The 50,025-nt window shown below is 65.2% G+C and carries 13 protein-coding genes (1 of these 13 running past the window's edge); 5 read left to right on the forward strand and 8 right to left on the reverse strand.

Annotated elements, in window-relative coordinates; all coding sequences use genetic code 11:
• Window positions 1-1,833, forward strand: partial view of a TonB-dependent siderophore receptor gene (locus N7650_RS03410; RefSeq protein WP_009403121.1) — the 3' portion only. 405 nt of this gene lie to the left of the window's left edge; only the last 1,833 of its 2,238 coding nucleotides appear in the window; its start codon lies beyond the left edge, outside the window; its stop codon occupies window positions 1,831-1,833.
• Between the two features lie 169 nt (window positions 1,834-2,002).
• Here N7650_RS03410 and N7650_RS03415 read toward each other — a convergent pair whose 3' ends face one another.
• Genes N7650_RS03415 through N7650_RS03430 form a run of 4 tightly spaced genes read right to left on the reverse strand, consistent with a single transcriptional unit; the run spans window position 2,003 to window position 32,460 of the window.
• Window positions 2,003-6,100 (reverse strand): amino acid adenylation domain-containing protein, encoded by a 4,098-nt coding sequence (locus tag N7650_RS03415; protein WP_279897118.1) that lies wholly within the window; start codon window positions 6,098-6,100, stop codon window positions 2,003-2,005.
• A gap of 14 nt (window positions 6,101-6,114) precedes the next feature.
• Window positions 6,115-18,288, reverse strand: a complete 12,174-nt coding sequence (locus N7650_RS03420; RefSeq protein ID WP_279897119.1) for a non-ribosomal peptide synthetase — start codon at window positions 18,286-18,288, stop codon at window positions 6,115-6,117.
• A 1-nt stretch (window position 18,289) separates the two neighbouring features.
• A complete protein-coding gene (locus N7650_RS03425) occupies window positions 18,290-29,092 on the reverse strand; it encodes a non-ribosomal peptide synthetase (RefSeq protein WP_279897120.1) in 10,803 nt (3,600 codons plus the stop codon).
• Window positions 29,089-32,460, reverse strand: a complete 3,372-nt coding sequence (locus N7650_RS03430) for an amino acid adenylation domain-containing protein (protein WP_279897121.1) — start codon at window positions 32,458-32,460, stop codon at window positions 29,089-29,091. Before N7650_RS03430 ends, N7650_RS03425 begins: the two co-directional genes overlap by 4 nt.
• Window positions 32,461-32,836: 376 nt before the next feature.
• On the opposite strand from N7650_RS03430, the gene N7650_RS03435 reads away from it, so the two are divergent.
• Window positions 32,837-35,659, forward strand: a complete 2,823-nt coding sequence (locus N7650_RS03435) for a toxin VasX (RefSeq protein ID WP_279897122.1) — start codon at window positions 32,837-32,839, stop codon at window positions 35,657-35,659.
• Complete coding sequence (locus N7650_RS03440; protein WP_279897123.1) at window positions 35,656-36,594, forward strand: hypothetical protein; 939 nt, start codon at window positions 35,656-35,658, stop codon at window positions 36,592-36,594. Before N7650_RS03435 ends, N7650_RS03440 begins: the two co-directional genes overlap by 4 nt.
• A gap of 152 nt (window positions 36,595-36,746) precedes the next feature.
• Here N7650_RS03440 and N7650_RS03445 read toward each other — a convergent pair whose 3' ends face one another.
• The gene (locus tag N7650_RS03445) at window positions 36,747-37,724 is read right to left on the reverse strand and encodes a TauD/TfdA family dioxygenase (protein ID WP_009403112.1); all 978 of its coding nucleotides are present in this window, start codon (window positions 37,722-37,724) and stop codon (window positions 36,747-36,749) included.
• A 224-nt stretch (window positions 37,725-37,948) separates the two neighbouring features.
• On the opposite strand from N7650_RS03445, the gene N7650_RS03450 reads away from it, so the two are divergent.
• Together N7650_RS03450 and N7650_RS03455 are read left to right on the forward strand one after the other, a co-directional pair.
• The gene (locus tag N7650_RS03450; RefSeq protein ID WP_279897124.1) at window positions 37,949-39,139 is read left to right on the forward strand and encodes a PepSY domain-containing protein; all 1,191 of its coding nucleotides are present in this window, start codon (window positions 37,949-37,951) and stop codon (window positions 39,137-39,139) included.
• Window positions 39,136-39,675: a thiamine pyrophosphate-binding protein gene (locus N7650_RS03455; RefSeq protein ID WP_279897125.1), complete on the forward strand. Its 540-nt coding sequence runs from the start codon at window positions 39,136-39,138 to the stop codon at window positions 39,673-39,675. Before N7650_RS03450 ends, N7650_RS03455 begins: the two co-directional genes overlap by 4 nt.
• 127 nt (window positions 39,676-39,802) lie before the next feature.
• Here the strand turns inward: N7650_RS03455 and N7650_RS03460 are convergent, their stop codons facing one another.
• The 3 genes from N7650_RS03460 to N7650_RS03470 all read right to left on the reverse strand — a co-directional run.
• Window positions 39,803-40,024 (reverse strand): MbtH family protein, encoded by a 222-nt coding sequence (locus tag N7650_RS03460; RefSeq protein WP_009403109.1) that lies wholly within the window; start codon window positions 40,022-40,024, stop codon window positions 39,803-39,805.
• A 52-nt stretch (window positions 40,025-40,076) separates the two neighbouring features.
• Complete coding sequence (locus tag N7650_RS03465) at window positions 40,077-41,471, reverse strand: aspartate aminotransferase family protein (protein WP_279897126.1); 1,395 nt, start codon at window positions 41,469-41,471, stop codon at window positions 40,077-40,079.
• 220 nt (window positions 41,472-41,691) lie between these two features.
• The coding region (locus tag N7650_RS03470) for a non-ribosomal peptide synthetase (protein WP_279897127.1) at window positions 41,692-50,025 on the reverse strand (8,334 nt) is incomplete at its 5' end.

Here is a 50,025-nt window from a genome sequence, read left to right on the forward strand (position 1 = left end):
CAGTCGCGCGGCTTCGTGCTGAGCGAAGACAGCTACATGATCGACGGCATCCCCGGCCAGGCCTACAACATGAGCGGCTGGATGGCTCCGGACATGGCCATCTACGACCGCGTCGAAGTCCTGCGTGGCGCCTCCGGCCTGCTGGTCGGCGCCGGCAACCCGGGCGGAGCGGTGAACCTGGTACGCAAGCGCGCCACCTCGGAGCCGCAGTTCTCCATCACTACCCGCGCCGGCTCCTATGACAACTACCGCGTCGACCTGGATGGCAGCGGCCGCCTGAATGACCAAGGCACCCTGCGCGGGCGCTTCGTCACCGCCTATGAGGACAAGGGGTCCTGGCTGGACGAATACAGCGCCAAAACGCCGCTGCTGTACGGCGTCCTCGAAGCTGACCTGGCCGATGACACCACCCTGACCATGAGCCTGCGCCGCCAGGAAAAACGCATCGACGGCTATTCGATCTGGGCGCTGCCGCGCTACTCCAATGGCCAGTCCCTGGATATCTCCCGCTCCACCGCCCTGGTGCAGGACTGGAACCACCTGAACACCAACATGACCGAGGCGTTCCTGGAGCTGAACCACCGCTTCAACGACAACTGGAGCAACAAGACCTCGTTCACCTGGTCCAAGGCCGACCTGGACATGGTCGCCGCCTACGGTAACGGTGCGATCAACCCGGTCACCCAACGCGGTTCGGTGTTCCAGAACGTCGAGTTCCGCCATACCAACGTCGAAAGCGTGGGTATCGATAGCTTCATGGACGGTCATTTCGAGGCCTTCGGCCAGTCCCACCAGGTTACCCTAGGCGCGAACTGGTCGCGCCAGGACGTGACCGAGCGCCGCGCGCCCTATCGGCGTGCAACGCCGATCCCGATCAATATCTTCGACGTCGATCACCACGCCTTCGCCAAGCCGCAGCGTCCGGCCTGGTCGCTGGTATCCGAGTATGTCGACGAACGCTCCGGCATCTATGCCAACACCCGCCTGCACCTGACCGAGCCGCTGAGCCTGGTCCTGGGTACCCGGGTCAGTTGGTACAAGTACGACTACGACCAGAAACTCGGTGCCGGCAACGACTACCTGACCCAGCAGAACCGCGAGGTCACCCCATTCGCCGGGCTGATCTACGACTTCAGCGAACACTGGTCGTGGTACGCCAGCTACGCCGACATCTTCAAGCCGCAGAACGACCGGACCTGGGACGGCTCGCCGCTCGACCCGGCCATCGGCACCAACTATGAAACCGGGATCAAGGGCGAGTTGTTCGACAAGCGCCTGAACCTGTCGGCGGCGGTCTTCTACATCAAGCAGGAAGACCTCGCCATCAACGATCCTGACGAAACCCACCTGTGCCCGAGCAACCCGAGCATGACCTGCCAGATCAACGGCCTGGTCCAGCGCAGCAAGGGCATCGATCTGGAAGCCAGCGGCGAGGTGCTGCCGGGCCTGGAAGTCCTCGCCGGTTATACCTACAACCGCATCGTCAGCCCGCAAAGCAACGCGCTGACCACCGACACGCCGAAGCACCTGGCACGCATCAGCACCAGCTACACCCCGCAGGACGGCGAATGGAACCGCCTGACCGTGGGCGCCGGCGTCTCCGCGCAATCGCGCTACGAGAACAAGCTCGCCGGTGGCTATGACTACGGCTCCCCAGGCCGCGCCATCTGGGATGCCCGTATCGGCTGGAAGATCGACGAGCACTGGAAGGTCAACCTGACCGGGGAAAACCTCTTCGACCGCAAGTACTGGTCCACCGCCTCGGGCCTCAACCGCGGCAACGTCTGGGGTGACCCACGCACCTTCATGCTGAGCCTGCGCGGCGACTTCTGATCGTTCGACAGCGCTAAAACAAAAGGCCAGCTCGGTTAACTCGACTGGCCTTTTTCCTGGCATCTGCGCGGACCCTGTGGGAGCTGGCTTGCCAGCGATTGCTGCGGTGAATTCAACATTGCAATCGCTGGCAAGCCAGCTCCCACAGGGGCCGCGTCGTCCTTACGGCCTACTCCATGTCTTCCAGTTCGAGCTGGATGCTATTGAGCAACTCTGGCGCCAGCACCACATCATCATGCTTCACCCCCGCCAGTGTTTCCGACCACAGCTCCTCCAGCCCGCAACCCGCCTTCAACAGCGCTTCGGCAGCGGCGACCTGCTCATCGCTTCGGCTGCCACCCGCCCACCAGCAATGCGGCCTGACCTTCAGCGGCTTGAGCACGAACGCCTGCCCCAGCGCCATGTTCGCGCTGAGCAACTCGTACCCGCTGGCAATTTCCGCCTGTACGCCGATGTCGCGGTGAATCGCCCGCAGGGCCTCGATGTCCGTGCCGCTGATTGCAGCAACCTCGACCATTACCCAGTCCGCCGCCTGCTTCGGATCCTCGAACCGGGCAGTCCCTTCCTCGATCAGGTCCAGCACCACCGCCTCGCCGATCCCCGGCGCGAACGCCAGCAGGCTTTTCACCAGGCCGTCCCATGGCCCGGCCTCGGGTTCCTCGCCGTTATCATTGGCCAGGGCCTGCTCGCCCTGGGGCAGATGGGTATCCACCAGCCCGAGGAACGCCACGGTCTCGCCTGCCGATTCCAGCGCATGCGCCACCTCGATGGCCAGCGCCCCGCCCAGGGACCAGCCCAGCAGGTTGTAGGGCCCGTGCGGGCGCACTGTGCGGATCTGCTCGACGTAGTAGCCGACCATGGCGTCCCACGAGGTTTCCTTCCAGCCCGGCACCACATAGCTTTTGTTGACCACCCCGAGCACGCTGCGCTGCGGGCCCAGGTGCCCGGCCAATGGATAGTAGGCGTAGGTACCGCCGCCTCCGGGCGGCAGGCAGAACAGCGGGGCTTTGTCGCTGGCGCTGATGTTCATGCTGATCACCGGGTTGTTCACCCGGCGCTCGCCTGCGGCGATGAAGTCGGCCAGGTCCTCGAAGGTTTCCAGCAACAGGAAGTCATGCAGGCTGAGACTGGTGTCGAAGGCTTCACGCAAGCGGCTGACCAGGGTGATCACCAGCAACGAATGACCGCCGAGGGCAAAGAAGTTGTCCTTGAGCCCTACCCGCTCGACCTTGAGCACGTCCGTCCAGATCCGTGCCAGTTGCCGCTCGCGCTCGTTGCGCGGCGGCTGGTATTCGCCCAACGCCAGGCTGGCATCGGGCTTGGGCAGCGCCTTGCGGTCGAGCTTGCCGTTGGGGGTCTGGGGCATCCTGTCCAGCCAGGTGAAGTGGCTGGGCACCATGTAGTCCGGCAGGCCGGCTTTCAGGTGCGCCTTGAGGGCGCTGCGCAGTTCCGGGGTGTCCTGCTCCGCGACCAGGTACGCCGCCAGTTGGTTATCGATATCGATCACCACGGCTTCACGCACCGCCGGGTGTTCCAGCAGCCGGGCCTCGATCTCGCCCAGTTCGATGCGGAAACCACGGATCTTCACCTGATGATCCAGGCGCCCCACGTATTCGATCACCCCGTCGGCCCGGTAGCAGGCCACGTCGCCGGTGCGGTACAGGCGCCCGCCGGTGCTGGAGAACGGATCCGGCACGAAGCGCTCGGCGGTCAGTGCCGGACGCTGGTGGTAACCACGGGCCAGGCCGTCGCCACCGATCAGCAATTCACCGCGAGCGCCGACCGGCAGTACGTCGAGGTCGTCGCTGACGATATGCAGCGTAGTGTTCGCCAGCGGTTTGCCCAGCCAGATATCGTCGGCGCGGGTCAGGTAGTGACGAGCCGACCAGATGGTGGTTTCGGTCGGACCGTAGACGTTCCATACATGCCCGGCCTGGTCGATCAGGCGCTGGGCCAGCTCGGCGTTCAGGGCTTCGCCGCCACAGAGGATGGTCTTGCCACTCAAGGCACCGGCTGGCGCCGCATCGAGCATCATCCGCCAGCTCGACGGCGTGGCCTGGATCACGCTGGCTTGCTGCTCGGCGATCACCTGCAACAGGGCCTGTGGATCCTTGTTCTGGTGCGGCTTGAGCAAGACCACCGAGGCACCGCGGATCAGCGGCAGATAGAGCTCCAGGCCGGCGATATCGAAGGACAGCGAGGTCAGCGCCAGCACCCGGTCAGCCGCCGCCAGTCCCGGCTTGTCGGCCATGCTGAAGAGGAAGTTGACCAAGGCCTGGTGGTGGATGGTCACGCCCTTCGGCAGGCCGGTGGAGCCGGAGGTGTAGATCACGTAGGCGAGGTTTGCCGGGCCGGCAGTCGCGGGGAGGTCGTCACTGGCGTAGCCGTCCAGCCAGTTGCCGTGCTGGTCCACGCACAAGGTCTGCACGCCGGCCGGAATGCTCAGTTGCCCAACCAGCGAAGACTGGCTCAGCAGCAGGCGCAGGCCGCTGTCCTGCATCATGTAGCTCAGCCGGTCCGCCGGGAAATCCGGGTCCAGCGGCACATAGGCACCACCGGCCTTGAGGATCGCCAGCAGGCTGACGACCATCTCCGGACCGCGCTCCAGCGCCACGCCCACCAGCACATCCGGGCCAACGCCCAGCTCGCGCAGCTTGTGCGCCAGCTGGTTGGCATAGGCGTTCAGTTGCGCGTAGCTCAGCGAGGCATCGGCGCTGACCAGTGCGACCGCCTCCGGGGTAGCCAGTACCTGCGCTTCGATCAACGCCGGCAGGCATTGCCCGCGTGGGTAATCGAGCTGGCTCTGGTTCCAGCCCTCGAGAATCTGCTGGCGCTCCTGCGCATCCAGCAGCGGCAATTCGGCCACCCGCTGCCCGACATCCAGGCAGATACCTTCCAGCAGGTTGCGCCAATGCCGGGCAAAACGCTCGGCGCTCGCCGAATCGAACAACGCCGTGGCATAGGTCAGTGCCGCGCCCACGCCGCTGTCGCGCTCCAGGGTTTCCAGGGTCAGGTCGAACTGCGCGGTGTGCTGGCCCGATTGCAGCTTTTCCACGCTCAATCCAGGCAACTGCCGGGCCTGGGTCGCCGATTGGGTCTGGTGGTTGAACATCACCTGGAACAGCGGGCTGCGCCCCAGGTCGCGCTCCGGTTGCAGGGCCTGCACCAGTTGCTCGAACGGCAGGTCCTGATGGGCCTGGGCCTGCACGGCGGTGTGCTTGACCTGTTGCAGCAACTGCCCGAAGGTGGTGTCCGCCGCGAATTCGGCCTTGAGCACCTGGGTATTGACGAAGAAACCGATCAGCCCCTCGGTCTCGGCCCGATTGCGGTTGGCGGTGGGCACGCCGACGCGGATATCGGCTTGCCCCGAATAGCGGTGCAGCAAGGTCTGGAACGACGCCAGCAGGAGCATGAACAGGGTCACGCCCTGCTGCCGCGCCAGCGCCTTGAGCTTTTGCGCCAGTGCTGGCGGCAGGTCGATATCCAGGCGTGCGCCGGCATGGCTCTGCACCAAGGGCCGCGGACGGTCGGTGGGCAGTTCCAGCACCGGCTGCGCACCACCCAGTTGCGCAGTCCAGTAGGCCAGTTGGCGTTCCTGCTCGCCGGCCTCCATCCAGTTGCGCTGCCAGATGGCATAGTCGGCGTACTGGATCGGCAAGGCCGGCAGGTGCACCGCTTGTCCACGACGGTGGCCGTCGTAGAGGCGCACCAGCTCGTCGATCATGATCGGCATCGACCAGCCATCGGAAACGATATGGTGCTGGACCACGGTCAGCACATGCTCCTCGGCGCCCACCCGCAGCAGGCGGACGCGCAGCAGCGGCCCTGCCTGCAGGTCGAACGGCGCGCTCAGTTCCGCAGCTACCCGGGCGTGCAGATCCGCCGCGTCGACATCGTCCACCGGCAGATGGAACGGCACCGGCTCATGCACCACCTGCACCGCCTGCTCACCCTCCTGGCGGAAGGTGGTGCGCAGGGTTTCGTGGCGGGCGACCAGGCCCTCGAACGCGGCCTCCAGGGCAGCGACATCGAGCATCCCGGTCAGGCGCAGGGCCACCGGAATGTTGTAGGCACTGCTGCCAGGCTCCAGTTGCCAGAGGAACCACTGGCGCTGCTGGGCGTAGGACAGCAGCGCGCAGGCCTCGGGTTCGCGCCTGAAGATCGGCGTGACGCCGTACAGATTCACCCCCTGGCGCTTGAGCAAGGCGGCCAGCGCCTTGCGTTCACGGGCAGACAGGGATTTCACGGAGTCAAGCAGCTCTTGCACGTTGGGATCTCCAGTCAGGCGAGCAGGTTGTCGATTTCCTCTGCACTAAGACGTTTGAGGGCCTCCAGCGATTTAGTCAGTTCGTCCTGGGCATGATCGACCTGCCCCTGTTTCGCCGCGACCACGGCGCACAGGTCCTGCAGGGTGCTCTTCTCGAACAGCTCGCGCAGGGCGATATCGCAGCGCAACTGCTCGCGGATGCGCACCAGCATCTGCACCGCCAGCAACGAGTGCCCGCCCATCTCGAAGAAGTTGTCGGCCAGACCGACCCGCTCCACTTGCAGGACATCCGCCCAGATAGTTGCCAACTGCTGCTCCAGCTCGCTGACCGGGGCCACATACGCACCTTGCAGGTTGGCCGCATCCGGCTTGGGCAGGGCCTTGCGGTCCAGCTTGCCGTTGGCGGTCAGCGGGAAGCTCTCCAGCAGGACCAGATGGGTCGGGACCATGTAGTCCGGCAGGTTGGCTTTCAGGTGGGTTTTCAGGGTCTCGCGCAGCTCGGCCTGGTCCGGGTTGGCGGGGATCAGATAGGCCGCCAGTTGCTGGCCCGCCGGGCCATCCACCGCCAGCACCACCACCTCGCGCACGCCTTCATGCTCTTGCAGCCGCGCCTCGATCTCGCCCAGTTCGATACGGAAACCGCGGATCTTCACCTGATGGTCGATACGGCCGGCGTACTCGATCACGCCCTCCTCGCGGAAGCGGGCAAGGTCGCCGGTGCGGTACAGGCGGCTGCCGTCTTTCGCGAACGGATTGGGCACGAAGCGTTCGGCGGTCAGGGCGGCACGGTTGTGGTAGCCGCGAGCGAGGCCGGCATGGCCGACATGCAATTCGCCGCAGACGCCGGTTGCCACCGGGTTGAAGTCGGTGTCCAGCACGTACATCGACAGGTCCGGGATCGCTTCACCGATCGGACTGACTTCGGCCTGTACCAGGTCCGCCCTGGTGATTGGACGGTAGGTCACGTGCACCGTGGTTTCGGTGATGCCGTACATGTTGATCAGGCGTGGCTGCTGGTCACCGAAGCGGTCGAACCACGGTTGCAGGCTGGCCACGTCCAGTGCTTCGCCGCCGAATACCACATAGCGCAAGCTCAGCGGCTCGGTTGAAACGCGGACCAGTTGCTTGAACGCCGATGGAGTCTGGTTCAGCACCGTGACCTTTTCATCCACCAGCAGTTGGTTGAAGTCTTCCGGCGAACGGGTCACCTCACGCGGCACGACTACCAGACGCCCGCCATGCATCAGCGCACCGAAGATCTCCCACACGGAGAAGTCGAAGGCGTAGGAATGGAACAGGGTCCACACGTCTTTCTCGTCAAAGCCGAACCACTCATCCGTGGCCTCGAACAGGCGCAGGACATTCTGGTGCGGCAGCAACGCCCCCTTCGGCTTGCCGGTCGAACCGGAGGTGTAGATCACATAAGCCAGGTTGTCCGGCGAGGTCAGGTTGACCGGATTCTGGTCGCTGTAGCCCTCGAACGAACCCAGCAGATCCGCCTGGGTCAGCAGCAGCTTGATGCCACTGTCTGCCTTCATGTAGTCGAGACGGTCCCGTGGATAATCCGGGTCCAGCGGTACATAGGCGCCACCAGCCTTGAGAATGCCGAGGATACCGACCAGCATTTCCAGGCTGCGCTCGACTGAAAGACCGACCAGCACATCCGGCCCAACGCCCTGCTCGCGCAGCTTGTGCGCCAACTGGTTCGCCCGACCGTTCAGCTGTGCATAAGTCAGCGCTTGAGCACCAAAACTCACGGCCACCGCTTCCGGCACCCGCGCCGCCTGGGCCTCGATGCGCTGGTGAATGCACTGCTCGCTCGGGAAGATCGCCACTTCCTGGCCCACCACCGAAGGCAGAGCCAGTTCACCCAACGCCGCCTGCGAATCCACTACCAGCGCACGCAGCAGATGGTCGAAATGCTCCACCAGCCGCGCCATGACGTCATCACTGAAACGCTGGCGATCGAAGTTGAAGCGCACACCCAGCGCATCGCCGGCCGAGACGATCAGGGTCAGCGGATAGTGGGTCTGCTCCAGGTTGATCACGCTGCCGAACTTCAGGTCATCCGGCGCCGCCTGTTGCAGCGCCTCGGACACCGGATAGTTCTCGAACACGAGGATATTGTCGAACAGCGCCTCGCCGCCCTGCCCGGCCCAGCGCTGGATGTCATAGAGCGGCGTGTGCTCGTGCTCGCGCAAGGCCAGGTTGAGGGTCTGCACCTGCTGCACGAAGTCCCCCACGCGCTGCTCCGGGCGCGGGCTGCCGACCACCGGCAGGGTGTTGATGAACAGGCCGAGTTGTTCCTCGATCCCCGCCAGTTCCGCCGGACGCCCGGATACCGTGGCGCCGAAGGTCACGCTGGACTGCCCGGTATAGCGTTGCAGCAGCAACAGCCACGCCGCCTGGACCAGGGTGTTGAGGGTGACCCGCTGTTCGCGGGCGAACTCGTTGAGCTTGCGGGTTTCGGCCTGGTCCAGCGCGTAATGCCGGTCGGTATAACCCTGGGCCGTGGCGGTCGACCTGAGCACCTGGACCAACCGGGTCGGCTCGTCCAGCACCGCCAGTTGTCCGCTCCAGAAACGCTGGCTGAGCGCCGCATCCTGGCGTTGCAGCCACTCGATGTAGTCGCGATAGCGCGCGCCGCTCTGCGCCGGCACTTCACCGTGGTAACGCTGCAACACCTCGCCGAGCAGGCGCGAGTTGCTCCAGCCGTCCATCAGGATGTGGTGGCTGGTGTAGACCAGGTGATGGCTGTCTTCGCCGGTGCGCAGCAGGGTCAGGCGCAGCAGGGCTTCCTGCTCCAGGTCGAAGCCGCGCTGGCGGTCGCCATCGGCCCAGGCCTTGATCGCCGCCTCGGAATGGTCACGCCCGCGCCAGTCCTGTTCGGCAAAGGTCGCGACGACCTGGCGGCGGATCACTTGCAACGGCTGCTGCATATCGCTGATGAAGCTGGCGCGCAGCACTTCGTGCTGGTCGATCAGCGCCTGCCAGGCCGCCTTGAAGCGCGGCACATCGAGGCCACGGACATCGACGCGCAGCTGGTTGATGTAGTTGCCCGCCTCCTTTTCATAGAGGCTGTGGAACAGCATGCCCTGCTGCATCGGCGACAGCGGATAGACATCGGCGATCTCGGCGATGGCGATCGGCAGGCGGTCGATCTGCGCCTGCTCCAGCCGCGCCAGCGGGAAGTCCGACGGCGTGGCCCCGGCCACTCCGGCGCCCAGGCAATGGGCGGTCAGTTGGCGCAGTTCCTCGCCATAACGCTTGGCCAGGTCCTGCATCAGCGCCGGCTCGAAGGCTTCGGTGCTGAAACGCCAGTTCAGCTCCAGCTCGCCGCCATAGACCTGGCCGCTGATGCTGAGCAGGCTGTCCAGCGGCGCCTCGGCGCTGTGCATGTCGCCACGGCTTTCGCCGGCGGGGACGAACAGAGCGTCCTCGGCAGCAAAGCTGCCGTCGAACTGGCCCAGGTAGTTGAACACGATATTGCCCTTGGCCAGGGCCGCCAGGCTGCGGCGGGCCTCGTCGCTGCCGAGGTAGCGCAGCACGCCGTAGCCGATGCCCTTGTTGGGGATCGCGCGCAGTTGTTCCTTGATGGTCTTCAGCGAGCCGGCCAGATCCGCCTGGGGGCTGAGCTTCACCGGGTAGATGCTGGTGAACCAGCCGAGGGTCCGGGTGATGTCCAGTTCGTCGAACAGGTCCTCGCGGCCATGGCCCTCCAGCTTGATCAGCGCCGAGTCCTGCCCGGTCCACTGGCAGATGACCCGGGCCAGGGCGGTCAGCAGCAGGTCGTTGATCTGCGTGCGGTAGGCCGCCGGGGCGTCCTGCAGCAACTGGCGGGTGGTGTCGCGGTCGAGACGGGTGGACACGCTGGTGATCTGGCGGCTGGTCAGCGGGCCGCAGGCATGATGCGGCAGGGCATCGCTGACGCCCTCCAGTTGCGCCTGCCAGTAACCCAGCTCCTGCTCCAGTGCCGGACTGCGGGCGTAGTCGCGCAGGCGCTCGCCCCAGTGCTTGAAGGCACTGGTCTTGCGCGGCAGGGTCACGGGCTTGCCGTCCAGCAGCGCGCTATAGGCGTTTTGCAGGTCTTCCAGGAGGATGCGCCAGGACACGCCGTCCACCACCAGGTGGTGGATCACCAGCAGCAGGCGCTGCGAGCCGTCCGGCAGGTCGGCCAGCAAGGCGCGCAGCAGATGGCCCTGTTGCAGGTCGAGGCTGCGCTGGGCCTGTTGCACCAGCGGCTCCAGCTCATCGGCGCGGTTCAGCCGGCGCTGCCAGAGCAGCGCGGCATCGTGACGGGCACCGTGGCGGGCCTGCCAGACGCCGTTGTCTTCAACGAAAGCCAGGCGCAGCGCATCGTGCTGCACCAGCAGCGCACGCAGGGCGTGTTCCAGTGCGTTGGCATCAAGCGCGCGGGACGGCTGCAACAGCACCGCCTGATTGAAGTGATGGCGCTGCGGCATGTCGCCGTCGAAGAACCAGTGCTGCACCGGCGTCAGCGGGGCGATGCCCTCGACCGCGCCCTGCTCGATGCTGGTGGCTTCGGCCAGCCGCGCCACCGCCGCCAGGCTCTGCACGGTCTGGCGCTGGAACAGGTCCTTCGGAGTGAAGAAGATCCCGGCATGACGGGCGCGGCTGACCACCTGGATGGAGATGATCGAATCGCCGCCCAGCTCGAAGAAGTTGTCGCTCAGGCCGACCTTTTCCACCTTGAGCACATCGGCCCAGATCGCCGCCAGTTGCTGTTCCAGGGCACTCTGCGGCGCCACGTAGGCGGCTTGCAGGTTGGCCGCATCGGGTTTCGGCAGGGCCTTGCGGTCCAGCTTACCGTTGGCGGTCAGCGGGAAGGATTCCAGCTGGATCAGGTGGGTCGGAACCATGTAGTCCGGCAGGTTCGCCCGCAGATGAGATTTCAGGCTGTCACGCAGGTCGCCCTGATCCGGGTTGGCCGGAATCAGGTAGGCCGCCAGTTGCTGGCCCGCCGGGCCATCGACCGCCAGCACTACCACCTCGCGTACGCCTTCATGCTCTTGCAGCCGCGCTTCGATCTCACCCAGCTCGATACGGAAGCCGCGGATCTTCACCTGGTGGTCGATGCGGCCGGCGTACTCGATTACGCCTGCTTCGTGGAAGCGGGCAAGGTCACCGGTGCGGTACAGGCGGCTGCCGTCTTTCGCGAACGGGTTGGGTACGAAACGCTCGGCGGTCAGGGCGGCGCGATTGTGGTAGCCGCGAGCGAGGCCGGCGTGGCTGACATGCAGTTCGCCGCAGACACCGGTTGCCACTGGGTTGAAGTCGGTGTCCAGCACGTACATTGACAGGTCGGGGATGGCCTCACCGATCGGGCTGACTTCGGCCTGTACCAGGTCCGCCTTGGTAATTGGCCGGTAGGTGACGTGCACCGTGGTTTCGGTGATGCCGTACATGTTGATCAAACGCGGCTGCTGGTCACCAAAGCGGTCGAACCAAGGTTGCAGGCTACCCACGTCTAGCGCTTCGCCGCCGAACACCACGTAACGCAGGCTCAGCGGCTCGGTTGCAACGCGGACCAGTTGCTTGAAGGCCGAAGGCGTCTGGTTCAGTACCGTGACCTTTTCGTCCACCAGCAACCGGTTGAAGTCTTCCGGCGAACGGGTCACCTCACGCGGTACCACCACCAGACGGCCACCATGCATCAGCGCACCGAAGATCTCCCACACGGAGAAGTCGAAGGCGTACGAGTGGAACAGCGTCCACACGTCTTTCTCGTCGAAGCCGAACCAGCCCTCGGTCGCTTCGAACAAACGCAGGACGTTGTGATGCGGCAACAGCGCGCCCTTCGGCTTGCCGGTGGAACCGGAGGTGTAGATCACGTAGGCCAGGTTGTCCGGCGAGGTCAGGTTGACCGGGTTCTGCTCGCTGTAGCCCTCGAACGAACCCTGCAGATCCGCCTGGGTCAGCAACAGCTTGATACCGCTGTCTGCCTGCATGTAGTCGAGACGGTCCTGTGGATACTCAGGGTCCAGCGGCACATAGGCGCCACCAGCCTTGAGAATACCCAGTACGCCAACCAGCATTTCCAGGCTGCGTTCAACGGACAGGCCCACCAGCACATCCGGCCCCACGCCCTGCTCGCGCAGCTTGTGCGCCAGCTGGTTGGCCCGGCTGTTCAGTTGTGCATAAGTCAGCTGCTCACCGCCAAAAGTCACGGCCACCGCTTCCGGCACCCGCGCCGCCTGGGCCTCGATGCGCTGATGAATGCACTGCTCGTTCGGGAAGACCGCCACTTCCTGTCCCGCCACCGAAGGCAGAGCCAGTTCGCCCAGCGCCGCCTGCGGATTGGCCACCAGCGCGCGAAGCAGATGGTCCAGATGCGCGGCCAGTTGCACCACCGCCGTATCGGCGAAGAAACGCCGGTCATGGCTCAGGCGCATGGACAGCGTGGTGCCGGCGTTGATTACCAGGGTCAACGGATAGTGGGACTGCTCGCGGTTGACCAGCGCACCGAATTCCAGCCCTTGCGGCGCGGTCTGTTGCAGCGCCTCGGACACCGGGTAGTTCTCGAACACCAGGATAGTGTCGAACAGCGCTTCGCCGCCCTGCCCGGCCCAGCGCTGGATCTCGTTGAGCGGCGTGTGTTCGTGCTCGCGCAGGGCCAGGTTGAGGTTCTGCACCTGCTGCACGAAGTCCGCCACGCTCTGCTCCGGGCGCGGGCTGCCGACCACCGGCAGGGTGTTGATGAACAGGCCGAGCTGTTCCTCGATGCCCGGCAGGTCCGCCGGACGCCCGGCCACGGTGGCGCCGAAGGTGACGCTGGACTGCCCGGTATAGCGTTGCAGCAGCAACAGCCACGCGGCCTGGACCAGGGTGTTGAGGGTAACCCGCTGCTCGCGGGCGAACTCGCCGAGGCGCTGGGTCAGGGCCGCATCCAGCACCTGGGACTGCTCGCCGTAGCCCGTGCCGGCAACACCGGACCTGAACGCCTGGACCAGCCGGGTCGGTTCGTCCAGGTGTTGCAGGTGCTGCTTCCAGAACTGCTGGCTGGCGCTGCCGTCCTGGCGTTGCAGCCACTCGATATAGTCGCGATAGCGCCCGCCCTGGCCGGCAATGTCCTTGCCGCTGTAGCGCTGCAGCACCTCGCCGAGCATGCGCGAGCTGCTCCAGCCATCCATCAGGATGTGATGGCAGGTGTAGACCAGTTGATAACGCTGCTCACCGGTACGTGCCAGCGCCAGGCGCAGCAGCGGCCCGCGGCTCAGTTCGAAGCCAGCTTCGCGCTCGCCGGCCGCCCAGGCATCGAGCCAGGCTTGCTGGTCGGCCTGGCCACGGGCATCGACTTCGCTGAAGGGTACTTCGACCTGACGCAGCACCACCTGCAACGGCTGCTGCAGTTCGCTGACGAACACGCTGCGCAGCACATCGTGCTGGTCCACCACCGCCTGCCACGCCGCCCGGAAACGGGCGACATCGAGGCCATTGACCTCGACCCGCAGCTGGTTGATGTAGTTGCCGGCCTCCTGCTCGTAGAGGGTGTGGAACAGCATGCCCTGCTGCATCGGCGCCAGCGGGTAGATGTCCTGGATAGTGCCGGCGGGCACCGGCAGGCCATCCAGTTCGGCCTGGGCCAGGCTCACCAGCGGGAAGTCCGACGGCGTGATGCCGGCCACTGCCGGCGTGGTGCAGTGCTCCACCAGCAGGCGCAGTTCGGCCGCATAGTCATCCGCCAGGCGCTGCACGGTCTCGCGCTCGAACACCGCGCTACTGAAGCTCCAGCCCAGGTCCAGCTCGCCGCCGTAGACCTGGCCGTTGATGCTCAGCAGCGCCGCCAGTGGCGCGGCGAAGTCCTGGCCGTCGCCGGCGCTTTCGCCGGACGGCGCGAACAGCGCGTCCTCGGCGGTGAAGCTGCCGTCGAACTGGCCCAGGTAGTTGAAGACGATAGTGCCCTGGGCCAAGGCGCCCAGCGTCTCGCGGGCGGCGTCGTTGCCCAGGTGACGGAGCACGCCGTAGCCGATGCCCTTGTTGGGGATCGCACGCAGCTGCTCCTTGATCGCCTTGAGCGAAGCCTCCAGCGACGCCGCCGGGGTCAGGCGCACCGGGAACAGGGTGCTGAACCAGCCGACGGTGCGGCTCAGGTCGATATCCTCGAACAGGTCCTCGCGACCATGGCCTTCCAGGCGGATCAGCGCATGGGCCTGCCCGCTCCAGCGGCAGATGACCCGGGCCAGGGCGGTCAGCAGTAGGTCGTTGATCTGCGTGCGGTAGGCCGCCGGGGCGTCCTGCAGCAGGCGCCGGGTCAGCTCGACATCCAGATGGGTGCTGACCGACACGGCATGGCGGCGCTCCTGGCTGCCGTCGGGATGGTCGCACGGCAGCTCGTCACTGACCCCGCGCAACTGCGCCTGCCAGTAATCCAGTTCCTGCTCCAGCGCCGGGCTTACCGCATAGTCGTGCAACTGGCCGGCCCAGGCTTTCAGCGAGCTGGTCTTGGCTGGCAACTCGACAGCCTTGCCCGCCATCAGGGCAGCGCAGGCCTGTTGCAGGTCTTCCAGCAGCACGCGCCAGGACACGCCATCCACCACCAGGTGGTGGATCACCAGCAGCAGACGCTGTTCACCGTCGGCAAGGTTGATGAGCACGGCGCGCAGCAGCGGGCCGTCGGTCAGGTTCAGGCTGCGCTGGGCCTCGTTGGCCAGTTCGCGCAGATCGGCGCCCTCGGCCAGCTCACGGACCCACAGCACGCCAGCGCTGCTGGCCGGGGCGAAGCTGGCCTGCCAGCCGGCGGACTGCTGTCGGAAACTCAGGCGCAGGGCATCGTGCTGCTCGATCAGCGCGTGCAGGGCCGGCTGCAAATGGGCGGCATCGAGACGCACGCTCGGTTTGAGCATCACCGCCTGGTTCCAGTGCTGGCGCTCGGGGATGGCGGTGTCGAAGAAGCGCGCCTGGATCGGCAGCAGCGGCAGGCGCCCGCTGATCTGTGCCGGGGCCGGGGCGGCAGCCTTCTTCTCGATCAGTTTGGCGACGGTGGCCAACTGGCCGATGGTCTGTTTCTCGAACAGCTGCTTGGGGCTCAGCTTGATGCCCTGGCGCTTGGCCCGGGCGATGATCTGCAGGCTGAGGATCGAGTCGCCACCCAGTTCGAAGAAGTTGTCGGTGCTGCCCACCTGCTCCAGCTTGAGCACATCACACCAGATGGCCGCGAGCTTTTCCTCGATCTCGCCGCTGGGTGCCACGTAACGCTGCTTGACCGCGCCCGGCCTGGGCAGGGCACGCTTGTCCAGCTTGCCGTTGGCGGTCAGCGGCAGGCGCTCCAGCACAAGGATCTGTGCCGGCACCAGGTATTCCGGCAGGCTTGCCGCAAGTTGCTGGCGCAGGGCTTCGGCTTGCAGGGTGACGCCGCTGGCCGGGACGCAGTAGCCCACCAGTTGCAGACGCGTTTCATCGCTGTCCTGCGGCAAGGCCAGGACCACCGCCTCGGCCACGCCGTCGAGGCCTTGCAGCAAATGGCCGACTTCGCCCGGTTCGACCCGGTAACCGCGGATCTTCACCTGGTCGTCGGCGCGGCCCAGGTATTCCAGCACGCCGTTCACCAGACGCGCACGGTCGCCGGCGCGATAACGGCGCTGGCCGTTTGCAGCGGGGACGAAGCGCTCGGCCGTCAGCGCCGGCTGCCCCAGATACCCCTGGGCCAGGCCCGCGCCACCGAGATACAGCTCGCCGGCAACGCCTTCGGCCACCGGGTTGAGCCAGGCGTCCAGCACCTGCGCGCTGCCGTTCGCCAGCGGCTGGCCAACCGGCACGCTGCGACAGCCGGCGAGCTCGCCCACTTCGTGGGTGAGGATGCCCACGGTGGTTTCGGTCGGACCATAGTGGTTGAGCACACGGCAGGCCTTCAGGCTGCGGATCTGTTCCAGCAGGCTCCAGCTGCTGGCTTCGCCACCGAGCACCAGCAGCTCGCGTGGCAGCACATCCGCCGCCTTCGCCGCCTGCAACAAGCCTTGCAGGTGGCTCGGCACGATCTTCAGCACATCGATGCGGTGTTCGGCCATATAGGCGGCGAAACGGTCCGGATCGAAGGCGTGCTCATGGGACAGCAGGTGCAGCGCACGGCCGGACGCCAGGGCACCGAACAGCATGGTGTGGCCGAGGTCGGCGGCGATGGTCGAGACCATGGCCAGGCTGGCGTCGGCGCTCAGGTCCAGGCGTTCCAGCACGGCCTGTACATAGTTGCTCAGCGCGCCATGGCTGATCACCACACCCTTCGGCTGACCGGTGGAGCCGGAGGTGTAGATGATGTAGGCCGGTTGTTCGCCATGGATGCGCACGGCGGGCGCGCGGGTATCGCGTTCGGCCCACAACGACGGATTCCAGTTCAGCGCCGGGCAGCCCAGGTCCATTTCAGCACCCTGGATCAGCAGCACCGCGCCGCTGTCACGCACCAGCTGGCGCAGGCGCTCCTGCGGCTGGCGGCTGTCCAGCGGCAGGTACACCGCCCCCAGCTTGAGCACCGCCAGCAGGCTTACCACCCACTCGATGCCGCGCTCCTGGCACAGCGCCACGACCTGCCCGGCCTCGACGCCTTGCTCTTGCAGGTAGTGGGCAAGCTGGTTGGACTGCGCCTCCAGTTGCCCGTAGTCGAGGGTCTGCTCGCCAGCGCGCAGGGCCAGCTTGCCGCTCCCGGCTTGCAGGCCTTGCTGCCACAGGGAAACGAAGTCGCCACCGATCAGCGCCGGGGCCTGCGGTGCCGCCAGCTGCGGCGCCTGCTCGGGGAAGGCCAGCAGCGGCTCGGCAACATGGGCCACGAGGTGTTCCAGCACGCGGCGCAGCGACCCGGCGATACGCTCGATGGTCGCCGCCTCGAACAGGTCGGTGGCATAGGTGAAGTAGCCACGCACGCCGTCCGGGCCATCGACGAAGTCATAGGCCAGGTCGAACCGCGCATCGCTGGAGCCGGAAGCGTACTTCTCCACGCTCAGGCCATCGACACCGCGCTCGGCCTCGCTGCCGTCCTCGGCCACGAATACCTGCTGGTTGATCTTGAACTGGAACAGCGGGTTGTGGCCGAGGTTGCGCTCCGGCGCCAGGGCGTCCACCAGATGCTCGAACGGCAGTTCCTGATGGGACTGGGCGCCACTGACCACCTGCTTGACCTGCTCCAGCAGGGCGGCGAAGGTCTGCCGCTCGTCCACCTGCACACGCAGGACCTGGGTGTTGATGAAGAAGCCGATCAAGCCTTCCAGCTCGGCGCGGGTACGCCCGGCATTCGGTGCGCCGATACGGATGTCCGCCTGGCCGCTGTAGCGCGACAGCACCACCGACATGGCCGCCAGGGACAGCATGAACAGGGTCACGCCGTTGTTGCGCGCCACCTGCTTGAGCTGCTCCGACAACTGCGCCGGCAGATCGGCGCGCAGCACGGCACCGCGGTAGCTCGGTTGCAGCGGGCGCTCGTGATCCAGCGGCAGGCTCAGCACAGGCTGTTCGTCGCCCAGCTGTTCCTTCCAGTACGCCAGCTGGCGCTCGCCCTCGCCGGCTTCCAGCCAGGCGCGCTGCCAGATCGCATAGTCGGCGTACTGGATCGCCAGTTCCGGCAAGGGCGCCGGTTGCCCGCTCGACTGCGCCTGGTAGAGCTGGACGAACTCGCGCACCAGCAACTGCCCGGACCAGCCATCCGACACCACATGGTGCATGCACAGGGTCAGCACATGCTCGCTGGCACCGAGACGGAACAGCCTGACCCGCAGCAGCCGGTCACCCAGCAGATCGAACGGCGCCTGCAATTCGGCCTCGACCAGGGCGGCCAGGCGGCTCTCGTCGGTAACTTCGAGCACTTCCAGCGCCACCGGCACCCGGTCGAGGATTTCCTGATGGAACTCGCCTTCCACGGAGACGAAACGGGTGCGCAGGGTTTCATGGCGCTGTACCAGTTGCTCCAGCGCACGGCCCAGCGCCGCCTGGTCCAGCGGGCCGTTCAGACGCACCGCCATGGGCACGTTGTAGGCGCTGTTGTCCGGCTCCATCTGCCACAGGAACAGCATGCGCTGCTGGGCGTAGGACAGCGGGATACGCGGGGTATCGGTGCGGGTCACGGCAATCGGCAGGAGACGGAAGCTCTGCCCGGTCTCGCGCATCTTGTCGAGGATCTGCCGGCGCTGCTCCAGGGGCAGGCCGACGAAACGTTTGGCAATGCGCTGTGCGGTCGTCTTGTCCATCTCAGGCTCCTGCCATTTCGTTCATCAGTTTTTCGATATCGGACAGGCCGTCCTCGGTCAGCGACAGGCCGCTGTCGGCGATTGCCTGGATAAAGTCGTTCAATTGCGGTTTCTCGAAGATAAGGCGCAGCGGTACGTCGATACCGAGGCCGGAATGAATACGGGAAACGAGCTGGGCGGCGAGCAGCGAATGCCCGCCCAGTTCGAAGAAGTCGTCGGTCAGGCCCACGCGCTCGACCTTGAGCACCTCGGCCCAGATCGCCGCGATCTGCTGCTCCTGCTCGCTGACCGGCGCCACATGGGCGCGCTGCGCCACGCTGGCATCGGGCTTGGGCAGGGCCTTGCGGTCGAGCTTGCCGTTGGGGGTCTGGGGCATCCTGTCCAGCCAGGTGAAGTGGCTGGGCACCATATAGTCCGGCAACCCGGCCTTCAGGTGGGCCTTGAGAGCGCTGCGCAGTTCCGGGGTGTCCTGCTCCGCGACCAGGTAGGCCGCCAGCTGGTTATCGATATCGATCACCACGGCTTCACGCACCGCCGGGTGCTCCAGCAAACGCGCTTCGATTTCGCCCAGTTCGATGCGGAAGCCGCGGATCTTCACCTGATGATCCAGGCGTCCCACGTATTCGATCACCCCGTCGGCCCGGTAGCGGGCCACGTCACCGGTGCGGTACAGACGCCCACCGGTGCTGGAGAACGGATCCGGCACGAAGCGCTCGGCGGTCAGCGCCGGACGCTGGTGGTAACCACGGGCCAGGCCGTCGCCACCGATCAGCAGTTCACCGCGGGCGCCGACCGGCAGTACGTCGAGGTCGTCGCTGACGATATGCAGCGTGGTGTTCGCCAGCGGTTTGCCCAGCCAGACATCGTCGGCGCGGGTCAGGTAGTGACGGGCCGACCAGATGGTGGTTTCGGTCGGACCGTAGACGTTCCATACATGCCCGGCCTGGTCGATCAGGCGCTGGGCCAGTTCGGCGCCCAGGGCCTCGCCGCCGCAGAGGATGGTCTTGCCGCTCAAGGCGCCAGCCGGTGCCGCATCGAGGATCATCCGCCAACTGGACGGCGTGGCCTGGATCACGCTGGCCTGCTGCTCGGCGATCACCTGCAACAGGGCCTGTGGATCCTTGTTCTGGTGCGGCTTGAGCAAGACCACCGCAGCACCGCGAATCAGCGGCAGGTACAGTTCCAGGCCGGCGATATCGAAGGACAGCGAGGTCAGCGACAGCACCCGGTCAGCCGCCGTCAGCCCCGGCTTGTCCGCCATGCTGAAAAGGAAGTTGACCAGGGCCTGATGGTGGATGGTCACGCCCTTCGGCAGGCCGGTGGAACCGGAGGTGTAGATCACGTAGGCGAGGTTGTCCGGGCCGGCAGTCGCGGGCAGGTCGTCGGTTTTGTAGCCATCCAGCCAGTTGCCGTGCTGGTCCACGCACAGGGTCTGCACGCCTTCAGGAATGCTCAGTTGCCCCAGCAGCGAAGACTGGCTCAGCAGCAGCTTCAAGCCGCTGTCCTGCATCATGTAGCTCAGCCGATCCGCCGGGAAATCCGGGTCCAGCGGCACATAGGCGCCACCGGCCTTGAGGATCGCCAGCAGGCTGACGACCATTTCCGGACCACGCTCCAGTGCCACGCCCACCAGCACATCCGGACCAACGCCCAGTTCACGCAGCTTGTGCGCCAGCCGGTTGGCATAGGCGTTCAGTTGCGCGTAGCTCAGCGAGGCATCGGCGCTGACCAGCGCGACCGCCTCCGGGGTCGCCCGTACCTGCGCTTCAACCAACGCTGGCAGGCACTGCCCGCGTGGGTAGTCGAGCTGGCTCTGGTTCCAGTCCACCAGTATCTGCCGGCGTTCCTCGGCGTCCAGCAACGGCAGCTCGGCGATGCGCTGGTCGGCGTCGGTGCAGATGCCTTGCAGCAGCGTGCGCCAATGCTTGGCCAGACGCTCGATGGTCGAGGCATCGAACAACGCCGTGGCGTAGCTCAGTTCCGCTTCCAGGCCGGCGGCATGCTCGACGGTATTCAGGGTCAGGTCGAACTGCGCCGACTGGCTGTCGGCGGCCAGCACTTCGACGCTCAGGCCCGGCAGGTGACGCGCCGTGCCCCGGGCTTCGGCCTGGTGGTTGAACATCACCTGGAACAGCGGGCTGTGGCTCAGGCTGCGCTGCGGTTGCAGGGCTTCCACCAGTTGCTCGAAGGGCAGCTCCTGATGGGCCTGGGCTTGCAGGGCGGTATGCCTGACCTGTTGCAGCAACTGGCTGAAGGTGGTGTCGGCAGTGAACTCGGCCTTGAGCACCTGGGTGTTGACGAAGAAGCCGATCAGCCTTTCGGTTTCCGCGCGGGTGCGGTTGGCGACGGGCACGCCGACACGGATATCGTGCTGTCCGCTGTGGCGCTGCAACAGGGTCTGGAACGAGGCGAGCAGAAGCATGAACAGGGTCACGCCCTGCTCCCGGGCCACGGCCTTGAGCCTGTCCACCAAGGCTGAATCCAGGGCGACAGGGCAGCGGGCACCGGCCAGTTGCTGGATCGCCGGGCGCGGACGGTCGGTCGGCAGTTCCAGCACCGGCTGTTCGCCGCCCAGTTGGGCAGTCCAGTAGGCGAGCTGGCGTTGCTGCTCGCCGGCTTCCATCCACTGGCGCTGCCACAGGGCATAGTCGGCGTACTGGAACGGCAAGGGATCAAGGGCGATATCGCGGCCCTGGCTGAAGCCTGCGTAGAAACGCACCAATTCGTCGACCATTATCGGCATCGACCAGCCATCGGAAACACTGTGGTGCTGGGTCAGTACCAGCACATGCCGGTTCTCGTCCAGGTGCAGTAGCTTGACCCTCAGCAATGGCCCCTGTTGCAGATCGAACGGCCGGCGCACCTCGGCGGCGATGCTGGCGTCCAGGGTTTCGCCCGGGGCCAGTGTTTCCACTGCCAGCACGAACGGCGTCGCCGGATGGATCACCTGCACCCCGCGCTCGCCGTCCTGGCGGAAGGTGGTGCGCAGGGTTTCATGGCGGGCGACCAGGGCGGCGAAGCTGGACTCCAGCGCGTCGATATCCAGTTCGCCGCCCAGGCGCAGGGCCACCGGGATGTTGTAGGCGGCACTCCCGGGCTCGAGTTGCCAGAGGAACCACTGGCGCTGCTGGGCGTAGGACAGCGCCAGCGGCTGGCTGCGGTCGGCGCGGACGAAGGCCGGGGCACGGCTGGCCTCGCCCTGCCCGGCCAGCGCGGCGAAGGCAGCCAGGTCGGCGGCTTCGAAGAGGTTGCGCAGGGTCGGTTCCAGGTTCAGTTGCTGGCGCACGCGGGAAATGACCTGGGTCGCCAGCAGGGAATGGCCGCCCAGTTCGAAGAAGTTGTCGCTCAGGCCGACCCTTTCGACTTGCAGGACATCCGCCCATATGGATGCAAGCTGCTGCTCCAGCTCGCTGACCGGCGCCACATACGCGCCTTGCAGGTTGGCCGCATCGGGTTTCGGCAGGGCCTTGCGGTCCAGCTTGCCGTTGACGGTCAGCGGGAAGCTCTCCAGCAGGACCAGATGGGTCGGGACCATGTAGTCCGGCAGGTTGGCTTTCAGATGGGTCTTCAGGGTCTCGCGCAGGTCGGCCTGATCCGGGTTGGCGGGGATCAGATAGGCCGCCAGTTGCTGGCCCGCCGGGCCATCGACCGCCAGCACTACCACCTCGCGTACGCCTTCATGCTCCTGAAGCCGCGCCTCGATCTCGCCCAGCTCGATACGGAAACCGCGGAGCTTCACCTGATGGTCGATACGGCCGGCGTACTCGATCACACCGGCTTCACGGAAGCGGGCAAGGTCACCGGTGCGGTACAGGCGGCTGCCGTCTTTCGCGAATGGGTTGGGCACGAAGCGTTCGGCGGTCAGGGCGGCACGGTTGTGGTAGCCGCGAGCGAGGCCGGCATGACCGACATGCAGCTCGCCGCAGACGCCGGTTGCCACCGGGTTGAAGTCGGTGTCCAGCACATACATCGACAGGTCGGGGATCGCTTCACCGATCGGGCTGACCTCGGCCTGCACCAGGTCTGCCCTGGTGATTGGACGGTAGGTCACGTGCACCGTGGTTTCGGTGATGCCATACATGTTGATCAAACGCGGCTGCTGGTCACCAAAGCGGTCGAACCAAGGTTGCAGGCTGCCTACGTCCAGCGCTTCGCCGCCGAACACTACGTAGCGCAGGCTCATTGGCTCGGTTGCAACGCGGACCAGTTGCTTGAACGCCGATGGCGTCTGGTTCAGCACCGTGACCTTTTCATCCACCAGCAGTTGGTTGAAGTCTTCCGGCGAACGGGTCACCTCACGCGGCACGACTACCAGACGCCCGCCATGCATCAGCGCACCGAAGATCTCCCACACGGAGAAGTCGAAGGCGTAGGAATGGAACAGGGTCCACACGTCTTTCTCGTCAAAGCCGAACCACTCATCCGTGGCCTCGAACAGGCGCAGGACATTCTGGTGCGGCAGCAACGCGCCCTTCGGCTTGCCGGTGGAACCGGAGGTGTAGATCACGTAGGCCAGGTTATCCGGCGAGGTCAGGTTGACCGGGTTCTCATAGCTATAGCCCTCGAAAGAGCCCAGCAGATCGGCCTGGGTCAGCAACAGCTTTATACCGCTGTCTGCCTTCATGTAGTCGAGACGGTCCTGTGGATACTCCGGGTCCAGCGGCACATAGGCGCCACCAGCCTTGAGAATGCCCAGCACGCCAACCAGCATTTCCAGACTGCGCTCGACCGACAGCCCAACCAGAACATCCGGCCCGACGCCCTGCTCGCGCAGCTTGTGCGCCAGTTGGTTGGCCCGGCAGTTCAGCTGTGCATAAGTCAGCTGCTCACCGCCAAAGCTCACGGCCACCGCTTCCGGCACTCTCGCCGCCTGGGCTTCGATGCGCTGGTGAATGCACTGCTCGCTCGGGAAGGCCGCCAGCTCCAGGCTCACAGTCACTGGCAATACCAGCTCACCCAGCGCCCGCGCCGGGTCCTCGATCAGCGCCGCCAGCAGATGATTGAAATGCGCCGCCAGTTGCTCGACCGCCCGCACGCCAAAGGCGCTGCGATCATGGCTGATGCGCAGCGACAGGCGCTCGCCGGTATTCACCACCAGGGTCAGCGGGTAATGGGTCTGCTCCTGGCTGCGCACCTCAGCGAAGCGCAGCCCGTCCGGTGCCGCCTGTTGCAGCGCCTCGGACACCGGGTAGTTCTCGAACACCAGGATCGAGTCGAACAGCGCCTCGCCGCTCCAGCCGGCCCAGCGCTGCACCTCGTACAGTGGCGTGTGTTCGAACTCGCGCAGGGCGACGTTCAGCCCTTGCACGTGCTGCACGAACGCCGCCACGGACTGTTCGCAACGCGGGCTCGCCAGCACCGGCAGGGTGTTGATGAACAGGCCGAGCTGCTCCTCGATCCCGGCCAGTTCGGTGGGCCGTCCGGCCACGGTGGCGCCGAAGGTGACGCTGGACTGCCCGGTATAGCGTTGCAGCAGCAACAGCCACGCGGCCTGCACCAGGGTGTTCAGGGTGACCCGCTGCTCGCGGGCGAACTCGACCAGGCGCCGGCTCAGCCCGGCGTCCAGATCCTCCCGGTATTCGCCATAGCCTTCGCCGTCCGCCGCGCCCTTGAGGGCCTGGGCCAGACGGGTCGGCTCGTCGAACGCGGCCAGCTGCTCCAGCCAGAAACGCTGGGCAGCCCCGGCATCCTGGCCTTGCAGCCAGTGGATGTAGTCGCGGTACTGGCCGACCTGGCGCGCCGGCACCTGCCCGGCATAGCGCTGCAGCACTTCGCCGAGCATGCGCGAGCTGCTCCAGCCGTCCATCAGGATATGGTGGCTGGTGTAGATCAGCTCGTGACGGTCATCCTCGGTACGGATCAGCGCCACACGCAGCAGCGGGCCGCGGGCCAGCTCGAACCCCTTGTCGCGCTCCAGGCGCGCCCAGTCGTCGAGCCAGCCGTCCAGGTCGGCGCGCCCGCGAGCATCGATCTCCACGAAAGGCAGCTCGACCCGGCGCTGCACCACCTGCACCGGGTGGTCGGCATCACTGACGAAGCCGCTGCGCAGCACCGGATGCTGGTCCAGCAGCGCCTGCCAGGCCTGGTGCAGGCGGGCCGCCTCGAGCCCGCTGACACTGACCCGCAACTGGTTGATGTAGTTGCCGGCCTCCTTGGCGAACAGGCTGTGGAACAGCATGCCTTGTTGCATCGGCGCCAGCGGGTAGATGTCCTCGATGGTCGCGGCGGCTTGCGGCAGGCGATCCAGTTGCGCCTGGTCCAGCCCGGCCAGCGGGAAGTCCGACGGGGTCACGCCGTGGTTGCCCGCCTGGCAATGGCGGATCAGCTCGGCCAGGGCCTGTTCATAGGCACGGGCCAGCGCCTCGATGGTGTCCGCGCGATACATCTCGCGGCTATAGGTCCAGTCCAGGCGCAGCTGGCCATCGAAGACCTGGCCGTTGACGCTCAGCCAGTTGCCCAGCTGGCCTTGCGGGCACAAGGGCTGACCGCTGCTTTCGCCGGCCGGGACGAAGGCGCCCTGCTCCCGGTCGAAACTGCCGTCGAACTGGCCCAGGTAGTTGAACGTCACCCGCGGCAGCGCCGCCAGCCGGTGGGCGAAATCGCCGTCGCCAAGGTAGCGCAGCACGCCGAAGCCGATGCCCTTGCCCGGTACGCTGCGCAGTTGTTCCTTGATCGCGCAGATCGAGGCACCGACATGCGCCGCCGGGGCCAGGCGCACCGGGAACAGGCTGCTGAACCAGCCGACGGTACGACTGAGGTCGATATCCTCGAACAGGTCTTCGCGACCATGGCCTTCCAACTGCACCAGCACCGACGGCTGCCCGCTCCACCGGCACAGCACCTGGGCCAGGGCAGTCAGCAGCAGGTCGTTGACCTGGGTGCGATAGGCCGCCGGGGCGACCTTGAGCAGTTGCGTGGTCAGTTCCTCGTCGAGGGTCGAGGCGGCATGGGCGGCGGTGTCGATGCGCAGGCTGCCGTGGGGATTGTCCTGCGGCAGTGCGCCATCGGCGCCGTCGAGCAGGCCATGCCAGTAGTCGCGCTCGGCTTCCAGCGCCGGGCTGTTGGCCCAGGCGTGCAGTTTTTCCGCCCAGGCCTTGTATGAACTGGTCTTGGCCGGCAGGGCCGCGCCGGCCAGGGCCTGTTGCAGGTCTTCCAGCAGCACGCGCCAGGAAACACCATCCACCACCAGATGATGGATCACCAGCAACAGGCGCTGCTCGCCTTCGGGCAGGTCTACCAGTACGGCGCGCAGCAGCGGGCCGTTCTTCAGATCAAGGCTGCGCTGGGCCTGCTCGGCCAGCTCATGGAGGGCTTCAAGGTTCGCCAGTTCGCGGGTCCACAGCACCTCGGCGCTGTTCAGCGGCGCGAACACCGCCTGCCAGCCCGCGTACTGCCGGGCGAAGTTCAGGCGCAGGGCATCGTGCTGTTCCAGCAGCGTATGCAAGGCCTTGTGCAGCGTGGCGCTGTCCAGCTTGCGGGTCGGCTTGAGCAGCACCGACTGGTTCCAGTGCTGGCGCTCGGGAATATCGGTTTCGAAGAAGCGTGCCTGGATCGGCAGCAACGGCAGGTTGCCGGTGACCTGCTCGACCACCGGGGCCGCCGCCTTCTTCTCGATCAGTTTGGCGACCGTGGCCAACTGGCCAATGGTCTGCTTCTCGAACAGTTGCTTGGGATTGAGCTTGATCCCCTGGCGCTTGGCCCGGGCAATGATCTGCAGGCTGAGGATCGAGTCGCCGCCCAGCTCGAAGAAGTTGTCGGTGCTGCCGACCTGCTCCAGCTTGAGTACGTCGCGCCAGATGGCCGCGAGCTTTTCCTCGATCTCGCCCTGCGGGGCGACATAACGCTGCTGCACCGTGCCCGGCCTGGGCAGGGCACGCTTGTCCAGCTTGCCGTTGGCAGTCAGGGGCAACTGCTCCAGCAGCACGATCTGCGCCGGAACCATGTATTCGGGCAGCACCTGCGCCAGTTGCTGACGCAAGGTTTCGCCAGTGACGCCCTCGGCCACCACCCATGCCAGCAATTGCAGGCGGCTGGCGTCGTCATCCTGCGGCACGGCCAGGACCACCGCCTGCTGCACCCTGCCTTGCAGGACCCGGGCGACTTCCGCCGGCTCCACGCGATAACCGCGGATCTTCACCTGGTCGTCGGCACGGCCGATGAATTCCAGTTGGCCCTGGCGGTTGCGGCGTACCCGGTCGCCACTGCGGTACAGGCGCGCGCCGGCCGGCCCATGGAGATCCGGCACGAAGCGTTCGGCGGTCAGCGCCGGCTGGCCGAGGTAGCCATCGGCAAGGCTGTCGCCGCCGATATACAGCTCGCCGGGCACGCGCTCGGCCACGGTGTTGAAGACATCGTCCAGCACCCGCACCACGGCACCTGGCAGCGCCTCGCCCACCGGCACCACCTGCGGCACATCGCCGAGGATTTCATGGGTCAGCACGCCGACCGTGGTTTCGCTCGGACCGTAGTGGTTGACCACGCGGCACTGCGGACGCAGCGCGCGCACCCGCTCCACCAGCCCGGCCGGGCAGGCTTCGCCACCGACGATCAGCAGGTGCCGTGGCAGCACATCGGCCGGCCGCGCCGCCTGGAGCAGCGCAGCAAGATGGCCGGGAACGATCTTCAGCACGCCCACCTGGTGGGTCGCCATATAGTCGGCGAAGGCATCCGGATCGAAGCCCAGGGCCTCGGGCAGCACATGCAGGGTGCGACCGGCACACAGCGCGCCGAACAGCACGGTATGGCCGAGGTCGGCGGCGATGGTCGAGGCCAGCGCCATGCTCGCGCCCGGCGCCGGTTGCAGGCGCTCCAGCAGGCCGCGCACATAGCTGGCCAGCGCCGCGTGGCTGACCAGCACGCCCTTGGGCTGGCCGGTGGAGCCGGAGGTATGGATCACGTAGGCCGGGGACTGCCCGTGCAAGGTGATGGCCGGCGCGGTCGCCGGTTGCTGCTGCCACAGCGCCGGTTGCCAGGCAATATCGACGGGCACGTCCAGGCGCTGGTCGCCTTCGGCACGCAGCACGGCCCTGGCACCGGCACGCGCCAGCATCTGTTGCAGGCGCTCGTCCGGCGCCTTCACATCCAGGGGCATGTACACCGCGCCGGCCTTGAAAATCGCCAGCAATGCGGTCAGCCACGGCAGCGAACGCTCCATCAGTACCGCCACCGGCTGGCCCTGGCCCACGCCCTGTTGCAGCAGATGGTGGGCCAGGCGGTTGGCGGCCTGGTCCAGTTCGCGGAAGGTCAGGCTGTCGCCCAGGCAGCGGGCGGCGATGGCCTCGGGTTGCCGGGCAACATTGGCTTGCCACTGGTCAAGAACCGAAGGCGCAGTCTCCAGTGCCGGGGCTGGCGCGGCGTGCGGCAGCGCGGTAAGGCGATACAGCGGGGCCTGCGGGGCTGCCAGCAGGGCTTCGAACAGGCCTAGCAGTTGCGGGATAAAGGCCTCGACGGTGGCGCGCTGGTAGAGGTCGCTGGCGTAGGCGATATCGCCATGGATCAGCTGGCCGTCATCGGTGATATCCAGGGCCAGGTCGAAATGCGCGCCCTCGCGGTGCATCGGGTATTCGCGGACGTCCAGCCCCGGCAGCTTCAGCGACAGCTCCTGCTTGAGCACCACGTTCTGGTTGAACTTGGCCTGGAACAGCGGGTTATGGCCGAGGCTGCGCTCCGGCGCCAGCTGGTCCACCAGTTGCTCGAAGGGTACGTCCTGATGGGCCTGGGCCTCGAACGAGGTCTCGCGGATCTGCGCCAACAGGTCGAGATAGCTCAGGCGCTCGTCCACTTGGCAGCGCAGCACCTGGGTGTTGATGAAGAAGCCGATCAGCCCTTCGGTCTCGCTGCGGCCACGGTTGGCATTGGGCACGCCGATACGGATATCGCGTTGCCCGGACTGACGCGACAGGAACAGCGAGAAGCCGGCCAGCACCAGCATGAACAGGCTCAGGCCCTGGCTGCGGGCGAAAGCATTGAGGCGTTGCGAGAGCTCGCCGCCGAAATCGAATTTCAGGTGCTCGCCACGGAAACTCTGCACCGGCGGGCGGGGGAAATCCTGGGCTGCTTCCAGCAGCGGTTGCTCGTCGCCCAACTGCCGGCGCCAGTACTCCAGTTGCCGCTCGCCCTCCCCGGCCTCCAGCCACTGGCGCTGCCAGATGGCGTAATCGGCGTATTGCAGGGCCAGCGCCGGCAGCTCCGGCTCGCGGCCTTGGGCAAAGGCCTGATAGCTCTGGGCGAACTCCTTGACCATCACCTCCATCGACCAGCCATCGGAAACGATATGGTGCATGCACACCACCAGTACCTGCTCCTCCTTGTTCAAACGGAACAGGCTGGCGCGCAGCAGCGGGCCCTTGCGCAGGTCGAAGGGCCGCGCGATGAACTCGCCGGCCAGGCGAGACAGTTCGGCATCGTCCTTGACCTCGACGCGTTGCAGGTCGAGCGCCAGCGCCGGGAGGATCACCTGGCGCGGCTGCTCGCCGTCGGTGTCGAATACCGTGCGCAGCACTTCATGGCGTTGCAGCAGATGGTCGCAGGAGCGCTGCAGGGCCTGCTCGTCCAGTCGCCCGCGCAAGCGCAGGGCGGTACTCATCTTGTAGGCGTCGCTGGTCGGATCGAGCTGCCAGAGGAACAGCAAGCGCTGCTGGGCGTAGGACAGCGGAATCGCGGTGACGTCGTGGCGGCTTTCGACAATGGGCAGCAGGCTGAAATCCTTGCCGTCGGCGCGCAGTTTGGCGAGGAACTGACGGCGCTGATCGAGCGACAGACCGACAAAGCGTTTGGCAATACGTGCAGTGGTGGTCCCGCTCATGCTTCGGTTTCCTCCAGTGAATCCATGAACTGGTCCATGTCGTCCCAGTCGTCTTCATTCGTCGTGGTGTCCAGCGCCGCAACGGCGGCGGCCAGCTCGCCCAGCAGCGGCTTCTCGAACAGGGTGCGCAGCGGCAGGCTGACGCCCAGGTGCTTCTTGATCCGCGCGACCATCTGCGCGGCCAGCAGGGAATGCCCGCCCAGTTCGAAGAAGCTGTCGTTAAGGCCAACCCGTTCGATCTTCAGCACCTCGGCCCAGATCGCGGCGAGCTGCTGCTCCACCTCGCTGACCGGCGCCACATAGCGCGCCAGCGCCTGGCTGGCGTCCGGCTGCGGCAGGGCCTTGCGGTCGAGCTTGCCGTTGGGGGTCAGGGGCATGGCGTCGAGGGGAATGAAGAAGGTCGGGACCATGTAGTCCGGCAGATGGGCCTTGAGCGCGGCCTTGAGCTGGTCGGCATCGACCGCTTCGCGGCTGACCAGGTAGGCGGCGAGCTGCTTGCCCTGTGGGCCGTCGATATCGAGCACCACGGTTTCGCGGATCGCCGGATGCTCCAGCAGGCGCGCTTCGATCTCGCCCAGTTCGATGCGGTAGCCGCGGATCTTTACCTGGTGGTCGGCACGGCCGACGTATTCCAGCACGCCATCGGCACGGCGCCGGGCCAGGTCGCCGGTGCGGTACAGGCGCTCGCCCGGGGTGCCGAACGGGTTGGGCACGAAGACCGGGACGGTTCGGCGGGTGTCGCCGACATAGCCGCGGCCGACGCCGGTACCGGCGACGCACAGCTCGCCTACGGCTCCGACAGGGACCAGTTCCAGGGCGTCGTCCAGCAGGTAGATCAGGTTGTTGTCGGTCGGGGTACCGATGGGCAGGTAGGTGCTTTCGGTGGATGCCAGATCGACGCGGAAGAAGGCCACGTCGTCCGAGCACTCGGCCGGACCATAGGCATTCACCAGCCCGATCTGTGGATAACGCAGCAGCCACTGGCGCGCCAGTTCCGGCGGCATGGCTTCGCCGGTCGGCAGCATCCAGCGCAGGCCGTCCAGGCTGACCCGTTCTTCGGCCAGCAGGCCCTGGATCAGCGACGGCACGCTTTCCAGCACGCTGATGCCTTGCTGCTGAACGTGCGCCAGCAACGCCTGTGGATCACGGGCGATATCGTTCGGCACGATGTCCACCCGGGCACCGAACAGCGGTGCGGCGAGGAACTGCCAGACGGAAATATCGAAGCTCTGCGAAGCGGTCTGGGCGATCACGTCGGCATCGCTCAGGTCGAGGTACGGGACCTTGCTCAGCTGGTTGTTGAGCATGCCGCGCTGCTCCACCATCACGCCCTTCGGCAGGCCGGTGGAGCCGGAGGTGAAGATTACGTAGGCGAGGTTGTCCGGGCTGCTGTAGCGACCGGGATTGGTGGTTTCGGCGCTTTGCTGGACCTGTTCCCAGACCAGCAGTTGCACCGCTTCATTGCCGAGCAGCAGCTCGCGAGCCTGGGCTTCGCAGGCGGCGCTGCACACCAGCACCGGCGCCCTGCTCTGCCCGATCACGCCGCTCAGCCGCTGGTTCGGCAATGCCGGGTCCAGCGGCAGGTAACCTGCGCCGGCCTTGAAGCTGCCGATGATCATGCCCAGCAGGTCCGGGCCGCGTTCGGCCAGCAGGGCGATCGGCTGGTCGAAGCCGGCGCCCGCCGCGATCAGGGCATGGCCCAGGCGGTTGGCGGCCTCGTTGAGTGCTTGGTAACTGATCCGGTCGGCCAGATGGCTGACGGCAATCCGCTCGGGATGGACCACAACCCGCTCCTCGAACTGCGCCACATAACTGCGCTCCAGCGGATACTCGCGGGCGCTCTGGTTGACGCCGCGGGTCAGGAACTCGCGCTCATCGTCACCCAGCAGCGGCAGCGCATCGACCCGCGCCTGCGGGTTGGCGCAGATCCCGCGCAGCAGCGTGCGCCAGTGCCCGGCCATGCGTTGCACGGTGGCTTCGTCGAACAGATCGGTAGCGTAGGTGAAGGAGGCTTTCAGCTGTTCACCTTCGCCGCTGGTTTCCAGCATCAGGTCGCTGCCGGCGGCCTGCGGGCGCTGGTCCTCGCCCAGTTGCTCCGCGGTCAGCCCGGTCACGTTCAGGCCGCAGGCGAGTTGGCGGCTCTCGATGGCATTGACCAGCGGACGGTGGTTGAACATCACCTGGAACAGCGGATTGCGGTTCTGGCTGCGTGGGATCTGCAGGCCATCGACGATGGCATCGAAGGACAGTTCCTGATGCGCCTGGGCACCCAGGGCGGTCTGGCGCACGGCCTGCAGCAACTGGTCGAAACGGGTGTCGCCGCCGACCTCGGTACGCAGCACCTGGGTATTGACGAAAAAGCCGATCAGGCCTTCGGTTTCGCTGCGGGTACGGTTGGCGATCAGCCCGCCGACACGGATATCGCGCTGGCCGCTGTAGCGGTGCAGCAGGGCCTTGAACGACGCCAGCAGGACCACGAACAGGGTCACGCCCTGCTGCTGGGCCAGGCCCTGGAGGTTTTTCAGCAGCCCGCTGTCGAGTTCGATTGGCAGGCACTTGCCCTGCTGGCTCGGCAGCACGGGATGGGGGCGGTCGGTGGGCAGTTCCAGCAAGGGATGCTCGTCGCCCAGGTGCGCGCGCCAATACTCCAGCTGCCGCGCCTGCTCGCCGGCTTCCAGCCAGGCGCGTTGCCACAGGGCGTAGTCGCGGTACTGGATCGGCAGCGGCGCCAGCTCCAGCGGCTGGCCGGTGACCAGCGCGTCGTAGCAGGCCAGGCACTCGTCGATCAGCACGCCCATGGACCAGCCGTCGGTGATGATGTGATGCAGGGTCAGCAGCAGAACGTGTTGCTCGGCGGTCAGGCGCAGCACACGGACGCGCAGCAGCGGGCGCTGTTGCAGATCGAAGGGCATCAGAGCCTGGGTCGCCATCTCTTCGCGGGCGGCAGTCCACTGCTGTGCCTCGGGCAGCGCGCTCAGGTCGCGCAGGCCGATATCCACCTGGCCGGTTTCGGCGACCCGTTGCAAGGCCTCTTCGCCCTCCTGAAAGAAGGTGGTGCGCAGGCTTTCATGGCGCTCGATCAACTGGTTGAACGCGCGCTCCAGGGCAGCCAGGTCGAAGGGCCCGTTCAGGCACACCGAGACCGGCAGGTTATAGGCCGCGCCCTGCGGATCGAACTGCCAGAGGAACCACATGCGTTGCTGGGCATGGGACAGGCCATCGCGCTCGGCGAGCCCGGCGCAGGACGGAATCGGAAACTGGGCGAAGTCCACCTCTTCCCGACGCAGCGCGTCAAGGAACAGGCTGCGCCTGGCGGCAGGCAACTCGACGAAACGGCGGGCGAGTGTCCGGGCTTGTTCGGCATTCATGCGGTGGGTCCTTGCTGATCGGCGTGACCGTGGTTTGGTCGTATCAACAAGAACGAACTGGGAGGGAAATATTTAGCAAGGATTGGGGATTGGGGGATGGGTGGGGATCTATCGAGAAATGGGATGCGACGCCTGCAAACGTACGGATGTTTCACCGCCCCAGTTAAGACTTTTCCTATATACCCGTAGCTGGCCGGTCTTCAGCATCTCTGCGGAATTGATTCCCATGGAAATCGCAGGAAGCATTGAATGGCCATCCGATCCAATAAACGCCTTACCCCACCGCAGGAACTGATCCGTTCCTGGCCATCGAACTCCACCTTACAGAAGGCGAGTCAGAACTTTCCGTCTTGAGCCTCTTTAAGGAATCCACCAAGTGACCCGATCTACTTTCAAGAAGGCCGTACAGCCCGACCGGCCTGGTTGCAAAACGCTGAATGCGATTTCCCTTCCACCATGTGAACGCGGCGTACCGTTGTATCCGCTGCGTTACGGCGTATCGAACCAGCCGATCAATGCTTCGATCTATCCCACGCTTGGCGTGGAAGGGTATCCGGAACTGAAGGCAGGCAAGGAGTACGGATTGCGAGTGCTGAGGCCCGGCAGCTACGTCTACCTGTTCTACTTCCGGGACGGTCGCATGCTGACCCGCCACTATCAGGTCACCATGGACGTCCGGTTCGCCCCACTCTGGTGGAGCGAGGCGGACTACAACGACGAGGCCCCGGGACGGCACGTACCGCCCGATATTGCCGGCTCGACCCTGTATCTCCTGGCTCCGGAAACCAGTGTTGCGCAGACGGTGTACGTATTGATGAGCGACACCATCCTCACCCACGCCACCTTGTGGAAAATCGAGCAGGATACCAACGGGCTGAGGCGGCATCTCGCAACCGAGGTGAAGCCGGAGGGAGGGCCGGAGCAAAAGAATGCCTTCGATGCCGTGCTGTTGGGTTCTTCCACCAGCGAACTGCTTTCGCCGGGGCTGAGTCAGCGGCCCCGGCACTTTCCCTGGAGTGAAGTCGTGTTGCCGGAGAGGATGGCAAGCACCGACTTCATCTTCAACGCGATGCATCGTGCGCTGCTGCCACGAAAGGACATCAAGCCACTTGCGGTAGTGCTGAATGACTTCCTCGGAATGGCCAGCGAACTCAACCAGATCTGCGCAGTGGATGTCGCCAAGCGCGACCGATATCTGGCTAGCAACAAGCATCGCCTGCAAAGCGCGGCACTGGTGACCAGCTACTTCAAGCATGCCGAGAAAAGTTACAACGAGGGCGGCAAGAAGCAGGAGATTTACGAGGCGCTGGAGCGCCAGCGCAAATTGGTGGACCTCTCTGGTGCCCGAGGTTTCACGGCCATCTACGAAAAGGAGTTGAAGGTTTTCGATGAGGCAATCAACCGAACAGGAGTCGACGCAGCCGTCTGGGCTCGATTGATGAACAAGTCCGGCCTGGTGGGTAAGGCACTGGAGTTATTCGATCTCTCGTGCGCCCACAATGCGAGTGATTTCGAACAGGCGGTACTCAATTGCCTGGCGGTGAGCACCTATACGGAGGCGGGCCTGGCGGCTTTGACCGAGCAAATTGAAGCCAATCCGGAAGACAGTCCGCTTTGGCGTGCATTGAGTGCTGGAAGTGCCTCACTGATGAGCAGGCTCAATAACCCGCTGACTATCGCGAAGCGTGTTTACGATCTGGTCGACAAGGTGCTGGACGAACGCCCTGGAACTGTAATTACCGATTTGTTGACTCGCCTCCTGTGGCCAACGCTGTCCAGTGCACCGCCTCATGCTTCCGACGTCTACGTGCGGCGGCTCAGGCATGTCGCAGAAATGCGATTCGGGATCGTACTGGGCCGTCGCGATGTCCCCTTGGAGCAATACAAGAAATGGGCGCTGGAGCTTCAGGGTTACACGGAACTTGGGGACATCCAGAAACGCTGGAATATACGCCTGGATGAAGGCCCAGGCCCGCTGCCAGATACCAGACAGCACTCAATCACTCAGCGTATAGAGATCTGGGAGTGGGAGAAAGTAACGCCGAGTACGATATTGGGCGAACCTCATGCGATGCCAACTGAGGGAAATCCGCTATTACGTATGTGGAAAAAAATGCAGGAACCCGCGGGCATAGCTTTTGCGGGACTGGGTGCGGCTCTCGCGATGTGGGGGTTGAGAAACTCTATCGAGGATCTTAGGAAGGATAAGAGCTATATAAATTTTTTGGCGACAATAGGATGGGTAACCGCACTGATCGGTGCCTCGGTCGAGGTGGGACTCTTTACCGCCTCACATATCGCAGGTATGAAAAGAAATGCAGCTTTAGCCAAAGAGTTAAAAATACGCGGTATAAAAATCGGCTCAATGATGTTCGGAGCCGGTTCGGCAGCCATTCTCTCCATCGTTGATCTGTTCAAGGCAGGCAAGGCTTGGGGAGAGGACAATCCCGAGCAGGCTTGGCTATATTTGGGTGCGTCTCTTTCTGGCGGACTGATTGCGTATGCAACAGCGGCGTCTGGTTCATTGGCGCTGTCGACTATCAAAGTGGCAGGGTTTGCGCCTTGGACTTTAGGCGTGATCCCGGTCGTCTGGCTGCTTGTGGCTGTGGCAGCGGTAGTGCTCACAGCTTACCTAGTAGGGCTAGCCAGCGATGCAGAGCATGGGCCGATGGAAATCCTCTTGAAGCATTCCGCTTGGGGTCAGTCAACGCCGAAGTTTTCTCTTGAAAATGAAATGTCCGCCTGGCGTAGTGTCCAATATAGTCCTCAAATCAGTGCGGCATGGGAGCAAGTGCATGGTTCGGCAGGAAAGCTGCGTCTAAATTGCATTCTCCCTCTTCAGGATCATCTGAAAACTGACTTCCGCGCAGATTTAAACGTTCGCCTGAACGGAAAGACATTGTCCGGACTTCGCTCCGACGAGGTAATTGCATACTCTGGTAACGCAGTAAGCTTGGATACTCACTTCCTGTATTCTTCACTAACGGACGACCTGGGAGTAGACAGAGGCTGGATTATAACCATGCATGAGGACGCGCAAGTCGAGCTCGAATATCTTTACAGGCCCGACGTAAAAGCACAGCCAACCTTGTTTCTACAGCAGCCGGGGGCGCCAGAGCCATTGCTTTTCAAATCTTCTGGATGGTTTTCTGAAACGATTGACCCGGCAATGTTGGCTCCCGTGAGGAAACCCCTATGAACTCACGGGCCAGGGTAAAAAAACTTCCTCAAAATGTATTGGCGAATGCTATTCCGATAAAGCGCTACCGGACCATGAGCTTCAATAAAAACATAAGCCCGGACTGCGTGAGCGAGGATCTTGGTGTACGTAGAGCTAATGAAGCTTGCCTGGAGGTTTTTTCGGGAGGGAAAATGATAAAAAACGCGTATTCCAGTGCAATCGGAGCGTTATTTCTGGCTGGACTAATTGCTGACATATTCATTTATAACGTTATCCCCGGGCCTTACCCCAGAGAAATGTGGATTGCATTTTTTGCGGCTCCGATGGTTGCTGCTGCCGTGGGAGGCTTGTTATACCTGATTACCAGAAACTCACAGGGCGGACATGTCCGCATTAGTAGAAAAACAGGAAAAATCTATTGCATCATCCCCGGCGAGTCGCACTTGGTTACACTGGACTGGCAGGAGATACATCCCATGGTGGCTTATCTTGATATCGCCAGCGGAACTGCTGGCAGCACAGTTCTCAACCCTCTTCTGCTGGTTGGCGTTGACTGGACTCAATCACCTCCACGAGAGGCTTCGGTTTCATGCGGAAATCTGGGATTGCGCGATAGCGGTGAGTCTGCCCGTCAGCTTTTGAGCTACATAGAACATTTTATGGACTACGGTCTGGATGGGCTGCCGATGCCCGATCCGTTGCCTCCACCGATGTCCCGCAAAGACACCTTTCTGCATGGCTACCGACAGTGGCGAAAGAAATTTCGGGAGGACTTATCCACCCCGAAAGGCAAACGCTGGGCAGTGTTGTGGGCACCTGCAAAGGTGTTGTGGCTAATCACCATGGTGTTTCCCGACAGTATCGGAGCCTATCTGGACTACTCAATTCCTGTGGTCCGGTTTCCCGAAGAGATCGATGCCATATGCGGGTTTGAATCGGATGGTGAAGCCTGAATTCTTTACAGAGAAGAAATGCTCTAGCTCCTGACAGACAATAAGATCCATGTTGCTGCAGATGGCCTCATCGCTGGCAAGCCAGCCCCCACAGTGACTGCGCGCACTGCTGGACCTGTGGAAGCTGGCTTGCCAGCAATAAAGCACTAGGGCTACCGCTCCGAATGCCCCTGCGCCATCGCCACCACCACCTTCCGCTTCCCGGTAAACGGCGACCGCGCGTGGGCCGCGAGCATGTTGTCGAGCATCATCACGTCGTTTTCCAGCCACGGGAACTTGATGGTGCAGTCGTCCAGCACGCCGCGCACTTCATCCAGCAGGTCCACCTCGATCGGCGAGCCGTCGCCGTAGTAGACGTTGCGCGGCAGGTCTTCCTCGTCCACCACGTCCAGCAGGCTCTCGCGCACTTCCGGCGGCAGGTTGGAGACGTGGAACAGGTGCGCCTGGTTGAACCAGACCCGGTCCTGGGTGACCGGGTGGGTGGCCACCGATTGGCATATCTGCCGGGTGCGCAGTTCGCCGTCGTCCTTCCATTCGCACTGGATCGCGTGCGCCCGGCAGTAGGCCTCGACCACGCTTTCGTCGTCGGTGTTGAACACCTGGCTCCATTCCACATCCAGGCCATTGCCGTAGTTGCGCACGTACATCAGTTTCTTTTCGACGAAACGCTCGCGGATTCGCGCCGGGATGCGTCGGTAGATTTCGCGGCTGTCGGCAATCGGCGTTTCACCACCAGTCTCGGCGGCGATCATGCTGTAGAACCAGATGCGCATCGGCCAGTCGAGGGTGTAGGCCTGTTCGTTGTGCAGGGGGATGCTCTGGTGCGCCGGGTACTCGGTGGAGGTGTAGACGCCCTTGGTCACGTTGCTGCGCGGGGTCGAGCCGAATTCGTAGCTGAGCAGCGGGTCGCCGAAGCCGGCGGCGAATTCGCGGAAGCGTTCGGCGCCACCCACCTCGAAGCCGCGGAAGAGGATGCCACCAGCGCTGTACAGGTGCTGCGCCACCAATGGCTTGAATTCGCCCAGCGCTTCCATCAGGTCCAGGCCCGGCTCCGGTGCCTCGATCAGCATGGGCAAGGTGCCTGACCCGGCCAGCAAGGGGCGGATATCCAAACTCAACGCATGACTCATGAAGGTTCTCCCTGAAGGCTGTGGCCACCCAAGCCCCAACGGCAGGGCACGCCTCGTCTGCTGATGGAACGTTTGGCCGAAGCGGAAAATTAGCCCGGCCGGCGCCCTCCCCCGCGCACCGAAACATTTACTTGCATCTTCGCTGCAGGTTTTGCCTAAAAACGTCCCGTGCTTGTTCGTAAAGAAATGGATGTCCTTACGGATTTGCAGCGAGAGCGTTACCCATGTCGAAGAAGTCCCGCTCGAAACTCTGGTTTCTGGTGCACAGCTGGCTGGCCCTGCCGATCTGGTTCTTCGTCCTGATCGTCTGCGTCACCGGGACCCTGGCGGTGGTGAGCAAGGAAATCATGTGGCTGGCCTACCCGGAGATGCGCGCCACCGCGCCGTCGGAGGATGCCCGGCGCCTAAGCTTCGAGGAGATCAAGGATCTCCTGGCGCAGAAGCATCCCGAGGCGATCATCGCGGCGCTGTACCAGCCGGACGGCGACTATTTCGCCCTGAACGCCACCATCAGCCTGCCCGGCGGACGCACCAGCATGGCCTACGTCAACCCGTACAGCGGCGAGATCCAGGGCTTTGCCCCATCGTTCGATTTCCGCCGTTTCACCCGTGCCCTGCACGGCTGGTGGCTGATCCCGGCAACCAACGGCCATTCCTGGGGCTGGTACCTGGTGTCCTTCCTCGGCCTGCCGCTGCTTGGCTCGCTGGTTACCGGGCTGGTGGTCTACAAGCGCTTCTGGAAAGGCTTCTTCAACCCGGTGCTGCGCCTGCGCCACGGCGCGAGGATCTTCTGGGGCGACCTGCATCGGCTCAGCGGCATCTGGTCGATCTGGTTCATCGCGACCATCTCCATCACCGGCACCTGGTTCCTGGTCCAGGCGCTGCTGGAGGACAACCAGGTGAGCATTTCCAGCTATTCCCCGGCGACCCTGGTGATGGCCCACAACAGCGTGCCGCTCACCGCCGACGGCGAGCCGCCGCCGATGATCAGCCTGGACCGCGCGGTAGCGATCGCCCGGGAGAAAATCCCCAGCCTGGACACCAGCAATATCATCATGCCCAGCAACACCTACGGCACCCTGCAGGTGGGTGGGCGCAGCTGGTATCCGCTGATTCCGCAACTGGTGGATATCCATCCCTACACCGGCGAGATCGCTGCGTCGCGGCTGCTCTCGGACCGCACCGGCGTGGAGCTGCTCACCGAGTCGATGCGACCGCTGCATACCGGGGACTTCGGCGGCTTCTGGATCAAGGCGATCTGGGCCTTCTTCGGCCTGGTGTTGAGCCTGATGGTGCTAAGCGGGTTGCTGATCTGGACCAAGCGCACCGCACTGGCCACCGCCGCCGCGCTCAAGCGCGAAGCCCGCGAAGAGCGCAAGCCGCGCCCCGTCAACACCGTGGAGAACACCCTGTGAGCAAGGACCTCGCTGCCCGGCCGGAATCGTCGCTCGGGCGCTTCTGGCGCAAGTGGCGCTTCCATTTGAATATCCTGCTGATCCTGATTCCGCTGGGCTTCATGCCGCGGTACTTCGCCGAGACCGCGCTGTTTCGAGGGGATCGGGGATTGGGGCAGCGAGTGATCGGCGATGTCCAGGTCGGGCCCTGGAGCCTGACGCTGGCCGAACTGAAGGAGCGCGGGCCGGAGCTGGATGGCGCATCCGGCTTTATGAAGAGCTTCAATGCCGAGCTGTGCGAGGCCTGTGCCAGGCGGGTCAAGGCGACCTACCTGAGGATCGGCAAGCCGCGCAGCCTGCGGGCGGCGGGGGTGATCTTCTTTGGTTCGGCGCATCGGCTGGGGGCGAGCTTGCCGGTGCCGAAAAACACGCCGGTGGATGCGCAGCTGTGGATCACCATGGAAGGCTGGGACGGGGCGGTGCATCAGGCGGCGATTCCGTTGGCGGAGGCTTCGCCGCGGACGGTGGAGTGGCTGCAAGCGCAGGCTGGCAGATGATAATGCGGTGACCTTCAGGGCCCTATCGCTGGCAAGTCGGACCGCCGCACCGCAGCTCCCACAGGGTCACAGGGTCCAGCAGCGCGAGACACACAAAAAAGCCCCGGTGTTCACCGGGGCTTTTTCGTTATTGCGCCGCCTGCGCGTCCATCTTCTGCCGCAGGCTCAGCGGGCGCATGTCGGTCCAGACCTCTTCGATGTAGGCCAGGCAGTCTTTCTTCAGCCCGCTCTTGCCCACGGTGCGCCAGCCCGCCGGGACTTCCTTGTAGTCCGGCCAGATGGAGTATTGCTCCTCGTGGTTGACCACCACCTGGAACTGGATGTCGTCGCGGTCGAAAACTGAAGTCATTGCTGTTCTCCGAAAGTTGATATGTACCTAGACGTCCGGGGACGCCGAAAAATTAAAGGCTGGACACCGCCGCTGCCAACGCCCGGGCAAAGATTGCCGACACTTCGTCGACCTGCTCGGCGGTGATCACCAGCGGCGGCAGGAAGCGCACCACGCTGCCGTGACGCCCACCCAGTTCGAGAATCAGCCCGCGCTTGAGGCATTCGCGCTGCACCAGCGGCGCCAGGCGCGGGAAGTACGGGGCATGGCCCAGGGCATCGACTTCGCCATCCGGGTCCACCAGTTCGACGCCAAGCATCAGCCCGCGCCCGCGGATATCGCCCAGGTGCGGGTAGTGCTGCTGCAGCTCGCGCAGATGCCCGGCCAGGCGCTCGCCCATGGCGGCGGCGTGGGCGCAGACATTGTGCTCCTTGAGGTAGCGGATCACCGCCGAACCCGCCGCCATGGCCATCTGGTTGCCACGGAAGGTTCCGGCATGGGCGCCCGGTGCCCAGCTGTCCAGCCACTGCCGATAGACCACCACCGCCAGCGGCAGGCTGCCACCGATGGCCTTGGACATGACCACCACGTCGGGAATGATCCCGGCGTGCTCGAAGGCGAACATCCTGCCGGTGCGGGCGAAACCGCTCTGGATTTCATCGACGATCAGCGCCACCCCGGCCTTTTCGGTGATGGCGCGTACCCCGCGCAGCCACTCCAGGTCCGCCGGGATCACCCCGCCCTCGCCCTGCACCACCTCGACGATCACCGCCGCCGGCAGTTGCACGCCGGCTTCGGGATCGCTCAGCAGGTTGTGCAGATAGGCCAGGTTGGCCTTGACCCCGGCCTCGCCACCGAGGCCGAACGGGCAGCGGTAGGCGTAGGGATAGGGCATGAACTGCACGCCATTGCTCAGCAGCGCACCCAGCGGGCGCTTGGGGCCCAGGCTGCCCATCAGGCTCAGGGCACCCTGGCTCATGCCGTGGTAGCCACCCTGGAACGACAGCACGGTGCTGCGCCCGGTGGCGGTGCGCACCAGTTTCAGCGCGGCCTCCACCGCGTCGGTACCGGTCGGGCCGCAGAACTGGATCTTCGCTTCGGCCGCCAGTGCCGGCGGCAGGATGCTGAACAGGTCCTGGACGAACTGGTCCTTGACCGGGGTGGTGAGGTCCAGGGTGTGCAGCGGCAGTTCGTCCGCCAGCACCTGCTGGATGGCCTCGATCACCACCGGGTGGTTATGGCCCAGGGCGAGGGTTCCGGCACCGGCCAGGCAATCGATGAAACGCCGGCCTTCAACGTCCTCGACATGGATGCCTTTGGCCCGTTTCAGCGCCAGCGGAATCCGCCGCGGATAGCTGCGTGCGTTGGATTCCTGGCGGCTTTGCCGGGCCAGCAGCGGCGACTCGTCGAACTGGTAGAGCGTTTCGCCGGCCTCCTGGCCTTCGGCAAACCTGATAGCGACTGACATCTGTGCAACCCTCAAGAAAGATGGATGAGGTGGGTTTCCTTGCTGGAGAAACGCACCAGCGCGGTGGGGATTTACCGGGTGAAACAGATTTTTCCTGTTTTGCGTGGACCTTGTGGGAGCTGGCTTGCCAGCGATTGCGATGGTGAATTCACTACCGTAATCGCTGCGGTTCGGCGGTCCGACAAGCCAGCTCCCACAGGGATCAGTGGCGTGCTCTCGGTTACAGGGCCTCCAGCTCGGCCATCAGGTCCGACAGGCGATCCACCTTGGCCTCGTCGATGCGCTTGTCCTGCTGGCTTTCGATGTACGCCGCCAGGGCTTGCAAGGTGTTCAGCTCGAACATGGCGCGCAGCGGCACGTGGTGACCCAGTTCCTTCTGCACGCGGCTGACGATCTGCGTCGCCAGCAGCGAGTGCCCGCCCAGTTCGAAGAAGTCGTCGCTCATGCCCACCTTGTCCACCTTGAGCACCTCGGCCCAGATCGCCGCGAGCTGCTCTTCCAGCTCGCCCTGCGGCGCCACGTAGGCGGCGTGGGCGTGGCCGATGTCCGGCTGCGGCAGCGCCCGGCGATCGAGCTTGCCGTTCGGCGTGAGCGGCAACCGTTCCAGGAACAGCCACTGCGTCGGCACCATGAAGCCCGGCAGGTCATGGGCCAGAAGTCCCTTCAGTTCGTGGACAAGCTCGTCGCCCGTCACCACACCCTGCTCCGCCACTATCCAGGCCACCAATTGCGTGCCGTTGGCGCTTTCCCGCGGCAGCACCACCGCCTCGCGCACCGTTGGCAAACGCAGCAGCAGCGCCTCGATCTCGCCCAGTTCGATACGCAGGCCGCGGATCTTCACCTGATGGTCGATCCGCCCCAGGTAGTCGATAACGCCATCGGCGCGGTAGCGCACCAGGTCGCCGGTGCGATACAGGCGTGCGCCCGGGGTGAACGGATCCGGCACGAAGCGCTCGGCGCTCAGGTCCGGACGCTGGTGGTAACCGCGCGCCAGGGAGGCGCCGCCGACATACAGCTCGCCGGCACTGCCCACCGGACACAACTGCAGATTGCTATCCAGGACATAGGTACGCACGTTGCTGATCGGCCTGCCGATGGCAGCGATCGCGGTGTCCAGCGGGCCGTCGATCAGCAGGCTGCTGGTATCGATGGTCGCCTCGGTCGGGCCGTACAGGTTGTACATCTGGCCGCCCCACTGTTCGCGCAACTGCCCGACCAGCGCCGCACTCAGGGCCTCGCCACCGAAGGCCAGGGTCCGCAGCGAATCCAGCTGACCTGCACGCACTTCCGGCAGCAGCGCCTGAAGAACCGACGGCGCCAGTTGCAGGATGCTGATGGCCTGCCCGGCCACTTCGCGCCACAGCAGGGTCAGGTCATCGCTCAGCGCCGGGCTGGCGAGGACCAGTTGCGCACCGTTGAGCAGCGGCAGCCAGAATTCCCACACCGAGGCGTCGAAGCTGAAGGCGGTCTTCTGCAGAACGCGGTCGCTCGGTAGCAGTTGCAGCTCGTCCTGCATCCACAGCATGTGGTTAGTCAGGGCGCCATGGCGGATTTCCACGCCTTTCGGCCGGCCGGTGGAGCCGGAGGTGTAGATCACGTAGGCGAGGTTGTCGGCATTCACCGGCACCGACGGCGGCGCGGCCTCGGCGAGGTCCTGCCAGTCGATCAGTTCATCGAGGCTCAGGCTGGTCAGGCCGTCGTTGAGCGGCAGGTCGGCGAGCAACGACGACTGGGTCAGCAGCAGGCGGATCCCACTGTCGCGAACCATGTAGTCCAGGCGCTCGCGCGGGTAGGCCGGGTCCAGCGGCACATAGGCACCGCCGGCCTTGAGGACCGCCAGCAGGCCGACCACCATTTCCAGGCTGCGCTCCAAGGAAATCCCCACCAGCACATCCGGGCCGACACCCAGGTCACGCAGGCGATGGGCCAGACGGTTGGCCTGGCGGTCCAGTTCGGCGTAGCTCAGTTGCAGCTCGCCGAGGATCAGCGCGGCAGCGTCCGGCGTGGCCTGGACCTGCTGTTCGATCAGTTCGTGGATGCAGGCTTCGCTGTAGTCCGTGGCCGTGGCGTTCCAGTCATGCAGCCGGTGCTGGCGCTCGCTCTCGTCGAGCAGCGACAGTTCGCCGAGCAGAGCCTGGCTGTCGGCAGCCAGGGTCAGCAGCAGGTGCTCGAAGTGCCGCAGCAGTTGTTCGATGGCGGCCCGGTCGAAGTGCGCCAGGTCATAGCCTACCGCCAGCGACAAGTGCTCGCCCGCCTCCACCGCCAGGGTCAGCGGATAGTGGGTCTGCTCCTGGTTGACCACCTTGGCGAAGCTTGGCGAACGCGGCGAAGCCTGTTGCAGGGCCTCGGCGATCGGGTAGTTCTCGAACACCATGATCGAGTCGAACAGCGCCTCGCCGCCCCAGCCGGCCCAGCGCTGCACCTCGTAGAGCGGGGTGTGCTCGTGCTCGCGCAGTACCAGGTTGAGCGCCTGGACTTCCTGCACCCAGTCCTCGACGCGCTGCTCGGCACGCGGGCTGCCGACCACCGGCAGGGTGTTGATGAACAGGCCGAGCTGTTCCTCGACGCCCGGCAGGTCCGCCGGACGCCCCGCCACCGTGGCGCCGAAGGTGACCGTGGCCTGCCCGGTATAGCGTTGCAGCAGGAGCATCCAGGTCGCCTGCAACAGGGTGTTGAGGGTGACGCGCTGGTCCCGGGCGAACTCGCCCAGTTGCGCGCTCACCTCGACGGCAAAGTCGTGGCGCAGCTCGCCATGACCCTGCCCCGCTGCGCGGAAGCACGGTGCCAGGCGAGTCGGTGCTTCCAGTTCGGCCAGTTGGCCGCGCCAGAAGTGCTCGGCCAGCGCCACGTCCTGGCGTTGCAGCCAGTGGATATAGTCCTGGTAGCGACCGCTGGCCGCCGGCACCACCTCGCCGTGATAACGCTGGAGCACCTCGCCGAACATCCGCGAGCTGCTCCAGCCATCCAGCAGGATGTGGTGACAGGTGAAGACCAGTTGATGCACGCCCTCGTCGGTGTGCAGCAGGCTCAGGCGCAACAGGGCGTCGTGTTGCAGATCGAAACCGCGCTGGCGATCGGCTTCGGCGAACTCGACCAGTGCGGCTTCGACGTCCTTGCGCCCGCGCCAGTCCTGCAGTTCGAACGGCACCGCCAGTCGCTTGCGGATCAACTGCAACGGCTGACCGAAACTGCTGACGAAGCTGGCCCGCAGCACCTCGTGGTTATCCACCACGGCCTGCCAGGCGGCGATGAACCGCTCGACCTCGATACCGCGCACTTCGGCGCGCATCTGGTTGACGTAGCTGGCCTTGTCCTGCTCGTACAGGCTGTGGAACAGCATGCCCTGCTGCATCGGCGACAACGGGTAGATATCGGCGATCTGCGCCGCCGGCAGCGGCAGGCTGTCGAGCTGGCGCTGGTCGAGGCCGGCCAGGGGGAAGTCCGACGGCGTCGCCCCGCCAGCATTGGCCGACAGGCAATGCTCGATCAGCAGGCGCAGTTCGCTGGCGTAGGCGTCGGCCAGCCCTTGCACGGTGCTGCGTTCGAACAGTTCGCCGCTGAAGCTCCAGAGCATTTCCAACTGGCCGTCGAGTACCTGGCCGTTGATTGCCAGCAGGCTCTCCAGCGGGGCTTCGTCGCCCTGGCCCTGGCCGCTGCCTTCGCCGGATGGCGCCAGCAGTGCATCGTCGCCGGCAAAGCTGCCATCCAGCTGGCCAAGGTAGTTGAACACGATCTCGCCCTGGGGCAGCGCCGCCAGGGTGCGTTGCGCCCGCTCGTCGCCGAGCCAGCGCAGCACACCGTAGCCCAGGCCCTTGTTCGGGACTGCACGCAGCTGTTCCTTGATGGTCTTCAGCGAGCTGGCGAGGTCGTCGCCAGCGCTGAGCTTGACTGGGTACAGGCTGGTGAACCAGCCGACGGTACGGTGGGTGTCGATGCCATCGAACAGCTCTTCACGACCGTGACCTTCCAGGCGCACCAGGGTGTCGGTACGGCCGGTCCAGCGAGCGATCACACGGGCCAGGGCAGTCAGCAGCAGGTCGTTGATCTGCGTGCGATAGGCCGCCGGAGCCTCCTGCAACAACTGCCGGGTCAGGTCGGCATCGAGACGGCTGCTGACGGTGACTTCGTGCTGGTGCTGGCGCCCGCCTTCGGCGTGGTCCAGCGGCAGTTCGTCACTGACGCCTTGCAACTGTGCCTGCCACCAGTCGAGTTCGGCGGCCAGTTGCGGCGTAGCGGCCCACGCTTGCAGTTGCTCGGCCCAGACCTTCACGGAGTGGGTCTTGTCCACCAGCGCCGCGCCGTTATAGGCCGCCTGCAGGTCTTCCAGCAGGATGCGCCAGGACACGCCGTCCACCGCCAGGTGATGGATCACCAGCAGCAGGCGTTGTTCGCCCTCCGGCAGCTTGACCAGCAGACCGCGCAGCAGCGGACCTTCGACCAGGTTCAGGCTGCGCTGCGCTTCATCGCACAGGGCACGCAGCCCCTCGCGAGATTCCAGGTCGCGCACCCACAGCAGTTCACCGCTGACCGCATCGCGGAAGCTGGCGTTCGCGTCGACGAAGCTCAGGCGCAGGGCATCGTGGTGCGCCACCAGGCGTTGCAGCGCCGCCTCCAGGCGCACGGCATCCAGGGCCACGGTCGGGGTGAACAGCACCGACTGGTTCCAGTGATGACGCTCGGGAACCGGGCTGGCGAAGAAGCGCTGCTGGATCGGCAGCAACGGCGTCGGCCCGCTCAGGGTGCCCTGCTCGATGCGCACCGCCGGCGCGCGGCTGGCCACCTGGGCGATGCCCTGGATGGTCTGGCGCTGGAACAGGTCCTTGGCGGTGAACAGGATCCCCGCCTGCCGCGCACGGCTGACCACCTGGATTGAAATGATCGAGTCGCCGCCCAGCTCGAAGAAGTTGTCGGTCACGCCGACCTGCTCCAGCTTCAGCACATCGCGCCAGATGGCCGCCAGTTCCCCCTCGAGCGGAGTGCTCGGGGCCACGCCGGACGAGGCGTTCTGGCTCAGGTCGGGCTTCGGCAGGGCCCGGCGATCAAGCTTGCCGTTGGCGTTCACCGGCATGCGCTCCAGCCAGAGGAAGTGGCTCGGTACCATGAATTCCGGCAGGTGCACCTTGAGGTGGGCCTTGAGGATTTCCTTCAGTTCATCGGTGTCCTGCAAGGGATCACGGGCAACCAGGTAGGCCGCCAGTTGCTTGCCGTTGGCGCCGTCGATATCGATGACGCTGGCCTCGCGCACCGCCGGGTGCTCCTGCAGCCGTGCATCGATCTCGCCCAGTTCGATGCGCAGGCCGCGGATCTTCACCTGGTGGTCGATACGCCCGGCGTATTCGACGATGCCCTCGCCGCGATAGCGGGCCAGATCGCCGGTGCGGTACAGGCGGCCGCCGTCGCTGGAGAACGGATCCGGCACGAAACGCTCGGCGGTCAGGGAAGGACGATTGTGGTAACCGCGGGCCAGGCCGACGCCGCCCAGGTACAGCTCGGCGGCGCAACCTGGCGCGGCCGGCAGCAGGCCGTCCTCGAGGATATGGGTCTTGATGTTGTCGATCGGGTGGCCGATCGGCACGTTCAGGTCATCGACGCTGCAGGTCCAGTGGGTGACCTCGATCGCCGCCTCGGTCGGCCCGTACAGGTTGTGCAGGTCGGCATGGGGCAGGCGCTTGAGCACCTGGGCCGCCAGTTCCACCGGCAGCGCCTCGCCGCTGCACATCACCCGGCGCAGGCTGGTGCAGGTCTCGACGTCTTCGTGGGTCATGAAGGCCTGGAGCATGGACGGCACGAAATGCACGGTGGTGACGCCGTACTGGCGGATGGTCGCCAGCAGCCGGTCCGGGTCACGGTGATCGCCCGGCAGGGCTACCGCCAGGCGCGCGCCGCACAGCAGCGGCCAGTAGAACTCCCAGCCCGAGACGTCGAAGCTGAACGGGGTCTTCTGCAACACGGTGTCGCTGGCCTCCAGCCCATAAGCCTTCTGCCCCCAGTGCAGGCGGTTGATCACCGCGCGATGGCTGTTGCCGGCGCCTTTCGGCTTGCCGGTGGAGCCCGAGGTGTAGATCACATAGGCGAGGTTGTCGGCCAGGCTCACCGGTACCGGGTTGGCGTCGCTGTAATGCTCCAGCGACAGGCGATCGAGGCTCAGGGACCGCACATGGCCCGGGATCGGCAGGCGCTCCACCAGGGCTTCCTGGGTCAGCAGCAGTTCGACGCCGCTGTCCTCGATCATGTAGGCCAGGCGGTCGCTCGGGTAATCCGGGTCGAGCGGCACATAGGCGCCGCCGGACTTCATGATTGCCAGCAGGCCGATGACCATTTCCAGGCTGCGTTCCACGGCGAGGCCGATCAGCGCATCCGGACGCGCCCCCAGTTCGCGCAGCTTGTGCGCCAGCTGGTTGGCCCGGCGGTTGAGCTGGGCGTAGCTCAGTTGCTGGCCGGCGAAGACCAGCGCCGGGGCGTCCGGAGTCTTCGCCACCTGGGCTTCGAATAGGTGGTGGATGCCGGTGTCGCCGGGGAACGGCGCGGCGGTGGCGTTCCACTGCTGGACGATACGGCGCTGGGCAATCGCATCGAGCAGGGCCAGCTCACCGATGCGTTGCTGCACATCGGCGCTGATCGAACGCAGCAGTTGCTGCCAGTGCCCGGCCATGCGCGCGATGGTGTCGGCTTCGAACAGCGCGGTGGCGTAGGTCAACGAGGCGCTCAGGCCGTCGCTGTGCTCCACGGTGTGCAGCATCAGGTCGAACTGCGCGGTGTGCTTATCGGACGGCACCGCTTCCAGTTGCAGGCCGGCCAGTTGCGGCACCAGCTGTGCGGCTTCGCCCTGGTGGTTGTACATCACCTGGAACAGCGGGCTGCGGCTCAGGTCACGCTCCGGTTGCAGGGCTTCCACCAGTTGCTCGAACGGCAGGTCCTGATGGGCCTGGGCTTCCAGGGCATGGCGCTTGACCTGTTGCAGCAGCTCGACGACGCGGGTCTGGGAATCCAGCTCGGCCTTGAGCACCTGGGTGTTGACGAAGAAGCCGATCAACGGCTCGGTTTCGGCGCGGTTGCGGTTGGCGATCGGCACGCCTACCCGTACGTCGCCTTGGCCCGAGTAGCGGTGCAGCAGGGTCTGGAACGAGGCCAGCAACAGCATGAACAGGGTTACGCCCTGCCCTTGCGCCAGCGTTTTCAGTGCGGCCGCCAGTTGCGGGTCGAGGCTGAAGCTGAACTGCGCGCCGGCAGTGCTCTGTACCGGCGGCCGCGGATGGTCGGTCGGCAGTTCCAGCACCGGTTGTTCGCCGCCCAGTTGTGCGGTCCAGTAGGCCAGTTGCCGGGCTTTCTCGCCCGCCTCCAGCCATTCACGTTGCCACAGCGCGTAGTCGGCATACTGGATCGCCAGCGGCGCCAGGCGCACCGCCTCGCCCTGGCTGTAGCCGGCGTACAGGCGCATCAGTTCATCGACCATGATCGGCATCGACCAACCGTCGGTGACGATATGGTGCTGGACCAGCACCAGCACATGTTCATCAGCGCCCAGGTGCAGCAGGCGCACGCGCAGCAACGGCCCCTGTTCCAGATCGAACGGGCGCAGGGTCTCGGCCTCGATGAACAAGCGCACCTGTTCCTCACGGGGCAGGCCGGACGCCGGCAAGTGCTGCGCTTCCAGCACGAACGGTGCCGGGGCATGGATGACCTGCACGGCCTGGGCACCGTCCTGGCGGAAGGTGGTGCGCAGGGTTTCGTGGCGGGCGACCAGGCTTTCGAAGCTCAGCTCCAGCGCAGCGATATCCAGCGCGCCGCGCAGGCGCAGGGCGGCCGGCATGTTGTAGGCGGCGCTCTGCGGTTCCAGTTGCCAGAGGAACCACTGGCGTTGCTGGGCATAGGACAGCGCCAGCGGCCGGCTGCGGTCGGCCGGGGTGATCGCCTGTTGCTGGCTGCTTTCGGCGGCGGCGACCTGACGGGCGAAACCGCGCAGGTCCCGGGCCTCGAACAGGCTGCGCAATGCCAGCTCGATCTTCAGGCCCTGGCGAACCCGGGAGATGACCTGGGTCGCCAGCAACGAGTGCCCGCCCAGCTCGAAGAAGCTGTCGTCGAGACCGACCCGCTCGATCTTCAGCACTTCGGCCCAGATCGCAGCCAGTTGCTGCTCCAGCTCGGTTTCAGGCGCGACATAGGCCGTCTGCGACAGGCTGGTATCCGGCTGCGGCAGGGCCTTGCGGTCGAGCTTGCCGTTCGGCGTCAGCGGCATGGCCGGCAACTGCACGATGTGGGTCGGGACCATGTAGTCCGGCAGGCTGGTTTTCAGCGAAGCCTTGAGCTGATCGACATCCAGCTCGCTGCGGGTGACCACATAGGCGGCGAGCTGCTTGCCCTGTGGGCCATCGATATCGAGCACCACGGTTTCGCGGATCGCCAGGTGTTCCAGCAGCCGTGCCTCGATCTCGCCCAGTTCGATGCGGTAGCCGCGGATCTTCACCTGGTGGTCGGCACGGCCGACGTATTCCAGCACGCCATCGGCACGGCGCCGGGCCAGGTCGCCGGTACGGTACAGGCGCTCGCCCGGGGC

Source organism: Pseudomonas sp. GD04058 (assembly GCF_029836855.1).
GTDB classification, from domain to species: Bacteria; Pseudomonadota; Gammaproteobacteria; order Pseudomonadales; family Pseudomonadaceae; genus Aquipseudomonas; species Aquipseudomonas bharatica.

Excerpts from the sequence above, each read along its gene's own strand:
- N7650_RS03420 (WP_279897119.1), bottom strand. The coding sequence starts at position 18,288 with ATGGACAAGACGACCGCACAGCGCATTGCCAAACGTTTCGTCGGCCTG.
- N7650_RS03460 (WP_009403109.1), bottom strand. The coding sequence starts at position 40,024 with ATGACTTCAGTTTTCGACCGCGACGACATCCAGTTCCAGGTGGTGGTC.
- N7650_RS03465 (WP_279897126.1), bottom strand. The coding sequence starts at position 41,471 with ATGTCAGTCGCTATCAGGTTTGCCGAAGGCCAGGAGGCCGGCGAAACG.
- N7650_RS03450 (WP_279897124.1), top strand. The coding sequence starts at position 37,949 with ATGTCGAAGAAGTCCCGCTCGAAACTCTGGTTTCTGGTGCACAGCTGG.
- N7650_RS03440 (WP_279897123.1), top strand. The coding sequence starts at position 35,656 with ATGAACTCACGGGCCAGGGTAAAAAAACTTCCTCAAAATGTATTGGCG.
- N7650_RS03445 (WP_009403112.1), bottom strand. The coding sequence starts at position 37,724 with ATGAGTCATGCGTTGAGTTTGGATATCCGCCCCTTGCTGGCCGGGTCA.
- N7650_RS03425 (WP_279897120.1), bottom strand. The coding sequence starts at position 29,092 with ATGAGCGGGACCACCACTGCACGTATTGCCAAACGCTTTGTCGGTCTG.
- N7650_RS03430 (WP_279897121.1), bottom strand. The coding sequence starts at position 32,460 with ATGAATGCCGAACAAGCCCGGACACTCGCCCGCCGTTTCGTCGAGTTG.